Below are 57,671 nucleotides of genomic sequence, written 5' to 3' on the forward strand. Positions count from 1 at the left end.
CCTGATCATGCTCTTCTATGATAAATTCTGCTTTTTCTTCAACATCCTCTTCAATAGAGAATACTTCTCTCTTTGACACTGATTCTTCTTGAATAATTCCGCTAATTGCTAAATCAGCAACTAATTTTAAACACTTCACTTCCGGTAAATCATAATCAAACGATTCAATTGTAACAAAGACTTCATTCAAATTCCGGATTTTTTCTCTCGGAACTGTGATATCGACTGGAAAACGATGACTTAATAAACTTACTCCATCTTCTGTCGTTATAATTTCATTGACATAACGCATATTTCCATATTCAAAGAAATTAACTTCTTCTTCCGCTTGCTCATCTATTTTGTACTCACCCATGAGCAGTAATGCACCTCTTATTGAAACATATTGATCATGCTCATGAATGGAGATGTCAGGATCTAAGGAGATTGATAAAAGCTCAGACACTTCCTGTCCCTTTTGAAACCAAACTGATTCTTCAATTGAAAACCGTAATTGCTGCTCTTCCTGTGGCAAAATAATTCCTCCTTTCAAATCGCCTCAAAAATACGATGACAATACAGATTTATGTGAAAATGGAGGAATTATGATTATAATCTGTTCTTTATTTGTTATTGCTCTATATATTCACAACTTTGCCTTGCTTATTCTCAACTTTTCACCACATAAAAAGATTGCGACAAAATTCAACCATCTTACCAAACAAAAAAACGAGGCAAAATCGCCTCGTCTTATTTTAATCTCGAAAAAGCTTTTCTCGCTGCTTCGATCGTATATTCAATATCTTCATCTGTATGTGCTGTTGAAAGGAATAAACCTTCAAATTGTGATGGCGGTAAAAATACACCTTCATTCGCCATTTCACGGAAATATGCCGCAAAATAATCTAAGTTAGATTTTTTCGCTTTTTCATAGTTAATAACATCTTCATTTGTGAAGAAGAAACCGACCATTGAGCCTGCACGATTAAGTGTATGCGGAATATCGAATTCTTTCGCTGCTGCAGATAATCCTTCTTCTAAACGATCTGCTTTTCGATTAAATTCTTTATATGTTTCTGGTGTTAATAATTTTAATGTTTCTAATCCAGCTGTCATTGCAAGCGGGTTACCTGATAATGTACCTGCTTGATAAATTGGACCACTCGGAGCAATTTGCTGCATAATTTCTGCACGGCCGCCGTATGCACCGACTGGAAGTCCACCGCCGATTACTTTTCCTAGACAAGTAATATCAGGTGTAACACCGAAATATCCTTGTGCACAGTTGTAATCAACACGGAAGCCTGTCATTACTTCATCAAATATTAATAATGCACCGTACTCTTTTGTGATTTCTCTTAATCCTTCTAAAAATCCTGGCTGTGGTGGAACAACACCCATATTTCCAGCAACAGGCTCCACGATCAAGCCAGCGATATCTTCTCCGAATTGTTCGAAAGCATATTTTACACTTTCAAGATCATTATAAGGAATAGTGATCGTATTTTTTGCAATACCTTCCGGAACACCAGGACTGTCAGGCAAACCTAATGTTGCCACACCAGAGCCTGCTTTAATTAATAATGAATCGCCATGTCCATGATAACAGCCTTCAAATTTAATTATTTTATTGCGTCCAGTATAACCGCGCGCAAGACGCAACGCACTCATCGTTGCCTCTGTACCAGAGCTTACCATACGCACAACTTCAATCGAAGGAACACGCTCAATAACAAGGTTTGCGAGTTCATTTTCAATCAATGTTGGTGCACCAAAGCTCGTTCCGGATTCGACTACTTTCTTAATCGCTTCAACGACAGAGTCTTTTGAATGACCGTGAATAAGAGGTCCCCATGAAAGAACGTAGTCAATATATTGGTTGCCGTCAATATCATATATTTTTGATCCTTTGCCGCGTTCCATAAAAATTGGATTCATTCCAACCGATTTAAAAGCACGAACAGGACTGTTAACCCCACCTGGCATTAGTTTAATTGCTTCTTCAAATGCTGCTTTTGATTTTTCATAGCTTCTCATTTGCTTTTTTCCTCCCTTAATCTTCTTTCAGCCAGCGAGCGACATCTTTTGCATGATATGTAAGGATTAAATCAACACCCGCACGCTTCATTCCAATTAAAGTTTCCATGACAATCGCTTTTTCGTCAACCCATCCGTTCTGTGCAGCTGCCTTAATCATTGAATATTCCCCGCTCACATTATAAGCAACAATCGGTACATTGAAATTATTTTTCACATCACGAATAATATCTAAATAAGCGAGCGCCGGCTTTACAATTAAGAAGTCCGCACCTTCTTCTAAATCAGATTGTGCTTCCCTTAATGCTTCTTCACGGTTTGCAGGATCCATTTGATATGTTTTACGATCACCGAACTGCGGAGAGCTATGTGCTGCATCGCGGAAAGGACCATAATAAGCACTTGCATATTTAACAGCATAAGACATGATTGGTACATCGATAAATCCCGCTTCATCAAGCCCATGGCGAATAGCTGAAACAAACCCATCCATCATATTAGACGGTGCAATAATATCCGCCCCTGCCTTTGCCTGGCTTACAGCAGTACGTGCAAGAAGTTCAAGTGACTCATCATTTAATACTTGTCCATTCTCCACAACTCCGCAATGTCCATGATTTGTATATTGGCAAAGACATGTATCTGCGATAACGACTAATTCGGGAAAAGATTCTTTGATTTGTGAAATAGTACGCTGTGTAATACCTGTATCACAGTATGCTTGTGATCCTTTTTCATCTTTTTCGTTTGGCACACCAAAAACGATGACTGATTTAATTCCGAGTCTGACGACCTCTTCCATTTCCTTATGAACATTGTCTAAAGAAAGTTGATAAACTCCCGGCATAGAAGCAATTTCTTCTTTTTTATTTTCCCCTTCTACAACAAAAAAAGGATAGATTAAATCTTCTGCATGAAGATATGTTTCCCGGACTAATGCTCTCATACTTGCATTCGTACGCAATCTGCGATGACGATTAAAATAATTTCCCATTACATATTCCTCCCGTTATTACATATGCTTTCCATAAGCTCAACCATTTTATCAGTCGTATACTCTAAGGGCATGAAACCATTTAATCCATATTCTTTTAACGCATTATTCGTAATCGGTCCAATGCTTACAATTGTCAGCTTTTCAAGATACTCTTTATATTTCTCTTTATCAATTATTTTCATAAAGCTGTGAACAGTTGAGGGACTTGTAAATGTAATAAAATCCAGCTTATTTTCTTCTAATAACTTTTTCAATATCGTTTCTTCTTCATCATTATGAATTGTATTATAAACGACCAGATCTGTCACAGTAAATTCCTCAGCTTTTAAATGCTCAATTAATACTGGTCTTGCCAAATTTCCTCGGACAATGAGAATACTTGATTTTTTCTTCAGTTTATTAGCAATTTCATCCGCCAGTTCTTCAGCAATAAATTCAGTCGGCATAATCTGAACGGAAACGCCCAGACTTTCGATTTCTTTCCTTGTTTTAATACCCACTGCTGCAATAACGAATGAATTCAGTGAATGAAAGGGAATATTATGAAGATCTAAGTACTGCTTAAAAAAAATAACACCATTCACACTTGTAAATACAATGCTATCAAAAGTTTGAAGCTTTTTCATGACAGATTCATCATTATGATTAGCCTCAATTTTTAAAAGAGGGGTAATGACCGGCACTCCCCCATTTTCTTCTATTCTTCTTGCAAACTTTAAGCTTTGCTCTTTCGCTCTCGTAATAAGCACACGCTTGCCTAGCAATGGACGTTTTCCATCCATTATTTATCAAGCTCCTCTTTTACTCTGTCAATCAGCTCTTTTGCACCTTGACCTGTCAACACTTTAGCAGCTTCTTTACCGACAGTAATTGGATCTTTACCTGTCTGCATTTCCTTATAAATTTCATCTCCATCAGGAGAAGCGATAAGTGCTGTTAATGTTACCTCTTTATTATCATTCACAGTTGCAAAGCCCGCAATCGGCACTTGGCAGCCGCCTTCCATCTCATGTAAAAATGCACGTTCTGCTGTCACAGCTAAATGTGTTGCTTCATCAGTAAACTTTGCTAATAAATCAAGCACTTCTTTATCATCTTCCCGGCATTCAATACTAAGAGCACCTTGACCAACAGCCGGCAGACAAATATCAGGATCTAAAAACTCAGAGACAATTTCCTTATTCCAGCCAATTCTTGATAAACCTGCAGCAGCTAAAATAATGGCATCGTATTCTTCGTCTTGAAGTTTTTTAAGTCTTGTATCAATATTTCCACGTATCCACTTTATTTCAACATTTGGTCTTCTTCTTAATATTTGAGCACTTCTGCGGAGACTGCTCGTACCGATGATTGCTCCTTCTGGCAGTTCATCTAATGTTTTATTATCCTTTGAAATGAGCACATCACGATGATCCTCACGATGAGGGATACAACCGATTGTAAGACCCTCTGGCAAAACAGCCGGCATATCTTTCATACTGTGCACAGCCATGTCGATTTCACCATCAAGCATCGCCTGTTCAATCTCTTTTACGAATAAGCCTTTCCCACCAACTTTTGACAGAGTTACATCAATAATCTGGTCACCTTTCGTTACAATTTCCTTCACTTCAAATTCAAAAGGAAGACCGAATTCTTTCAATCTATCGATAACCCAATTTGTTTGTGTTAATGCAAGCTTGCTTCGTCTCGATCCAACTACTATTTTTCTCATAAAAAATCCTCCTACAGCGGCTTAATAGTTCCAATAATGAAAATTCGATAAACTTCCGAATAAGAAAAAGTTAATAAGTACGACTAAAAATGAAATTATATTCCAATAAGCTACTGCCTTTCCCTGCAGCTCCCTTACAAGGCGATTATATAAATAAAAGCTGTACGTGGAGAGCACAATGAAAGAACCAATCACTTTCGCATCATACCACCCAAAATTAGGAATTTTAATATAAGCCCAAATAATTCCTAAAATCAAACTTAATAATAACATTGGTACACCCATTACATTTAATACGTAAGACATATGTTCAAGCTTTGATAAATCCTCCAGCCGCCGCAATCTTTTCCCCCATTTTTTCTTTTTTAACAGATTATACTGCAGCATATATAAAAGAGAAAAAACGAACGATAAAGAGAATGCTCCATAAGATAAAATCGCCATCGTTATATGGATAAACAGCAATTCTGAAACGAGCTGGCCGGAAACAGCTACCGATTCATGCTGAGAAGGTGCAAATGTATGCAAAGCCATCATAATAAAACCAAGAACATTCGTAAAAAACATAATAAATTCAGCTTTAATAAATTTATTCAGGGCAAGTGATAATGTAACTAATACCCATGTATAGAAATAAAGCCCCTCAAACATATTCAAAACGGGAAATCTTTCTATTTCATACATTCGATTAAATAAAAAAAATGTTTGAAAAACCCAAACAATAGAAAGTAACCAGAAGGCAGCCTTGCTTACCTTCCGGTTATGAATTAAAAAATCTATAAAATATAAAAGGACACATAATGCATATATAATGATCGTTGCTTCATTTAACCTTGTCATATCGATCATAAGAAAGTCACTCACTTACGATTGAAGTGAAACTTGGTGTCTAATAACTTGCTCGTTGGTGTCTCTTTGTCCACCGATCGGTTCCTCAACAACCTCTTCAATATTAAATATTTTTTGGAATAGATCTAGCATCTGCTCAGCATTTGGTTCAGCAGCCAACTCTTTTACTTTCACAATCGGATCACGAAGCATTTGATTAATAATACTCTTCGTATGCTTATTCAACACTTTCTTTTCACGTTCTGTTAAATTCGGCATCTTTCTTTCAATACTTTGCATCGTTTCTGCCTGAATCGCTAATGCCTTTTCACGAAGGGCAGAGATAACTGGGACAACCCCTAATGTGTTAATCCATTGTTTAAACTCAACCATCTCGGCTTCAATTAAAAGATGAATCTGTTCTGCAGCAGCTTCTCTTTCTTTTAAATTCGCTTCCACGATTCCTTGAAGATCATCTATATCATATAAAAAGACATTATCAAGCTCTGCCAATTTAGGATCAAGATCACGAGGTACAGCAATATCAACCATAAATAATGGTCTTCCTTTTCTCATCTTCTCTACGTATGTCATTAATTCTTTCGTAATGACGAAACCGTTTGCACCAGTTGAGCTAATAACGATATCGGCCTCAAGAAGTGCGCATTGCAGCTCATTCATTCCTTTTGCCTGTCCATCAAAACGCTGTGCTAAAACCTCTGCTTTCTCAACTGTACGGTTGAGAACAGTTACTTTATCGACACCGCTTCCATGCAAGTTTTTTACTGCCAACTCGCCCATTTTCCCGGCACCTAAAATAAGTACATGCTTCGTCTTTAAATCACCGAAAATCTTCTTTCCTAACTCAACAGCTGCATAGCTTACAGAAACAGCATTTGCACCAATTTCTGTTTCCGCATGTGCTCTTTTTGCCAGCGTAATTGCTTGTTTAAAAAGTTGATTAAAAACTGTTCCGATCGTCTCTTCTTCCTGTGCTAGCAAAAAGCTTGTGCGTACTTGTCCGAGAATTTGCGTCTCACCTAAAATCATTGAATCCAGACCACAGGCAACTTTAAAAAGATGATCAATTGCGCCATCTGTCTCGTATATGTTTAAATATGGAGTAATATCATCTTTATCAAAACCGAACCAATTAGCTAAAAAAGCTTTTACATAGTAACGGCCAGTATGCAACTGATCAACAACAGCATAAATTTCAGTCCGGTTACAGGTTGAGACAATAATATTCTCTAAAACACTTTTCTGTTTTTTTAACTGTTTCATCGCTTGTCCTAATTCATTAGGTTGAAAAGTAAGCTTTTCACGAATTTCAACAGGGGCAGTCTTATAATTTAAACTGACTACAAGAATATGCATTTTCCTTTTACACTCCCAAATGAAAATTCTCTACTAATAAGTATACCATGTTCAAATTTTTTCTTTATTGTTAAATTTGAACAGTATATGAAAATCTATGGTATGATACAATCAAAATGGCTACATTTCGTCATATTTAGCTAAATTATACACACTCGTTCTTTATAAAGAAAATACATCCTATTTATTTTCTTTATAAAGTACACCTTTAATATGTTTTCTCTATTAAGTACAATAACAAAAAAAACTATATCAATCAAGTTACTAAGTTTATATGCATGGGGTGATATTATGAAGAAAATCGGTTTATTTCCTGCTGTTCTTTTATTAATGTTTGGAATTTATTTCTTATTCCAAAAAACAAATGCTCAAATTTTTGATGGGTTATTTAGTTGGCAAATGTCTCTTATTGTTATCGGATTATCCTTTCTCATTAGCGGGCATATGGAGAGGGATCATTCGACAATATTACCTGGAACTATTTTAATTGGTCTTGGTGTTCATTTGATTTATGCTCCAAAAGTCTCAACTTGGCCGAGCCATTCGACAATGTTCTTATGTATTATAGCAGTTGGTCTGTTACTTACATCTGTCAGCACTAAAACCGGATATATCCAAAGTGTCATTGTCTTTTTATTTGCTCTATTTATCCATTATTATGATGATCTTATGCAATCTTTAAACAGCAAACAGCAAATGGTGCAAATGATTAATACGGTGGAACCTTTAGTAGTACCCCTAGTGCAGCCGGCAATATTGATTTTAGCCAGCGGGGCTATCGTATTATATATGAAGAAAAATAAAAGTTCATAGCTTCCACTTTATACGATCAAAGCCCAGAATTTTATCTTTATTCTGGGCTTAAAATCTCTACTATTATCATTATGACATAAAATGTTGAATAATATTCCAAGCTTCTTCCTTACCTTGACCTGTTTCAGATGAAAAGAGAATAAGATGATCCTCTTTCTCCATATTTAACGTTTCTTTTACCACTTTCAAATGTTTCGGCCATTTCCCTTTCGGTATTTTATCGGCCTTTGTTGCAATAACAATTGTCGGAAGGTCATAATGCTTTAAAAAATCGTACATCGTGACATCATCTTTTGTAGGCGGATGACGGACATCTATTAACAGGATAACCGCTCTTAACTGCTCCCGGTTTTTTAAATATGTTTCAATCATTTTTCCCCATGCTTCACGCTCTGTTTTCGATACTTTCGCAAAGCCATAACCCGGGACATCAACAAAATGTAATATTTCATTAATAATATAAAAATTCAATGTTTGTGTTTTACCAGGCTTTGATGATGTTCTCGCTAAATTTTTACGATTTATCATTTTATTAATAAATGATGATTTACCGACATTTGACCGGCCTGCAAGAGCAATCTCCGGCAAATCCACATCAGGATATTGAGCTGGTCTAACCGCACTTATTACAATATCAGAACTAGTTACTTTCATTATTTCTCCTCTACTAACGCATGATTAAGTACTTCATCTAAATGAGAGACGAGCACGAAAGTAAGTTCATTGCGAACACTTTCCGGAATATCGTCTAAGTCTTTCTCATTTTCGATTGGGACAAGTACTTTCTTTAAGCCTGCTCGATGGGCACTGAGCGATTTCTCTTTTAAGCCACCAATTGGCAGCACTCTGCCTCTCAATGTAATTTCCCCTGTCATTCCTACTTCTTTGCGAACCGCACGCCCTGTTAAAGCGGAAATTAGCGCTGTTGCCATTGTTATTCCAGCAGAAGGTCCGTCTTTTGGCACTGCTCCCTCAGGAACATGGATATGGATATCATTTTTCTCGTAAAAGTCAGGATCAATTTGCAGTTGATCTGCTCTTGAACGAATATAGCTAAATGCTGCCTGTGCAGACTCTTTCATTACATCGCCCAGTTTACCAGTTAAAATAAGCTTTCCTTTTCCTGGTGTCACAGATACTTCAATCGATAATGTATCACCGCCGACTGTCGTATAAGCAAGACCTGTTGCCACACCGATTTGGTCTTCTAATTCTGCTTCTCCGTATCTGAACTGATGCTTTCCTAAAAAGTCAACGATATTTTTATTTGTAATCGTTACTTTTTTACGTTCTTGTTTCACTATTAATTTTGCCGATTTTCTGCAAAGTGTGGCAAGCTGTCTTTCTAAACTTCGGACACCAGCTTCACGAGTATAATAACGTATTAATGACTGAATTGCATCTTCCTTCACTAATAATTGGGATTTCTTTAAACCATGGTCATTCATTTGCTTTGGCAGCAGATGATCTTTTGCAATATGAATTTTTTCAAGCTCTGTATAACCAGAAATCGTAATAATTTCCATCCTGTCTCGCAGTGGTCCAGGAATAGATGCAAGATTATTAGCTGTTGCTATAAACATTACTTTTGATAAATCATACGTTTCTTCGATATAGTGATCACTGAAATTGTGATTTTGTTCCGGATCTAGTACTTCAAGCATTGCTGACGATGGATCCCCTCTGAAATCGCTGGACATTTTATCAATTTCATCTAATAAAAAGACCGGATTGATCGTTCCCGCTTTTTTCATCCCTTGGATAATTCTCCCTGGCATTGCTCCGATATATGTTCGGCGATGTCCGCGAATTTCTGATTCATCTCTCACACCACCGAGGGAAACACGGACAAAGTTTCGATTTAAAGACTTTGCAATAGAACGAGCTAATGACGTTTTTCCTACCCCCGGAGGACCTGCTAAGCAAAGAATAGGACCTTTTAATGAGTTAGTTAACTGCTGAACAGCCAAATATTCAAGCACACGCTCTTTTACTTTCTCAAGTCCATAATGTTCTTCATCTAAAACTTTCTCAGCAATATTAACATCTAAACGGTCTTCAGTAGCATTTGACCATGGGAGGGAAAGCAGCCATTCAATATAGTTGCGGATAACTCCACTCTCAGCAGAGCTTGAAGGTATCTTCTCATAACGATCTAGTTCTTTAAGAGCTGTTGTTTTTACGTGTTCCGGCATTCCTGCTTTTTCCACTTTTTCAGTAAGAGCGGCTACTTCACCAGTCTTTCCTTCTTTATCTCCGAGCTCCTTTTGGATCGCCTTCATTTGTTCACGCAAATAATATTCTTTTTGCGTTCTTTCCATAGAGCGTTTGACGTTCTGACTAATTTTCTTTTCTAGCTGCAGAACTTCCTTTTCATTATGAATAATGGATAAAATACGATTAATTCTTTCCTTTACATCAACTGTTTCTAATATCCCTTGCTTCTCTGGGAGCTTTAACGGCAAATGGGAAGCGATAATATCTGCCATTCTTCCTGGCTCTGTAATATCTGAAACTGTTGCATATGTTTCTCCAGATATTTTTTTTGATAGTTTTATGTATTGTTCAAAATAGTCTAACATCGTTCTCATTAGAGCTTCTTCTTCCGCTGTTTTCTCTAACGGCTCTTTAAAAGTAGTAATTTCAACAGCGTAATAATCTTCTTTCTCAACAAATGATTGAATTTCAGCACGTTCCAAACCTTCAACCAACACACGGATCGTTCCATTAGGCAATTTAAGCATTTGCTTAATTTTTGTTAATGTACCTATTGAATAAATATCTTCTATCGTAGGTTCATCTATGGATACTTCTTTTTGCGTCGTTAAAAAGATTGTATGATCATCCATCATTGCTTTTTCCAATGCCTGAATAGATTTGTCTCTGCCTACATCAAGATGCAGTACCATCGTTGGATAGACTAACAACCCTCGCAAAGGTAGGAGTGGGACGATAATTGTCTCTCCGTTCGCCATGCTAAAAACACCTCCGGACAGTAATATAAAGTATAACTTCTATAAATAGTTTTGTCTCATCTCTCACTTACAGTCAGTTCAACCAACGAACCCTTTACTCATCAGTAAATCTTACTGACTGTTAAGAAGCGGATAAAGTTCTTGTACAATTTTATCCTATTGTAATACAAGTGTCTATTTGGAACAACATGTATATCCATTCATTCCTTATGTAGTATACCCGTTCTTTAGATTCTTGACTAAAATTTTTACATTAAAAGAGTGAAATCTTTAGAAAAAGTGGTTTTCAAAAATGAATGAAATACAATAGATTTTCTCTCCTAGTATAATTGTCCATAAAAAAAGCCTGATACGTAAAACGAGATAAATAAAGCTCTCCCGCTCTTACGGTCAGACTATTTCGAATGAATTATACTGATTCCTGCTTTACTGTATGAGAAGTAGAAATAATAGAATTTACTTGTTCCCTTGGCGGATTAACTAATGCAATATCAAGTACTTCCTGAAGATGTTGTACCGGTATAATTTCGATACCTTCAATTTCATTTAAAATAGATTGCATATTTTCTTTTGGAACGATTACCCTTTTTACACCGGCATTTTTTGCAGCTTTAATTTTTGGGATGACCCCGCCAATTGGCTTAACGAAACCATGAATGCTGATTTCCCCTGTCATTGCAACTGTGTTATCAATAGGTATGCGGTGAATAGCAGAGAAAATACCAGTCGCCATTGCAATTCCTGCTGACGGTCCATCAATTGGAATACCTCCTGGGAAGTTAACATGGATATCATAATCAGCAGCTTGAATTCCCATTGATCTTAGTACTGTAATTACGTTTTCAATAGAGCCTTTTGCCATACTTTTGCGTCGGATAGATTTACCTCGATCACCGATACTTTCTTCTTCTACAATTCCAGTAATGTTAATGCTTCCTTTATCCTTTTCTGCACTAATAACCATTACTTCAATTTCTAATAATGATCCAGTGTTCGGACCATACACTGCTAATCCGTTAACTAATCCGACTTTCGCCTTTTTGTTAATTTTTTTATCATGTCTCGGTGTTAACTGACTGGAATGAATAACCCACTCAAGATCTTGAACAGTAATTGCATTTCGATCCTCTGAAATGGCCATACCAGCAGCAATTTGCATCATATTCACTACTTCTCTTCCGCTATGAGTATATGTAGTTAACGTATCAATCCCTTTTTCGCATACTTCCATATTCACTTTTTTAGCAGCACCCTTTGCCACGATGGCAAGTTCCTCACGTTCGAGATCACGAAAGAATACTTCTAAACATCGTGACCTTATTGCTGGCGGTATTTCGCTAGGCGTTCTTGTCGTCGCACCGATTAAACGAAAATCAGCTGGCAATCCTTTTTGGAAAATATCATGTATATGATTTGGAATTTGATTATTTTCTTCACTATAATAAGCACTTTCTAAAAATACTTTTCTATCTTCCAATACCTTTAATAACTTATTCATTTGAATTGGATGCAATTCACCAATTTCATCAATAAACAGTACTCCTCCATGAGCGTGGGAAACAGCTCCTTGTTTAGGCTGCGGTATTCCTGCCTGCCCCATTGCTCCTGCCCCTTGATAAATTGGATCATGGACAGAACCTATTAATGGGTCAGCAATCCCTCGTTCATCAAATCTTGCTGTCGTTGCATCTAATTCAACGAACACAGCATCTTCTTTAAACGGCGATTTTTCATTTTTTTTCGCTTCTTCTAATACGAGCCTTGCTGCAGCTGTTTTCCCAACACCCGGCGGACCATAAATAATAACATGCTGAGGATTCGGTCCACATAAAGCGGCTTTTAATGAGCGGATCCCATCCTGTTGTCCAACAATATCTTTGAAGCTTTTCGGACGAACTTTCTCCGCAAGAGGCTCTGTTAATTTAATAGCCCTCATTTTTCTAAGCTGTTCCATCTCTTTTTTTGATTCACGGTCAATCGATACTTTCTGTGTCCTCTGACCTTTTAATAAATTCAAAAAATACATTCCGATAATAATCCCGAAAAACAGTTGTATAAACAACGCAATACTCGTCCAACTCATTGAAAGTCCCTCCTGCAAAGAAGTCTAATTACCGCTACACTGTATGTATAATCTTATTCGAAACTTTCATCAATGAAGGGCCCATTTCTTCATTGATAACTAATTGAATCTAATAAATTTCTCATAAGCAAGCCTAATAATCTTCCTCTTATAGGCAATTTATAGCTATTATTTCCGAGCATGGAGAGGATTAAACGTTTTTGCAAGGTAAAAAATAAGAAAAATTTAACATAAAGAAGTATTACACTAAACCGGTTATTAAATATGTGCACAGCAAAAAACCTGTATGAAAAAATAAATCATACAGGTTCTTTCATTATGCAGATGTTTTTGTATCTTTTTCTACAACTGTGCCGTCTTTTAACACAAGTTTCGGCGGCGTTTTTTCTGTAACAGTTTCTGCCGTGATAATACATTTCGCTATATCTTCACGTGAAGGTAAGTCATACATCATCTCTAACATAATTCCTTCAATGATAGAACGTAAACCACGTGCTCCTGTTTTTCGTTCAATCGCTTTTTTAGCGATTTCCACTAGTGCATCATCTTCAAATTCAAGCTCAACACCGTCTAAGTCAAGCATCTTTTGATATTGTTTTACTAGCGCATTTTTCGGTTTCGTTAAAATCTCAACTAGAGCATCTTCATCTAAAGGCTCTAAGCTTGCAATAACAGGTAAACGTCCGATAAATTCAGGAATTAAACCAAATTTAAGTAAATCCTCTGGCAATACTCTTGCAAGAAGTGCTTTTTTATCTAAATCTTCCTTCTTATTATCTGAACCGAAACCAATTACTTTTTTACCTAAGCGGCGTTTAATAATTTGTTCGATGCCATCAAATGCACCACCACAGATAAATAAGATATTTGTTGTGTCAATTTGGATAAATTCTTGATGCGGGTGCTTACGTCCACCTTGTGGAGGAACGCTTGCAACAGTTCCTTCTAATATTTTAAGAAGTGCCTGCTGTACACCTTCACCAGATACATCACGAGTAATAGAAGGATTTTCAGATTTACGTGCTACTTTATCAATTTCATCAATATAAATAATTCCTTTTTCTGCTTTTTCCACATCATAATCAGCAGCTTGAATTAATTTTAAAAGAATGTTCTCCACATCTTCTCCAACATATCCAGCCTCTGTAAGTGATGTTGCATCAGCAATGGCAAATGGAACATTTAAAATACGTGCTAAAGTTTGTGCAAGTAATGTTTTTCCGCTTCCTGTTGGACCAATCATAGCAATATTACTTTTTGAAAGCTCCACATCATCAATTTTACTATTTGAATTAATACGTTTATAATGATTGTAAACAGCTACAGCTAATGATTTTTTTGCTTTTTCTTGACCAATGACATATTCATCAAGAATATCATCGATTTCCTTAGGCTTCGGTACATCTTTAAACTCTACTTCTTCCTCAGTACCTAATTCTTCTTCCACGATTTCAGTACATAATTCAATACATTCATCACATATATATACACCTGGACCCGCAACTAACTTGCGAACCTGATCTTGAGTTTTACCGCAAAATGAACATTTTAATTGTCCTTTTTCGTCGTTAAATTTAAACATTCTTTCACCCCTTATATCTTTATCTACAATCATAATAAACTTGACCGCTTCTTATGCATACATTAAAACAAGTAATAAAAGTATGTATTTTGCATTTTACCATAACTATGTTGGTAAGAGGTAATAAAACACTCTAGAAATAAAAAACTTTGTCTACTATAGTAAAAAATTGAATATATGTTGTAAAGTGTAGTAATACCGATGATATGTATGAATATTGAACTTGTCTTTATCTTACCCAAATGAACGTTAAAAATAGCATTTATTTAATGGAAAGATTCATAAATACAAGATGGGGAAGATATTTGCAACATAGTAAATGGATATTATTTTGTATAAAACAAGGCACGATCTAATCGCGCCTTGTTTCTTTATACTATATTATGCAACATCTTTGCTGTTCTCTACAAGAAATTCAATTGCTTTGCGAATTTTTATTTCTTCTTTAATATTATCAGCAGCTCCGCCAAGTGCTTGACGTACATTTTCTACTGGCATATTGTATGCTTCAGCAATTTTATTAATTTCCTCTTCTACTTCTTCATCAGAAGCATCGATGTTTTCAGCTTTAACAATCGCTTCAAGTACTAAGTTATATTTAACACGTACAGCAGCATCTTCTTTCATTTGGTCTCTTAATGCAGCTTCATCTTGACCAGTGAATTGTGCATATAATTCTACGCTCATTCCTTGTGCTGTAAGACGTTGTTCAAATTCTTGGTACATACGGTCAACTTCAGAGTCAACCATTGCTTGTGGAATATCAACTTCTACAGTTTCAGCAGCTTTTGCTACTAGCTCATCACGTCGTTTAATTCCTGCTTCTCTTGTCTTAGCTTCTTCTAAACGTGCTTTTGTTTTTGCTTTTAATTCATCAAGTGTTTCCACTGCTTCATCTACATCTTTTGCAAATTCATCATCTAAAGCAGGTAATTGTTTACCTTTGATTTCATGAACTTTTACTTTGAATACAGCTGGCTTACCTGCAAGGTTTTCAGCATGGTATTCTTCTGGGAATGTTACTTCTACATTCTTCTCAGCACCAGTTTCTACTCCTACTAACTGCTCTTCAAAACCAGGGATGAATGTTCCAGAACCGATTTCAATTGAGTAGTTCTCAGCTGTACCGCCTTCAAATACTTCACCGTCAACAGATCCTTCAAAGTCGATAACAACTGTGTCACCATTTTCGATTGCTCCGCTTTCTTTTACAACTAATTCAGCGTTGCGCTCTTGAAGTGTTTTTAATTCATTTTCAACATCTTCATCTGTAACAGTTGTATCCATTTTCTCAACTGCTAATCCTTTATATTCACCTAATTTGATTTCAGGTTTAACTGTTACTTTTGCTTTAAAAATAACACTTTTTCCTTTTTCGATTTGCTCTACATCGATTTCCGGACGATCAACTGGATCGATACCAGCTTCGTCAACTGCTTTTGGATATGCTGTTGGAAGAATAATATCTAAAGCATCTTCATAAAGAGCTTCTACTCCAAAACGTTGTTCAAACATACCGCGTGGAATTTTACCTTTACGGAAACCAGGAATTGATACTTGTTTTGAAACCTTTTTGAACGCTTCATCAAGCGCTGTATTAAAATCTTCTGCAGGAACTTCAATTGTTAAAACTCCTTCGTTCCCTTCAAGCTTTTCCCATTTTACTGACATATTTATTCCCTCCAAAAATCTATAAATATTGTGCGAATCAGTGATAGGTACAACGCGAGGATGTCTTGTCCCATTGTTAACAAGCAAAAGACGAGTTATACCTGTTTATGTAGGTTTCTATAAAAACCAACTGTTAACGATAGTAAAGAATTTGCATCATAGATAAAGGCCTTATTCCATATGTGAAAAGCGCCTTTTTAACATATGACAAAAGACACTTACACTACATATGTAATTTTACATTTTTTGAAATTTTTGACCTTATATACAATTAATCACGATTTTGCAACCATTATATTATAACATAGATAATGATGCTTTCAACATATAGCCTATATTTGCATATAAGAAATTTCTTCTAAATGATAAATGTTCACACATAAATGCTCTATTTGTTCTAAAGACACTCCGTACATTGCTTCCATCTCTTCTCTTTCTAATGTAATACCATGCATTTCATATCCTACTAAATGAAGAGCTGCAGCCCAAAGCTTTTCTTCAGCAGGCTCTGGTGTAAATGGAAAGAGTACATATAAATGACGAAGCCATAATTCTTTAACAGTTTCAAATAATACAGGATTTTCATTCCCTAATGTATCATCCAAAATATTAATCACTTTTTTTGTGAACGCGAGCTCATTCGGATCAAAGAGAGCACTCGGTTTAACGTCCAGCGTCTTTCCAAACTTATGAACAGTTACTTCCTTTTCAATCTCGCTGTCCATTAATAATTGCAAGGCAAGTGTTTTAATAACCGGATTCGTATTAGGATCTTCTAATATCATTTTTAATTGTTGGATATATTTTATAACATTTTGATTTTTTAATGATTGAATGAATAGCATTTGATCATGTTCACTTCCAAAATCAATATTGCTTTCCACCGTATCATCTAAATCTACTTCACCAGTTTCATTCATTTTGCGGCTGAATTCCAGTAGCTTATAAAATTGCTCGGCATTTTGTGCAGGCAATTGATTCTCTTCAAGAACAGCTTCAATTGTCTCTTGCACCTCTTTATATTGATGAAGCTGGATAAGAATCGTTAAATAGACTTGTAATACAGTAAAATAATCACCTGTATCTTCTAAGAGCATTTTTTTACAAGTTTTCTTCGCTTCTTCTAATTGTCCGAGCTCCATTAAACAAAGAGCAATTCCAAATTGAATTTCTGCTTCATTTTCTCTATCTATTTCCTGTGCCTCTATAAATAGTTCCAATGCTTCTTGAAAGTTTTTCTCTTTTAATGCTGCCATTCCTTTATCAATTAATCTTTTCTTTAAATTAGGAAAAGGAATAACTTTAGAGCTTTTTTTTTCTTTCATAATATTTAAACCAACTCCAGCATGCAGACATTTGGTTTTTAGTTTACCAAATTAAACAGTGAGAAAACAAGATCGATATTTTTAAAAAAAGAGCTACTTATAAAAACGTAGCTCTTCTGTTCACTTCAAAATCTTCAATTTTATCGGCATGTGCTAAAGTTAAATCAATTTCGTCTTTACCGTATAAAAGCATGTCTTTCCAATATGGATCAACATCAAAAGAAACGGCAAATCCTTCATTATCACGAAGCTTCTGTTCTGCAAGATCAACTGTTAATTTGTATCCATCAGTTTTTGTCTTCTCAATAATTGTATCTAAGATCGTGCTCTCTAATGAAATTGGTAAAAGACCATTTTTTAAACAGTTTTGATGGAAAATATCAGCATAAGATGGTGCTAAAATCACTTTAAAACCCATATCTGATAATGCCCATGGTGCATGTTCACGAGATGAACCACAACCAAAGTTTTCACCAGCAAGTAAAATTGTAGCTCCTTTAGCTTCTTCTTTATTTAATTCAAATTCCGGGTTTTCTGTCCCGTCATCAAAATATCTCCAGTCAAAAAATGCAAAGCGGCCGTAGCCTGTTTTTTCGATTCTTTTTAAGAACTGCTTTGGGATAATTTGGTCAGTATCAACGTCTTTACGATTTAATACTCCAACTGTCCCAGTAAGGGTAGTAAATGGTTCCATCGTGCAACCTCCTGCTTAAGAGTAGATTTCTTGTTTCTCAAGTTTTCTGACGTCTACAAATTTTCCATAAAGTGCAGCAGCAGCAGCCATTGGCGGACTAACTAAATGCGTTCTTGCACCTTTCCCTTGTCTTCCTTCGAAGTTACGGTTTGAAGTAGAAGCACAGCGCTCTCCTTCAGGAACATAGTCATCATTCATACTTAAACACATACTGCATCCAGATTCTCTCCACTCAAATCCAGCATCAAGGAAAATCTTATCTAAGCCTTCTTCTTCTGCTTTTCTTTTAATAGAATAAGAACCAGGAACGATAATCGCTCTAACATTTGGATCAACCTTATTTCCTTTTACGATTTCAGCAGCTTGGCGTAAGTCTGTTAATCTTGAATTTGTACATGAACCGATGAATACATGATCAATTTTAATATCTTTGATCGGAGTATTTTCTTCTAATCCCATGTAAGCATATGCACGTTTAATTTCATTCTTTTCTTCTTCAGTTTCATAGTTTTCTAGAGATGGAGTTTTATCATTAATTCCAACTGACATTCCAGGATGTGTACCCCATGTTACTGTTGGTTCAATGTCCTCTCCTACAAGCGTTAATACTTTGTCGTATTCACAGCCTTCATCAGATCTTAGTGATCTCCAGTATTCAACTGCTCTATCAAACTCTTCGCCTTCAGGTGCGAATTTACGGCCTTTAATATATTCAAAAGTTATTTCATCCGGTGCGATTAATCCAGCTCTTGCCCCAGCTTCAATTGACATATTACAAATTGTTAAACGCTCATCCATTGATAAACCTTGAATCGCTTCACCAGTAAATTCAATAATATGACCTGTACCGAAGCGAACTCCGTATTTACCGATGATTGCTAAAATAACATCTTTTGCTGCAACACCGTTTTGAAGCTTTCCACTTACATGCACATTTAATGTTTTAGGACGTGGGCGCCATAATGTTTGTGTAGCAAGAACATGTTCTACCTCACTTGTACCAATACCGAATGCAATTGCACCAAATGCACCATGTGTTGAAGTATGACTATCACCACATACGATCGTTTTACCAGGAAGTGTAAGACCTAATTCAGGACCAATTACGTGTACAATCCCTTGATCTTCACTCTCTAAATCTGCAAGCTCCACTCCGAAAGCTGCACAGTTTTTTGCTAGAGTACTAACTTGCTGTTTTGCGATTTCATCTCTAATAACAAAACGGTCCTTGCTTAGAGTCGGAACATTGTGGTCCATCGTTGCAAATGTTCTATCAGGTCTTTTTACTTTTCTGCCTTTTTCACGTAAGCCTTCAAAAGCCTGAGGTGATGTTACTTCATGAACTAAATGTAAATCGATATAAAGGAGATCCGGTTTTCCGTCTTCTTGGAGTACGACATGTTCATCCCATATTTTTTCAATTATTGTACGAGGCTTCATTGTTTGTTCTCCCTTCTCTAGATGGAAAACGAGCGCTCTTCGAATGTACTCAAAAAGCGCTGTATCCTTCTAGCTCTAATAAAAATTGATAGTAATCTTTAATTAAATGAATAACGAAATAAGTTCTTATTTAGAAACAGTTTGGCTTTTTGCGATGATTGCTTTAATTTCTTCAGCCAATTGTTCTGTTGAAATAGACGGGCCGCCTTTAGCTAAATCGGCAGTTCGTTTACCTGATTGTAACACTTGATTTACTGCATCTTCAAGTACTTTTGCCTCATTTTCTAAATCAAATGAATGGCGAAGCATCATAGCAGCTGATAAAATCATAGCTGTTGGATTAGCGATATTCTGTCCAGCAATATCAGGTGCTGAACCGTGTACTGGCTCATATAAATGAAGACCAGTTGATGAAAGACTAGCTGATGGAAGCATGCCTAATGACCCAGTAATCATAGAAGCTTCATCACTTAAAATATCACCGAACATATTTTCAGTAACGATTACATCGAAACGTTTCGGAGCATTGATTAATTGCATTGCAGCATTGTCAACAAGCATATGCTCTAAAGTAACATCAGGATAGTCTTTTGCTACTTCTTCAGCAATTTCTCTCCATAAGCGGCTTGTTTCTAGAACATTTGCCTTATCAACAGATGTAACATGCTTTCTGCGCTTTGAAGCCATTTCGAATGCTGATACGATAATTCTCTTTATTTCACTTCTTTTATAAATAAGAGTATCAACCGCACCTTCTTCACCGTCTTTTGTAATTCTTTCACTAGGCTCACCGAAGTAAAGCCCGCCAGTTAATTCACGTACGACGATGAAGTCGACTCCATCAATATATTCTCTTTTTAAAGCTGATTCATCTAATAAGCTTTGGAAAGTAATAATTGGACGTAAATTAGCATATAAATCTAATTGTTTACGTATTCCTAATAATCCTTTTTCCGGGCGAAGAGCTGGGGGATTACTATCCCATTTCGGTCCGCCAACTGCCCCTAATAGAACAGCATCTGCATTTTTACAAATTTCCACTGTTTCATCAGGCAGCGGTGTTCCCGTTTGATCGATTGCATCTCCACCGATAAGTCCATATTGAAATTGGAATTGATGGTGAAAATGCTCTTCGATTGCTTTTAAAACATCAACAGTTACTTTTAAAACTTCTTTTCCAATCCCGTCTCCCGGTAATAATGCAATCGTCTTTTCCATTTTTCTTCCCCCTACGATCTTCTAAAAACGTTATATTATATTGCTCCAAGTTTTTCAGGAACAATTGTGCAGCGGTTTACAGCATTGATATAAGCTTTAGCAGATGCTTCTAAAACATCTTGTGCTACACCTCTGCCGCTTGCTTCACCGTCACCAATTTTAACCTTCACATAAACTTGTGCAAGTGCATCGCGTCCACTAGTATTGGACTGAATACGATAGTCAGTTAGCTGAATAGTTGTGCCGATACAACGTTCTAGCGTATTATAAATAGCTTCTACGCTTCCAGCTCCTGTTGAAGCTTCTTGGATGATTTCTCCGTCTTTTGTTTTTAATGAAATTGTTGCTGTGGGAATTTGCGCTGTTCCAAATTGAACTTGTAATGATTCTAATTCATAGCCATTATCGTTCGTTGCAACTTTTTCCTCTAACATTAAAGCTTTAAGATCTTCATCCGTAATTTCTTTTTTCGTCTCAGTTAATTCTTTAAATGCTTTAAACATTTTATTTAGTTCTTCATCAGATAATGAATATCCAAGTTCAACTAATCTAGATTTAAATGCATGACGGCCTGAATGTTTTCCTAATACCATTGAATTCGTCGTAACACCGACTAATTCTGGAGAAATAATTTCGTATGTTGTTTTCTCTTTTAGTACTCCGTCCTGGTGAATGCCTGCCTCATGTGCAAAAGCATTTTTACCTACAACAGCTTTATTAGCTGGGACGATCATACCAGTTAAGTTACTTACAAGATCACTAGTACGCTTAATTTCATTTAGTACTAATCCAGTCGTAGCATTGTAATAATCATTTCGAATATGGAGTGCTACCGCAAGCTCTTCAAGTGCAGTATTTCCAGCTCTTTCACCAAGTCCATTGATCGTACCTTCGATTTGGTTTACTCCATTTTCAATTGCTGCTAAAGCGTTCGCAACAGCCATTCCGAGGTCATCATGACAGTGAGAAGATAAAGTAATATTTTCAATCCCTTTAACATTCTGTTGTAAGTACTTGAATATTTCACCGTATTCCTTCGGTGTAATATAACCAACTGTATCTGGGATATTAATTATTTTCGCACCTGCCGCAATAACTTCTTCAACGATCTTGGCTAAAAATGGCAGTTCTGAACGACAAGCATCCTCTGCTGACCATTGAATGACTGGGAAATATTTAGCAGCATATTTTACAGCATTAACAGCTGTTTCAATTACTTGATCAGGTGTTTTATTTAACTTATATTTCATGTGAATTGGTGAAGTTGCCAAAAATACGTGGATTCTTGGCTCTTCACTATATTTTAAAGCTTCCCATGCAGCATCGATATCGCCTTTTACAGATCTTGCAAGACCTGTAATTGAACTATTTTTAACTGTTTTAGCGATTTCTTGTACAGCTAGCAGATCACTATTTGAGGAAGCGGGAAAACCCGCTTCGATAACGTCCATACCTAGTCTTTCTAGTTGCCTTGCAATCTCAAGCTTTTCCTTAACATTTAAGTTAACACCTGGAGATTGCTCGCCATCACGGAGCGTTGTGTCAAATAGACTAATTCTTCGCACCAGCATTCACCGCTTCCTTCTCTTGACGTTTAACAAACGGCATCATAGCACGGAGTTTTTGACCAACTTCTTCAATTAAATGTGCATTTTCATTATTATTGATTGCATTGAATTGTGGACGGTTAGCTTGGTTTTCTAAGATCCAGTCATATGCAAATTTACCTGTTTGAATATCAGTTAATACTGCTTTCATTGATTCTTTAACTCTTGCATCAATTACGCGTGGACCTGAAACGAAGTCACCCCATTGTGCAGTGTCAGAAATTGAATATCTCATGTTAGCTAAACCGCCTTCGTACATTAAGTCGATGATTAATTTAGCTTCATGTAAACATTCGAAATAAGCGATTTCTGGTTGGTATCCAGCTTCAACTAATGTTTCGAAACCAGCTTTTACTAGAGAAGTGATTCCTCCACATAATACTGCTTGCTCACCGAATAAATCTGTTTCAGTTTCTTCTTTAAATGTTGTTTCTAATACACCGCCACGAGTTGAACCGATAGCTTTAGCATATGCTAAAGCTACGTCTTTAGCTGTACCAGTAACATCTTGATGGATAGCAAATAATCCTGGTACACCAGCTCCATCTTCATAAGTTCTTCTTACTAAATGTCCTGGACCTTTTGGTGCTACTAAGAATACATCTACATCAGCTGGAGGAACGATTTGGCTGAAATGTACGTTAAAACCGTGAGCAAATACTAATGCGTTACCAGCTTTTAAACCAGGTTTAATTTCTTCTTGGTAAACTTTTGCTTGCTGCTCGTCTGGAAGTAATACCATTACTAAGTCAGCTTGTTCTACTGCTTCAGCAACTGTGAATACTTGATGACCATCTGCTACAGCTTTATCGAAAGATCCGCCTTTACGAACACCAACGATTACGTCTACTCCGCTTTCTTTTGAGTTTAGAGCGTGAGCATGTCCTTGTGAACCATAACCAATAATTGCTACCTTTTTACCTTGTAATGCGCTTTCGTTTACATCTCCGTTATAATATACCTTTACCATGTATAATCTCTCCCTTTTATTATGAATAAGTATAATTTTATTATAAACCCGAAGCTTAAAGTTATTAAATTAAGCTTCGAGATTCTAATATTAAACTAATGAAACTTTTGCTTGGTTTTGTTGTTTTTGAGTACCTCTTGTAAAAGCGGTAGTCCCAGTTCTTGCGATTTCTTTAATACCATATGGTCTTAGTAAATCAGTTAAAGCTTCAATTTTATCGAACTCTCCAGTTACTTGAATAACTAGACTTTCTTTGCTTACATCAATGATAGAAGCTCTGAATGGCTCGATTAAGCTATATATTTCAAGACGGTTTGCTGGTGTAGCACCAACTTTAATTAGTGCCAGTTCACGGGCTACTATAGACTGATTAGTAATATCCGTCACCTTTAACACGTCAATTTGCTTATTTAACTGCTTCGTTATTTGCTCAACATCTTTTTCATCCTGAGCATTAACAACGAATGTCATTTTAGAAATACCTTCAATTTCAGAATGTCCAACTGTGATGCTTTCAATATTATAGTGGCGCTTCATGAATAAACCAGTAATACGATTCAAAACGCCAGTTTGGTTATTTACTGTTAACGTAATGATGCGTCTCATTTTTTCACACCTACCATCTCTTGCAAACCTTTTCCAGATGCAACCATCGGGAATACATTTTCATCTTGACAAACGACAACTTCAATTAAAGCAGGACCTTCAGCGGCTACAGCTTCTCTTAACTTATCTAAATCATTTTCACCTTCAATGCGAACAGCTTTAATGCCGTATGCTTCAGCTAATTTAATAAAATCAGGCTGTGAAGTGAATTTAGACTCCGAGTAGCGTTCTTCATAGAACATTTCCTGCCATTGTCTTACCATTCCAAGAGCTTTGTTATTTAAAATAACTGTCTTAACATTTAAGTTGTGTTCTTCAACAACTGAGAGCTCTTGTAAAGTCATTTGGAAACCGGCATCTCCTACAACCGACACAACGTTCGCTTTACGATCAGCGAATGCTGCACCAATAGCAGCTGGAAGTCCGAATCCCATCGTTCCAAGTCCACCTGATGTTACCCAGCGATTTGGTTTTTGGAAGTTGTAAAATTGTGCAGCCCACATTTGATGCTGACCAACGTCAGTCGTAACGATCGCATCACCATTTGTCGCCTCATGAATAATTTCCACAATGCGCTGTGGCTTTAATTGCTCTGAGTCATCATTTACATACCATAAAGGATACTCTTTCTTATTACTCTCAAGCTCTTTATGCCATTCAGCAAAATCACCTTTTTTACCGTCTTGCTCAATAAGCTGCTGTAATACTTTTTTAGCGTCCCCTACGATCGGAATTTGCGTAGGAATGTTTTTGCCAATTTCAGCCGGGTCGATGTCGATATGAGCAACGACAGCTTTTTTCGCAAAATGATTTAAATTACCTGTAACACGGTCATCAAATCTTGCACCGATACTGATTAACAGATCACAGTCATATAAAGCCATGTTTGCAGTGTACGTACCGTGCATTCCTGCCATACCTAAGAATAAAGGATGATCAGCAGGGAAATTTCCTAATCCAAGCAGTGTATTAACGATCGGAATCTGCTGTTGTTCTGCGTATTTTAAAAGCTCAGCTGTTGCATCTGAAAACAGGATTCCCGCACCTGCAAGAATAGCTGGTTTCTTCGCACTGCTAACAGCTTCAACAAGCTTTCTAACTTGTAAATAGTTAGGTTCCTGTGTCGGCTGATATCCTGGTAAATCGATATCAAAGTCATATTCAAAAACAGTCTCTGCAATTGATACATCCTTTGGAATATCAACTAATACCGGACCAGGACGACCAGTTGTTGCAATGTGAAAAGCTTCTTTAATAATACGAGTTAAATCTTTTACATCACGTACTTGAATATTATGTTTTGTAATCGGCATTGTAACACCAAGAATATCCGCTTCTTGGAATGCATCCGACCCAATAACCGTTGTAGCAACCTGACCTGTAAAGACGACTAAAGGAAGGGAATCAATCATCGCATCTGCTAATCCAGTAATAATATTTGTTGCCCCTGGACCTGAAGTTGCGATAACAACACCTGGTTTACCTGAAATTCTCGCATAACCTTCTGCAGCATGGATACCGCCTTGTTCATGACGATTTAAAATGTGGAACATTCCAGAATTATAAAGCTTATCATAAATAGGAAGTACTGCTCCACCAGGATAACCGAAGATCGCTTCAACATTTTCGCGTCTTAGTGCTTCAATTAAAATCTCTGCACCTGTCATTGTTCCTGTACATTTGGCTGTTGAGTCATCCAACTGTACTTTTGTACTCATATTGTGCTTCCTCCTTTAATGTAGGTCACTCTAGACCAGTCAGTTCAATTTTAAAATTTATTGCATATAAAAAACCTTCCCACCCCTTACAAGACCCTCTTTCGATAGGTCAAAGGGGCAAAAAGGTTAAAAATCTCTTTTCACGGTACCACCCTTCTTCGTGATCAATTTGACCACCTCACGAACAGACCACTCTGTTCACTTTAATAACGAGTACCGAAGAATGGGACCCGATTAACCTTACTATTAATTCAGGTTAATACTCAGAGGGGAGTTCATATATGGGAGCAACATCGGTTTCCAGCGTACACCGACTCTCTGCAGATGCCTATCCAAACATTACTTGTCCTCTTCAACGTTTTTTAGCTTATTAACATTTTTTAACTTATTTTAAAGTCTGTAGACTATATCGCTTAAACTACTAAAAATTCACTTTATTGTGTAAAACAAAGTATTTAATAACTTCTGATTTATGAAGTTGTTTTTACTGAACAACTGTTGTTCAGGTTATCTTTGTTTGAGCTTATATTACGCCTCTTTACTACCTTATGTCAACAGTATTTTTATGAATTATTAGATAATTTAAACAATGAATTATCATGTATCCGCTTACATTATTGGTACGATTGGAAAATAGGAAATAATATTTTTTTGAAATATTATTAAATAAAAAACTGGAATTATAAAAAATGTTTAATTTTACTAAAAAATCTAATGAGAAATATAAGGAAAAATCAGTTTTAACTGCTTTAAAGCAGTAAATTATATTTAACGCTTATTATTATAAACTAACTCTTTTTATTTGATACAAAGTTTCTGTGGAATAATTTAAATGACAAGTAATGAAGAAAAAATAAGAAGCAAAAGATATTCATATATGATGCTTTTAATTTTATATCCTTGCTGTAAAGTCAGCCCAGCTAATTAATACTTTATTATACATTGGCAAATCTTTAAAGTTTACTATTAAAGCAGACTGGGTTTAAAAACTTCCTGTTACAAATACTTAGCTCAAATACCTTTAATCTATCCTGCAGCTTATCAATTAATCAAAATCACCTATCTCTGCTTCATTTTACCTATCCAGCCAATTAGTGCAATATGTATCTAAAACATAATACACGCTCTCCCTTTCTGCATGACATATCCCAAATATGAAATATGGCATTTAATACTTTTCCTCCTTTACTTTTCTATAAATACAGTCTAAAATACCTATTAACTATCTAATTTTTAACATAATTGGTTATTAAAGAACTATATTCTTAAAGTATTGGAGATTCTATGGAGAAACTGGACATGTTAAGAGAATCACTCTCAGAACAAGATTGGCATGAATTAGTTTGGATTACTTTAAGTACTGGGATGACATTAGAAGAAATAAATGAATTCTTCGCCAAACCATTTGGGACCTAGCAGGTCTTTTTTTATTATAGAGGAAACAGTTCTCTATTTTTAATCAATGGTATAATAAAAAAAAACATTCATCAAATTGATGAATGTTTTTTATTAGCGTCCCAGGAGAGATTCGAACTCCCGACCGTACGCTTAGAAGGCGTATGCTCTATCCGGCTGAGCTACTGGGACAAACAGTTAATTTAATTATAATCACTTAAGTATCAGCGACAATTATTATTATATTCAGTTGAAGTTTAAATGTCAATAAAGTTTTTAATTTTTTTTCAAAAGATGGAGAGGAGTATCCTCCTCATCCATCTTTTAATATAAATTCAGCCGTTAGTCCTTTTATTATATCTCCATTCACTTCATAAAAATGAACAGTTGCCGTTGAATTTTCTAATTCGAGTATAACATATGTTTTCTCTTTTCGCATTCTAGGCATACGGATACTGCCGGGATTAATAAATAAAATATCATTAGCCATCTCCGCACCTGCGATATGGGAATGCCCGAAACAAACAATATCACAATTACATTCTAGCGCTCTGTACGTTACATTCATTAATGTACTTTTCACATTGTGTAAATGTCCATGTGTTATGTAGAAACGGCAGCCATCGATTTCTTTTATTACTTCATTTGGCAATTCTTCATCATCATCGCAATTTCCTTTAACAACATCCATACCGGACAGGATTTGATCTGCTGCCTTTAATTCAGAATCACCGCAATGGATCATATAATCAACTTCTTGTTGATGACGTAGTTTAATTTCTTCTACCTCGTCTATTAATCCGTGGCTGTCACTCATTATTAATATTTTCATCAAATACCACGCCCTATGAATTCAAAATGCTTTCTAATTTTTTCGTTGCGTTGGCACGGTGGCTAATTTTATTTTTTTGTTCTGGTGACAGCTGTGCCATTGTCACATCTAAATCTTTTACGACAAAAATCGGATCGTACCCGAAGCCGCTAGTTCCTATCATCTCATCGGCAATATAGCCTTCACATGTACCTTCCACCGTAATTGTTTCTCTTGCCGGTCCTGCAATAGCTAATGCACATATGAATCTTGCCGCCCGTTCGTCTTTTGGTACATTTGCTAATTCATTAAGAACTTTATTTATATTTGCAAGATCATTTTTTTCCAGTCCCGCATAACGTGCCGAAAAAATGCCTGGAGCACCATTTAAATAGTCGATCACTAAGCCTGAATCATCTGCAATTGTTAATTTTCCATATTGCTTAGCAATTGCCTCTGCTTTTAAAATAGCATTCTCTATAAAAGTTTGACCTGTTTCTTCTACATCTTCTCCATCTGAAAAATCCAATAAACAATGAACATTATATCCAAGCGGCTTTAATATATGCTGGAATTCCTTAGCCTTCCCACTGTTTTTTGTTGCAATAATAATGTCTGTCATTTCGAATCTTCCTGCTTATTTATATTCTCTAATACATGAACAGCTAAATCTCCAAGTACTTCTTTTTGATGCCCGATTAGTGAAGAAATACCTTTTTCCGCTAAATCTAACATTTGATTAAGCTCAGCACGTGAAAAAGTTGCTTCTTCTCCCGTTCCTTGTACTTCTACTAATTTTCCAGTCGATGTCATAATAACATTCATGTCTACTTGTGCACTTGAATCTTCTATGTAATTTAAATCGAGAATTTCGCCAAGCTCTGCATCAATTCCAACAGATGTAGCTGCTAGGAAATCTGTTATCGGAAGTTCTTTTATTTTTCCTTTTTCAACAAGCTTTCCAACAGCAATTACCATTGCAACGAACGCACCAGTAATGGAAGCTGTCCGTGTACCTCCATCAGCTTGGATAACATCACAATCGATCCAAATCGTTCTCTCACCTAATTTTTGCAGATCGACTACAGCCCGGAGTGCACGACCAATAAGTCTTTGAATCTCCATTGTTCTTCCAGTTATTTTCCCTTTAGCCGATTCACGAATTGTTCTTTGCTCTGTAGCTCTTGGAAGCATAGAATATTCTGCCGTAATCCAGCCGCGTCCTTCTCCTCTCATAAATGGAGGAACTCTCTCTTCTATACTCGCATTACAAATAACTTTTGTATTCCCTACAGTTATTAATACAGAACCTTCTGGATGGATTGTAAAATCTGTTACAATGTCAACATTACGCAATTGATCCAATTTACGGCCGTCATTTCTCATCTATTCCACTCCTATTTCGTCTTCTAAACATAAAGAAGAGGTGTCATTTAGAACACCTCTTTTCTTCTCCTATATATTATATCAAATAGTCATAATTAAAAACTACCTGTGTTCACATTCTGTGGTCTTGTTACTGGTTTATCAAGTTTTTTACCGTCTTCCTTCACAAGATCAGCCTTACCATTCACCGTAATATTAACACTCTCAACCCCTTCTTGCTCCGTTAAAGTAAGAACGATCGATTTTAATACATTGGACGAAATCATTTTCTTCTCCTCGTCATGGCTGCCATAAATTGATTCATTAAAATCAAGTGTTACTTTACCGTCTTCATACTTAGGTGCTCCTAAAAGCTTTACTCCATTTTGAAAGTCACTTAATAATCCTGTTGATTCAGGACCTTTTATCAATTCATCAACAGCAGCGACAATCGGATCATTTTGCTCATTGCTTATTCTCTTTGTTACCGGTACATGATAAGCCTTCCCACCAGTTTCAGCTAAATAATAAACTGTTAAAGGCTGTGTATTTGTAATATCCACTACATCTGACGTGTCATAATTAATTCCGTCCATTCGGCTTATTCCATCCTGAATAGGAGTTCCATCTACAGGCATTTCTTTTTGTTCATGCCCATTCACCCATATTTTGACCTTTTTCACGGAATCAAACTGAGTTAATGTCCATGTAATAGATTGCAGTATTCTTTCTTCGTCCTCTTTTTTATAATCTTTAAATTCAGGTGAAAAGTCAGCAATTGCAGTACCGTCATCTTTAATATTTACTCCTAAAACTTGTGTATCTGCAGGTAAAACCGCCCTAAAGCCATTTGGTAGTATATTCGTTACCGGACCGCCAACTACTAAATATTCAAGTGATTCTTTTGCAATACTTTCTGTTTTTGGCAAATCAACCGCATACGGAACAACGAGACCATTCTCATCAATTAAATAAAGCTCGCTTTTAACCGTCTCTACCGCTTTCTCATCATTCACTTTTTTATCACTTACTTCTTTCACTTCACCCTCTGCTAATTTATCGATATTTTCATCGGTATATGTGACATTTTGTGGTGGATCAATTTCCTTTGTCGCTTCCTCTCCTCCAAATAAACCACAACCTGAAAGCAACATCGCTGAGGCGATTACAGTAACTGCAACCATTTTTGTATGTTTTCTAAACATTCATAATCCCTCCAAAGGCAGTTTGTACTAGTATGTATACGGGCTGTTTTTAAAATTTATACCGATAATTTTCGGACAATATATTGACAGCAAAATAAAAAAGACTGTCTATTTTGCAGACAGTCCTAATCGCTTATATATTTTTATTACCATTAACTAATTCATTTAACGTAATCTTTCTTACACTTTCAATCGGCTTTTCAAACCATTTTGATGCTATTTCTTGGAAAAGCTCTTTAGAACCAGTTGTTAAAAATAAATGCTGTTTCTTTTCATCGGAAAGATTTAATCCATTCTTATATGATAAGATCGTACTTACTTCACGAGCTGTTTCATCACCGGAACTAATAATTTTAACAGACTGACCAAGAACTGACTCAATCGTATTTTTTAACATAGGGTAATGTGTACAACCTAAAATTAAAGTGTCCATTTTACTTTTTCTAAAAGGATTCAAAGATTCTTCCACAATTTTCTCTGCTTCTATTTCCTCGTATTCTCCACTTTCAACGAGAGGCACAAATTTGGGGCATGCTAAGCTTTCCACCGTTAATCGGTCATTAAGCAGTTTTAAAGCCTCTTCATATGCACGGCTTTCAATCGTATTCTCTGTTCCAATTACACCAACATGCTCATTTTTTGTAATCTTAATAGCCGTTCTGGCACCTGGAACGATAACACCGACAACTGGAATATCAATCGCTTCCTGAATCTCCTGCAAAGCAATTGCTGTCGCTGTGTTACATGCAATTACGAGCATTTTTATATGATGATTCTTAAGCAAATAATCCGTAAGCTCCCATGTGAACTTACGTACTTCTTCTATCGGTCTCGGTCCATACGGACATCTAGCTGTATCACCTAAATAAATAATTTCCTCTTTTGGTAACTGTCTTATAATTTCTTTTGCAACGGTTAAACCGCCGACACCAGAATCAATAACACCAATAGGTCTCTTATTCAAAAAATCGCCTCATTCATCACAATACATAGTAACATTCTTTATCCCAGACTTAACGAGCAATAAGACTCTCACTTCTATTTTCTAAGAATTCGAGGAAAATAAGTGGAAAATCAACTGCCCGTAAAGGTCCGGACAAGGGAACACATACTAAATTCGCCTCGTCACGTGAGCAACGTATGTGTGACCCGCATCCTGCTGGCCTCAACTCATCATCAGTGGAAGATGAAAAAAATCTCCCCCTCACTGATGAAAGTTTCACTTTATAGATTTCTTTTCATATTCTCTATCTTTTTAATAAAAAATGCAAGCTTCATATTCATATAGTTTAGGTCAAGAAAAACTCTGAATAAAGAAAACCCAGAGCTTCCCTCTTTCCATTATTTATTTTTCTCCATTGCTCCTTGCCAACGATTATTAATTACTTCAACGAGCTCATCAATGGGACAATCAAGATTTTTAACCGCTATGTTTACCTGAGTATTTAAAAGACCTTTATTCATTCTATTAAAAATCCTTTTCATTCCGCTCATACGATTAATAATAAGATCATGGTCATAAGTAGCAATTCCAAGAAATAATTGCCCTGACATTTCAAAAAAATCAATATTTTCGATTTCGTTCCACTTTACTAAGCCTGCACCAATATAACTGGAATTATCAGTAATACCTTCATTGGAAATAACTAAAGCAGGCTCTTTTGCAACAAGAACTTTGACATAATATATAAGGCAAAAGCCAAATATAAGTACAATCAGTATACCTAAAACCTGTGGAAAAATCATATTTTCTCCCCAAGTAAGTATGATAAGCAGCAAGCCAAGCAATAGAAACATAATGGATAAGAAACTAAGCATAATGATCTTTCTAGTTTTTAACATGATAACAAAATCATTCATAGAAAAGCTTCCTCCGATATTTTTTCAACATCATCTTATCATACTTCCATACTTTAACAAGGGCAGAAAGTCCTTCCTATTCTCCACTATCTTTAGCTCTATAAAGAGGACTCCATATGTATGAGCACAAATATAACTGGCCATCTTTAAAAAGATAGCCAGTATCTATTAGAGCTCAAGTTCGCCCATCCGAAGGAGCTCAACAACCGCTTGTGACCGCCCCTTAACACCAAGCTTTTGCATTGCATTCGAAATATGGTTTCGAACTGTCTTCTCGCTAATAAATAACTCACCAGCGATTTCCTTCGTTGTTTTATCTTGGACCAATAATTCAAATACTTCTCTCTCTCTTTTCGTGAGTAATGGTTTGGATTGAAATTCTTTATCCTTCAACTATTGAAACCCTCCTTGCTAAGGTGAGAGCTGTACTAACGGTTGGGTATATATTTAGTCAACATATTGTATGTATGCAGAGGTCTCACTGTGACAGCGTTTCAGGAAGAAATGAGCATTTAACTAATAACTTTTTTAAAAATCTAGCGGAAAATGTATTCGAACTTATAAATTATTAAATTGTGTGATTTAGAAATGAGTGGACAGAAATTTAATATGATTCTGTTTAAAACGAAAATGAAGGCTGCCAAACAGAATATTGAAACTATTAATGAAAAAACTGCCCAAACAGAGTCTGGACAGTTTTGTATTATGCTTTATCGCTGCCGAAGAAATTCCTAAATGCCTGAACGGTTGTATCACGGTTAAGCGCTGCTATGGAAGTAGTGAGCGGGATACCTTTAGGACATGATTGCACACAGTTTTGTGAGTTGCCGCAGTTTGCAAGTCCCCCTTCTCCCATAATTGCTTCTAGTCGTTCTGATTTATTCATTTCTCCTGTTGGATGCGCGTTAAACAGCCTTACTTGTGATAATGGAGCAGGTCCAATGAAATTAGATTTACTGTTTACATTTGGACAAGCTTCAAGACACACTCCACATGTCATACATTTTGATAATTCATATGCCCATTGACGCTTTCTTTCCGGCATACGCGGTCCCGGTCCAAGATCATATGTCCCATCTATTGGAATCCATGCTTTTACTTTTTTCAATGAATCAAACATACGACTTCTATCGACTTGTAAATCACGGACGACAGGGAATGTTCTCATTGGCTGCAATCTAATCGGTTGTGTTAATTTATCGACAAGTGCTGTACATGATTGCCTTGGCTGACCGTTAATGATCATGGAACATGCGCCACAAACTTCTTCCAAGCAGTTCATATCCCAGTTAACTGGTGTTGTTTCTTTTCCTTGTACATTAACTGGATTTCTTCGAATTTCCATAAGGGCAGAAATGACATTCATATTCGGGCGATATGGAATTTCAAATTTTTCTTCATAAGGGGCTGTATTAGGTGAGTCTTGACGCGTAATAATAAACGTAACTGTTTTATTGTCGCTCATTTCTTATCCCCCTCTTTTGATTTTGAATAGTCACGTTTTCTCGGCTTAATAAGCGAGACATCGACATCTTCATAATGAAATTCAGGTTTTACTTTATGTCCAGTAAATTTAGCCATCGTTGTCTTTAAAAATTGTTCATCATTACGATCAGGGAAATCCGGCTTATAATGTGCCCCGCGGCTCTCATTACGATTATAAGCTCCAATTGTAACAACCCTTGATAATTCAAGCATATTTTTTAATTGGCGTGTAAATGCTGCGGCCTGGTTACTCCATTTCGCTGTATCATTTATATTAATTTTATCGTATCTTTCCATCAGTTCCTGGATTTTTTCATCTGTTTGCAGCAGCTTGTCATTATAACGGACGACCGTCACATTATCTGTCATCCATTCACCTAGCTCTTTATGGATAACGTATGCATTTTCATTCCCGTCAAGCTTCATAATATCAGACCATTTTTCTTCTTCTTGTTTTACATAGCTATCAAATAAAGTAGAAGGTAGATCTTCAGCAGATTTTTCAAGTCCATTAATATACTTTACAGCATTTGGACCTGCAACCATACCGCCAAATATTGCCGAAAGTAAGGAGTTTGCCCCTAATCGGTTAGCGCCGTGCATAGAATAATCACATTCACCAGCTGCAAATAAGCCAGGAATGTTTGTCATTTGATCATAATCCACCCACAATCCGCCCATCGAATAATGGACAGCAGGGAAGATTTTCATCGGTACTTTACGCGGGTCATCCCCCATAAACTTCTCATAAATTTCAATAATTCCACCAAGCTTAACATCAAGCTCTTTCGGATCCTTATGTGAAAGATCAAGATAAACCATGTTTTCCCCGTTAATACCTAGTTTCAAATCAACACAGACATGGAAAATTTCACGTGTAGCAATATCCCTCGGTACGAGATTTCCGTATGCAGGATATTTCTCCTCTAAGAAGTACCATGGCTTTCCATCTTTATATGTCCATACACGTCCGCCTTCACCGCGGGCTGATTCACTCATTAAACGAAGCTTATCATCACCTGGAATTGCCGTCGGATGTATTTGAATAAATTCTCCGTTTGAATAATACACACCTTGCTGGTAAACAATAGATGCTGCAGACCCTGTATTAATAACGGAGTTTGTCGATTTACCAAAAATAATACCTGGACCGCCTGTTGCCATTATAACAGCGTCTGAAGGAAATGCTTTTATTTCCATTGATAATAAATTTTGTCCGGTAATGCCTCTGCATACCCCATTATCATCAATAATCGCACCTAGGAATTCCCATCCTTCATATTTTGTTACTAAACCGGCTACTTCATAACGACGTACCTGTTCATCTAGAGCATATAATAATTGCTGGCCTGTTGTTGCACCTGCGAAAGCCGTACGATGATGCTGTGTTCCTCCAAAACGGCGGAAATCAAGCAACCCTTCTGGAGTACGGTTAAACATAACTCCCATCCGATCTAATAAATGAATAATTGCTGGTGCTGCATCACACATTGCTTTAACAGGCGGCTGATTCGCTAAAAAATCACCGCCATAAACTGTATCATCAAAATGCTCCCAAGGAGAATCTCCTTCCCCCTTCGTATTAACAGCACCGTTAATTCCTCCCTGTGCACATACAGAGTGGGAACGTTTTACAGGGACTAGTGAAAATAAATCTACTTGAACTCCCGCTTCAGCAGCTTTAATTGTAGCCATTAAACCAGCTAATCCGCCACCGACTACAGTGATTTTATTTCTACTCATATTTCCAACTCCCTTTAAGTAAGTAGCGTTACATCGATTAAACGAATGCGAAAATGGCACGAATTCCTACAACGGAAAGAGCAATGAATATACCGATCGTTACATATGTAGAAATTAGTTGTGAACGAGGAGTGATCGTAATTCCCCAGCTGACTGCAAACGACCATAGACCATTTGCAAAGTGAAAAATAGTTGAAATGACACCGACAACATAAAAAATGAGCATGAATGGACTGCTTAAAATAGATGCCATCATATCAAAATTGACCTCTGCACCAAAAGCTGCTGCAATTCTTGTTTCCCATACATGCCATGAAATAAATATTAACGTAATGATTCCACTGATACGTTGGAGTAAAAACATCCAATTTCTAAAAAAGCTGTAATTGCTGACATTGTTCCTTGCAGTAAATGCAATGTAAATTCCGTAAATTGCATGGTATAAAAGTGGTAAAAAGATGATAACTGTTTCAAGCACAAACCTGAAAGGAAGATTTTCCATAAACTTTGCAGCCGCATTAAATGCATCAGGACCGCTAGTGGCAAAATGGTTAACAACTAGATGCTGAATCAAAAAGACTCCAACTGGAATAACTCCTAGCAATGAGTGCAGTCTGCGATTCGTAAACTCTTTGTTTCCAGTCATACAGTACATTACCTCCTAATCTAAAATGTGCTTCCACTCAAAACTTCCATTTTTAACATTTTCTCATAAAATTATTCACATCTTCATTTTACTCCCAACGGTCAGGAGCGTCAAGAAAACGCCTTCATTCTCAACTTTCCTGCGTTTTCACCTCATTCCTTTCCATTTTAGAATAAAGTTAATATTACATGTTTTTCTTCACTAAACTTGTTATATAATATTTTAGAGAAAGAGGGGAGAAAATGTGAAAAAAAATAGTTATTTTGTAGATTATGAGCAATTAAAAGATATAAATATATGTGCATTTGGATTTGAATTATTACGTGAGGCGTTATTGCCCGACCTTCTTGGGCAGGATCATACGGAGATGCTTTACTGGGCTGGGAAAAGACTTGCACGTAAATATCCTGTCGAAACAGTTGATGAACTTACTTCATTTTTTTCAGCCGCGGGATGGGGTACACTCACTCTCATACATAATAAAAAAGATGAAATGGTGTTTGAATTAAGCAGCGAACTTATTTCAAATCGATTGAAAGCATCATCTACTGATTTCTCCTTTCAATTAGAGGCCGGTTTTATTGCAGAACAGATACAGCAAATAAATAAGCAGATTACCGAATCATTTGAACAAGTGAAAAAACGGGCGAAAAAGGTTATTTTCACTGTTAAATCGGACAGTAAGGATAAAATTTAATTTAAATGGCTAACATCCATTATTATATTAAGAATATTTTTTGACATATCTACCTTATTTTCATTTTTTATTTAAATGTAAACGATAGTTTTTAAGTACCTTCCAGCAAAAGCTGAAAGGCATTTGCAAATGAACAGGAAAAATGATTAAACCACCAAAATGAAGAAATGTCGAATGTTTTTTTAAAATTATATAATGGGTTAGCCTTCCCTTTATTTTTTAGCTGAGATCCCTTTCTTGTTCTCTCAATTTCTCTAAAATTAGTTGGGCTGTATTTTTTGGTACGCCCGCTTCTTTCAACTCTTCAATACTCGCTTCCTTTATCTTTTTCACAGATCCGAAATGTTTAAGCAATAATTTTTTCCGCTTTTCACCAATACCCGGAATATCATCAAGAACGGATTGAAAAGCATTTTTCCCACGCAGTTGTCTGTGAAATGTAATCGCAAAGCGATGCACTTCATCTTGAATTCTTTGTAATAAATAAAATTCCTGACTATTTCTTTCAAGCTGCACTACTTCTGCCGCTTCTCCAAGAATAAGCTCTGATGTCCGGTGCTTCTCATTTTTCACTAAACCAGCAACCGGGATGTCTAATCCTAATTCATTTTCCAATACATCTTGGGCAGCTGAAAGATGGCCTTTACCGCCATCAATAATAATTAAGTCAGGCAGCGGCAATTGGTCTTTTAATGCTCTTGAATATCTTCTTCTAACGACCTCACGCATAGATTCATAATCATCAGGACCTTGAACTGTTTTTATTTTATATTTCCTATAATCCTTTTTCGAAGGTTTTCCATCAATAAACACAACCATCGCCGATACTGGATCAGTCCCTTGAATATTTGAGTTATCAAATGCTTCAATTCGGACTGGTGTATAAATACCAAGTTTTTCTCCAAGATTCTCCACTGCTTTTATCGTTCTTTCCTCATCTCTTTCAATGAGAGCAAACTTTTCCCTTAAAGCAATTTTTGCATTTTTATGAGCAAGAAGGACAAGATCTTTCTTCTTTCCCCTTTTTGGCTGCAATGCATGCACGTTTAAAAACTGCTCAATTATTTCATGATCGACACTATCTGGAATTAGAATTTCTTTCGGAAGAAAATGATTGTTTTTTTCATAAAACTGTCCTAAATAAGTGAGAAATTCCTCTTCTGGTGTATCATAAACCGGAAACATAGATACATCCCTTTCAATGAGTTTCCCTTGGCGTATAAAAAATACTTGGACACACATCCATCCTTTATCAAATGCATAGCCAAATACATCTCTGTCGACAGAATCATTCATCGTCATTTTCTGTTTTTCCATCGTTGCTTCAATATGGTGAATTTGGTCACGAAGCTCTTTTGCTCTTTCAAAATCTAATTGTTCAGATGCCTTAAGCATTTTTTCTACTAATTCATCTTTAATTTTTTTATAGCCGCCGTTTAGAAATTTTGCAATTTCCTCAACCATTTCCTTATTTTTTTCTTCGGTCACGTCATACACACATGGGGCCAGGCATTGTCCCATATGATAGTAAAGACAAACTCTGTCTGGTATTGTCGTACATTTGCGAAGCGGATACAGACGTTCTAATAATTTAATCGTCTCCCTCGCAGCTTGTACATTTGGATATGGTCCAAAATATTTTGCCTTATCCTTTTTTACTTGTCTCGTTGTGAGTAAACGCGGATGCCTTTCCGCCGTTATTTTTATAAAAGGATATGTTTTATCGTCCTTTAACATCACATTATATTTTGGGTCATATTTCTTTATTAAATTTAACTCTAAAATAAGTGCCTCAAGATTAGAAGATGTTACGATATATTCAAAATCTTCAATTTCATTTACTAAACGCAATGTTTTTCCATCATGTGAGCCGGTAAAATAAGAACGTACTCGATTTTTCAGTATTTTTGCCTTCCCCACATAAATAACCGTACCTTGCCGATCCTTCATTAAATAACAGCCTGACTGATCTGGAAGAAGTGCAAGCTTTTCTTTTAATTTATTATTCATCGCGAACACTCCTTTTTACCTCTTATCCTACCATTTTAACAGTGTATTTCCTAGGCAATAACTACTGGAAAAATAGAAAAGGGCTGACTTGACGTCACCCCTTCTTCATTAGATATGTTTGTTTACTACTTCTGCAAGTGCTTCTTTCGGTTGGAAACCAACTGCTTTATCAACAACTTCTCCGTCTTTTAAAACAAGAAGTGTCGGGATACTCATAACACCGTATTTTCCTGCAGTTTCTTGGTTTTCATCCACATCTACTTTCACAATTTTCGCTTTTCCAGCTAATTCTTGATCAAGCTCTTCTAAAACAGGCGCAATCATTTTACAAGGTCCGCACCAAGGTGCCCAGAAATCAACTAGGACTACTCCTTCGTTTGTTTCTGTAGAAAAGTTTTGATCTGTTGCGTTTACAATTGCCATTATTATTCCTCCTTTAATTAGTTAAAAAATATGTTTAAAGTATAGCACCTGGTTTAAAAAGTAGCTAATAAAATGCATTGTTTCCTTTTTATTTTCCCCTTATTTTTAAATGAAAAACATTATTTTTTCTGAATAATCTCTCTGAGTTCCTTCGTAAGTATTGGAACGACTTCGAATAAATCACCAACAATTCCATAGTCAGCGATTTTAAAAATATTAGCATCAGGATCCTTATTAATTGCGATAATTACTTTTGAGTTCGACATCCCTGCTACATGCTGAATTGCTCCTGATATGCCGCAAGCAATGTATAAATCCGGTGTCACCACTTTCCCAGTTTGACCAATTTGCAAGGAATAGTCACAATAATCAGCATCACAGGCGCCACGTGAAGCACCGACTGCTCCACCCAGTACATCAGCAAGCTCCTGCAGCGGTTTGAAGCCTTGTTCACTTTTTACACCGCGTCCACCCGCTACAACAACTTTTGCTTCTGAAAGATCGACTCCTTTTGAAGCTTTTTGGAGTACCTCTTTTACAATTGTCCTTATATCTTTTATGTCCACTTGCAAGGCAGATACTTCCCCTTTTCTTGATTCATCCATTTCAAGCGGAGCAATATTATTCGGCCGTACAGTAACAAATATGGGACCATCGGTTACTATTTTTTTCTCAAATGCTTTTCCAGAGTAAATTGGCCGTGTAAAAATGACATTATCATCAGCTGTTTCAAGCGCAGTTATATCTGAAATTAAACCTGATTGAATACGGGCAGCAATTTTCGGTGCTAAATCTTTCCCTAAAGCGGTATGGCCAAATACGACTCCTTCTGGATCTTCTTTTTCAATTACCGCGAGCAAGGCTTGTGAATAACCGTCTGATGTATAATTTTTCAAATGTATATGTTCAACTTTAATAATACGGTCTGCCCCGTACTGGACTAATTTATCTATATAGGAAGAAACGTCCTCTCCTATTAAAACCGCGATTACTTCACCTCCTGCAGCAATCGTTTTTCCAGCTGCAAGTGCTTCGAATGATACATTTCGTAAAGAGCCGTCACGCACTTCTCCTAAAACAATTACTTTTCTCATTATTGTATCCTCCCTCTCCTTTTGTATTTAGGCTTCAAATAATCTTTGCTTCATTACGCAAAAGTGAGACAAGTTCTGCTACCTGGTCTTTGAGCTCTCCTTGCAAAACCTTGCCAGCTTCCTTTTTCGGAGGTAAAAAAATTTCAATTGTTTTTGTTTTCGGAGCGACTTCTTCTTCTTCAAGTTCTAAGTCATCAAGCTCTAATTGTTCAAGCGGTTTTTTCTTTGCTTTCATAATACCTGGGAGTGATGGATAACGGGGCTCATTCAATCCTTGCTGTGCAGTTACAAGAAGAGGTAATGTCGTTTCAATTATTTCTGAATCACCTTCCACGTCACGGGTAACTAATGCTTTCCCTTCTTTTATTTGAAACTCTGTAATCGTCGTTACATATGGAATATTTAATAGCTCAGCGAGTCTCGGACCGACTTGGCCTGAACCACCGTCAATCGCCATATTACCCCCAATAATTAAATCGATCTCTTTCTCTTTTAAATATTGGGCTAAAATATGTGAAATTGTAAATTCGTCACCATCTTCTACGTCATCCTCTATATCAATAAGAACTGCTTTATCGCATCCCATCGCCAATGCCGTACGAAGCTCTTTCACCGCTTCCTGCGAGCCTGCTGTTATAACTGTTACTTCTCCATTATTTTGATCCTTCAGCTGAATTGCTTCTTCAATGGCATATTCATCATATGGATTAATAATAAATTCAGCGTCGTCTTCACTTATTTTTCCGTTCTCAATAATAATTTTTTCTTCTGTATGAAACGTTCTTTTCAATATGACATAAATATTCATATCCATTCCCCCAATATTTAATTATGGTGAATATTTATTTTCCTTTAAAAACCGGTGTTCTTTTTTCTAGAAAAGCGCTAATTCCTTCCTTTGCATCAGCACTTTCAAATACTTCACCAAATAATATTGCTTCTCTTTCCATACGCTCATAATAATTCAGCACTTTATATCCATTTAATAGAGAAATAACGGCTTTAACAGAAATCGGACTCTTTTCTGCACATTTTCTTGCTATTATTAACACTTCTTCAAACATTGTTTCATCTGGAAAAGCATGGTTGGCAAGTCCTAATTGAACTGCATCTGTTCCTCTTATCGTCGCACTTGTAAGCAATAGTTCAAGTGCCTGAGACTTGCCAATATAAAGAGGCAGTCTCTCTGTTCCAAAAAAACCTGGAATAAGACCTAATTGTAATTCCGGGAGACCAAGCTTTGCATCTTCCGTCACAATTCTCATATGGCAGGCTAGTGCTAATTCCAACCCGCCGCCTAAAGCCGCCCCGTGAATTGCCGCTATAACTGGTTTAGGAAATAATTCAATCCTCTCAAAAAGCTGTTGGCCATCTTTTGATAAACTTGAAAATTCCGTTCCATTTTGAACATGGACAAATTCTTTTATATCAGCACCTGCTGAGAAAAATCTCCCTTCTCCATGTAAAACAATAACTCTTACATGATCATCTGTTTCAAATTGGTCAAACAAGATGGATAATTCTTTCAAGACGACGGATGATAGAGCATTAGCCGGCGGATGTTTTATTGTTACAATTGCAATAAAATTTTCCTTTCGCAAATTAAAATATTTCATTTTCTCCCTCCCCTATGTTTCAAATAATCTTTTCCTAAATCCCCAAATAAGCAGTTCATGAACTTCCTTCGCCAGCTCGATTAAATTGTATTTCTGTTCATTCATCACCCATGTTGTGACTGTTTCATCAATTGTTCCGAAAATCATTTGCCTTGCCAGCCTCGAATTAAGTTTTCTATCAAATTCGCCAGCCTGCTTGCCAAAGCTAATAATATCGTCAACAATATCTAAATAACGTTTCAGTATTTCATTAATTCGATATCTTAATTGTTTACTGGACTGTCTTAATTCAAGCTGTGTAACGATAGCAAGCTTATTATTAGCTGCCAGCAGTGTAAAATGTTTTTCAATCAACATGAGTAACTTCTCACTTGCTGTCTGCTTACTCGGAATTTCTTTTTCCATCTCCCTAATGAAAGAACCCATTTTTTCCCGGAATAATGAGACAAGGATATCTTCTTTATTTTTAAAATATAAGTAAATGGTTCCATCCGCGACACGGGCCTGCTTCGCTATTTTCGATACTTGTGCTTGATGATATCCATTTTCTGCAATGACGATTATTGCTGCATCAATTATTTGCTTGTATTTAGGCCTATTATTCTGCTTCACTATTTCCTACTTCCTTTCAAATAATGAATGAACATTCATTCATTATGAAATGATGAAGAAAGGGGACAGTTCATTATATGAACGTCCCCGCTTTTAAACAACTTCATTTTTTATTTTTCAACTTCTCTTTCTCTTCTTCAATTAAAGCCCTTCTTAAAACCTTCCCAATAGCCGTCTTCGGGAGTTCCTTTCTAAACTCATATACTTTCGGCACTTTAAATGCTGCTAAATGTTTACGGGCAAATGTATCTAATTCTTCTATTGTCGCTTCCTCTCCATCTTTTAAAACAATATATACCTTCACTGTCTCTCCTCTGTATTGATCAGGAATACCTGCAGCGACGACTTCCTTTACTTTTTCATGCTCATAAAAAACTTCTTCAATTTCTCTTGGATAAATATTGTATCCTCCTGCTAAAATCATATCTTTTTTACGGTCAATAATATAAAAATAACCTTCTTCGTCCATATAACCGATATCCCCTGTATATAACCAATTGTCTTTTAGCACATTACTCGTTTCTTCTTGCTTATTCCAATAGCCCTTCATTATTTGCGGACCTTTCACAATTATTTCTCCTATCTCATTCGGTTTAGCAAGTTCATTTGTCTCTATTGAAAGAATCGCAGCATCTGTATTCGGCCATGGAACTCCAATACTTCCTTTTTTGCGTTTACCCCAAAGGAAATTTGCATGGGTAACTGGGGAAGCTTCGGACAAACCATATCCTTCTACAACTTTTCCACCTGTTGCCTCTTCAAATTTCTCCTGCACTTCCACTGGTAAAGATGCAGATCCGCTAATACAGCATTTAATAGAGGAAAGATCATATGATTTCAAATCCGGATGATTTAAAAGTGCAATATAAATAGTTGGAGCACCGGGAAAAATCGTCGGTTTCTGCTTATGAATCGTTTTAAGTGTCTCTGCTGCATCAAACTTCGGTAAAAGAATCATTTTAAATCCCTGTATAACAGCAAGATTCATAACAGTCGTCATTCCGTATACATGAAAAAAAGGTAAAATACCGAGAATTGCTTCTGTTCCCCTCTGACATTTATACATCCATTTTGAACACATGACCGTATTTGCAACGAGATTATAATGGGTTAGCATGACTCCTTTTGGAAATCCAGTCGTTCCGCCGGTATATTGGAGAATAGCTATATCTTCTTTAGAATCAATATCTATTTCTACTATCTCGGCCTTCGATCTTTTTAAAACTTCATTAAAGAGATGTGTCCCATCTTTATGCTCCACTTTAACAACAACCTGTTTTTGCTTTTTTTGTACGAACGGATAGAGAAGATTTTTAGGAAACGGTAAAAAGTCCTTTATACCTGTTACAATAATATGCTTTAAATTTGTTAACGTTTTCATTTTAGAAACCCGAGGGTATAACAGGTCGAGTGTAATAATATAAGTAGACCTGCTGTCTTTGAGCTGATACTCTAATTCTCTTTCCATATACAAAGGATTTGTCTGGACTACAATGCCGCCTGCGAATAAGACACCGAAATAAGCAATCACTGCCTGAGGACAATTGGGAAGCATAATAGCAACACGTTCCCCTTTTTTCAGTCCTAAACTTTGCAAATAATTCGCGACTTTTAAAGAATATTCATGCAGCTTCGAATATGTCAGTTCCTTGCCTAGAAAATGAATAGCGGTATGGGATGAAAATTGTGAGGCAGCAGCTGCTAAATAGGAGTGGAGTGGTTTATCATCAAAATTGAGCTGCGGGTTGATTTCTTCCGGATAATGATGTAACCAAGGCTTTTCAATCTCCATCTATTCTCCCCCTTACTACAAAAATCCAATTTATTATAAAAAGGCCTGATATTTATATTAGCAATAGAAATTTCTTCTATATACTAATATGAACATCAAGCCTTTATCATGCTTTGTTTACGAAATGAGTAACCGCCTTGAAGGATTATTTATCCTTCAGCTAATCATGTTTATTTAAAAAAACATTAAATAAACAATTCCTATTACAATGAACAGACCACAAAAGCCAAATAATACTTTAGCTAAAGTTTCCACCTGATTCTCCCCTTATATCCCTGCTCCTATTACATATGACAAACCTATTGAAATAACCATTGAAATAAAACCGACAGCACGATTATCCTGTTCAATTTCTACATCTATTTTAAATTTCGGTGTCATAAATTCAAAAATAAAATAACCTAATAATAATAGAATGAAACCAAATAATCCCCAGCCGATCATTTGCAGCAAGCTGTCATGCTGACTAATAGAAAACCTGAAAATATTTGCGATTCCGAAAATTTTGCCGCCCGTTGCCATCGCAACAGCCATGTTCCCCTTTTTAATTTCTTCCCAATTTTTATATTTTGTTACGAGTTCGAAAATAGCTAAAAAAACGATAATACAGAGGACGACAACACTATAATATGCAGCTGTTTCAATCAGTTCATTTTCCCAGAAATGATCCATACTTAAGCTCCCCATTTTACTTTAATTCCACTACTGTTACACCTGAACCGCCTTCTGATGCCTCACCAAACCTTGTATTTTTTACACTGCGATGATTTTTTAACAGCTCTGTTACACCTTGTCTTAATGCACCTGTCCCTTTTCCATGGATAATAGAAACTCTAGGGTAACCAGCTAAAACAGCATCATCTAAATATTTCTCTACTCGAAGAAGAGCATTTTCATAACGTTCACCGCGAAGATCCAGTTCTAATGAAACATGATAGTCTCTCCCTTTAACAGCCGTAAGGGCCTTCTTTTGTTCCACTTGTTTCGGTCTGCTTACATATTCTAAATCTTTCTCTTTTACTTTCATTTTCATAATTCCGATTTGAACTTGCCATTCTTTATCACTCGTTTTTTCGATTAAATGGCCTTTCTGATCGAATGTTAATACTTTTACTTCATCACCTGGTAAGAATTCTTGTTTCTTCTGTTCCTTTTTCACCGCTTTTTTGCTTTTTTCAAAAGCCGGAACAGCACCCTCTAATTTTTTTCTTGCTTCAATTAATTCATGCTCTTTAATATTTGCACGCTGTTCGATCCGCATCTTTCTTAAATCGCGAATAATCTCTTCTGCTTCTTTTTTAGCCTCTTCCACTTTGTCAGCAGCTGTCTTTTCAGCATCTTCATACATTTTATCACGCATGCTGTTAAATTCGATAATCTGATTTTGCAATTCATGGTGCAATGATTCTGCTTCCTTACGAATACTCTCTGCTTCTTCCCTTTCACGCTCTGCGCGCTTCTGGCTTTGTTCAAGTGAAGCAATCATCGAATCAACTTCATTACTGTCAGCACTCATAAGTGATCTTGCATTGTTAATTACTCTTTCATTAAGCCCTAAACGCTTGGAAATTTCAAATGCATTACTTCTCCCAGGAACACCAATTAATAATTTATACGTCGGACTTAATGTTTTAATATCAAATTCAACGCTCGCATTTATAACACCTTCACGATTATAACCATATGCTTTTAATTCCGGATAATGTGTCGTCGCAACAACCCTTGCTCCCCGATTATATACTTCATCAAGAATCGATATCGCAAGTGCCGCTCCTTCCTGCGGGTCTGTACCGGCACCTAATTCATCAAAAAGAACAAGACTGTTAGCATCAATCCGATTCAAAATATCAACGATGTTTACCATATGAGATGAGAACGTACTTAAACTTTGCTCAATTGATTGCTCATCACCAATATCAGCATGAACTGCTGTAAACACTGCCATTTCTGAACCTTCTAGAGCAGGAATTTGCAGTCCTGATTGTGCCATTAACGTAAAAAGACCAAGCGTTTTTAACGCAACTGTCTTTCCTCCTGTATTCGGACCTGTAATAAGAATCGTTGTAAAATCAATGCCAAGCTCAATATCATTTGCAACGACTTTATCCACAGGTAATAAAGGATGTCTTCCTTTAAAAATCCGAATAACTCTTTCATTATTTATAAGAGGTTTTGTCCCATTAATTTCTTTTGCATATCTTGCTTTTGCAAACATAAAATCCATCTCTGCTAATATTGAAAGATTCGCCAGCACTTCTTCACTGTAAATGGCAACTTCCTCTGAGAGCATTTTTAAGATTCGCTCAATTTCTGCTTTTTCTTTCGCTCTTACTTGCTGCAGCGTATTATTTAAATCAACGATTACTTGCGGTTCAATGAAAAGGGTAGCACCCGAACTTGATTGATCATGTACAATTCCGCCATAAGCACTTCTGTATTCCTGCTTAACCGGCAGAACGAAACGATCATTTCGAATCGTAATAATTGCATCTGAAAGCATCTTTGTCGCAGATGAAGAACGGATCATCGACTCTAACTTTTCTCGGACTCTTGATTCAGTCGTTCTTAACTGCTGTCTGATCGTACGAAGTGCATCACTTGCATGATCTAATACTCGTCCATTATCATCAATACACTGTGTAATTTTTTTCTCTAAATCATGTAAAATAATAATTTCTTCCGCTAATAAAGGGAAATGTGTCAGTTCAATGTCGCCTTCAACCATATCTTCAATGAACCGTTTCATATTCCGGCTTGCATATAATGTTCCAGCTATTTCAACTAATTCATTGCTTCCTAACATACCGCCGATTTTTGAACGTTTCACACTCTCTTTTACATCAACTAATCCTCCGAGCGGGGCATTTCCTCTTAAACGTAATATCTTTAAAGCTTCATCTGTTTGCTCTTGAAGAACTTGAACTGTTTCAAATTCTACCGCTGGAATTAATGTTCTTACTTTTTCCTTTCCGAGCGATGATGACGCATGTTTAATTAATTGTTCCTTCACTTTTTCAAATTCTAATACTTTTAATACTCTTCCTTGCAATATATTAAACCTCCCAGTTATAACGTCAGATCAGCCGGAATTACTGATGACGCTTTAAAAATGCTTGCAGCTGATCAAGACTCCAAGTGTTAATTACATTATCCGCTTCGATCCATCCTTTTTTTGCAGCTGAAACACCAATTTCCATATCATGTAACATTTCAATATTATGAGCATCTGTATTAATGACTAATTTTACACCTGCCGCTTGGGCCTTTTTCAAATGTTCTGCACATAAATCAAGACGCTGTGGATTTGCATTAAGTTCAAGTGCTGTATCTGTTTCTTTCGCAAGGTCAATTAATAAATCAATATCCACGTCGTATCCTGGACGTTTACCAATAATTCTTCCAGTAGGATGTGCAATAATATCAACATGCTTACTTTCTAATGCTGTTTTCAATCTTTCCATAATTGTTTCACGGGGCTGTGAAAAACTTGAATGGATAGATGCAATGACAAGATCCATTTCTCCTAATAGCTCATCATCGTAATCAAGTGTTCCATCAGGTAAAATATCCATCTCCACACCGCATAAAATAGTAATATCACTATACTCTTCATTCAGAGCATTAATTTCCTCCCGCTGCGCTCTTAACCGCTCAGGCGTCAAACCATTTGCAACTTTCAAATATTGCGAATGATCTGTAATAGCAATATAACGGTATCCTTTTTCTCTGCATGCTTCCACCATTTCCCGAATAGAAAAAGCACCATCGCTCCATGTCGAGTGCATATGAAGATCGCCTTTTATATCATCTAAACGAACGAGCTTCCTGCTTCCATCAAATTGATCAACCTCTGTTCCATCTTCCCGAACTTCCGGCGGGAAATGCGGTAAATCAAAATAGCTGTAGAACTCTTCTTCACTGGCAAATGTTTTTACTAGGCCTGTCTCAATATTTTCCACACCGTACTCACTTATTTTTTCTCCACGCTCTTTTGCAAGCTGGCGCATTCTTACATTATGATCTTTAGAACCAGTGAAATGATGAAGAGTCGTTGCAAATTCACTCTCTTTTACTAAGCGAAAATCAACACCTACTTCATACTCATAAGTGAGCTGGACAGAAACTTTCGTATCACCGTTTGCGATAATATCAGAAATATGCGGAAGCTTAATTAATTGCTCACGTACAGTATCCGGATCATCTGTTGCAATAATAAAATCAATATCTTTCATAGTTTCCTTCATTCGGCGCAAACTTCCGGCTCTTGAAAAAGATATTATGCCCTCACATTTGCTTAAATAAGATTCAATTTCATCTGCGATTGGCAGCATAAAAGCAATTGGTAAGCGTTCCGGACGGCTTCCCATTTCTTTTACCGCTGCTAAAATTTTCTCTTCTGTCTTTTTTCCAAATCCGGCAAGCTCCTGCACCTTATTTTCCATACATGCCGCCTCAAGTGCTTCTACACTGTCAACATTTAATTCTTTATACAGTTTTGCAATTTTCTTACCGCCTAAGCCAGGCAATTTTAATAACGGGAGTAAACCGCTGGGCACTTCATCTTGAAGTTCCTTTAATACTTCTGATTCACCAGTCTCAATATATTCTTTAATAACTGCGGCTGTCCCTTTACCAATACCAGCTATTTTCGTAAAATCATCTATTTCCGCTAAACTGCGATCATCAATTTCTAATGCATTCGCCGCTTTTCTAAATGCTGATATTTTAAAAGGATTATCTCCTTTAAGTTCCATATAGATAGCAATTGTTTCAAGCAGCTTAATAATATCTTTTTTATGTAATTCCACTTTTTTCACCCCTGTTTTAAGTACTTGCTAATTTTACCGCATATATAAGCACAACTTAAAATTCTAACATATCCTTTATAAAAACCTAGTGCAATGCTCGATTTTTGGCTCGTCTCGCTCCAATTTATAAACAGAACTTGCAAATGGACGAGCCAAAATCAACTTAGTTTTACTAAAAAACATATTGAAGCTATTCATTCAATTTTATATATTAGATTGAAAAATGATTGGATATTTATATAGTAAAAGGTCTTAACTTTTCAATCAAATGAGATAGATACTGCTATATTTCTCATCAGTTAAAAAAGCCAGACCCTTCTATATCTATCTTGTAAATTGCAGCCATATTTCGTTCACTGCCTGTGATAAATATGGCGTATGGTTGACAATTAAATTTGCCAATATTGACTGGTCCAATGTTTGCTGAAGCTGGTCAATTGGAATTAATGCCGCTATAAAAAGCATAATAAACATAATTAAATAATTTTCTAAAAAGCCTAAAACGGAACCAGCCCATTTATTAAGCTGTTTAAGAACTGGTAATAATGCAACGAAATCGAGCATGGAGCCGATAATATGCATGACGATTTTCGTACCAATAAATAATATAACGAAAGAAATAGCCCGATAAAAGGCATCTTCCAAAGAGTCTCCCGTTAATAATGAAAGCATAATAGGCCCTTCTCCTGTCATTGGATAAGGAATCCATAGTTTCATATGTGGTGCTAAATCATCAAAAAATTGATATGCTACAATAAAGGCAATGATAAATCCCGTTAAATGGATTAATTGGAGAATGAAACCCCGCTTTAATCCAGTAAACAGGCCAATTGCTAAAATAATAATAAGTATAAAATCTAACATCTTAAAAGTGTCAATCCTTTTCGCTAATCTGTTTCTCTAGTTTCTCATAGTCTTCTTTTAATTTTATATATTCATGAACGATATTTACAGCTGTTAAAACAGCTAGTTTATTAATATCGAGACTTGGGTTTTTACTACTTATTTCACGCATTTTTTCATCAACAATTGAGGCAACGACCCGCACATGGCTTGTGCTTTCCGTCCCAATAATTGAATATTGTTGTCCATATATATCTACATTCGTTTTCGTCTTTGGGCGATTTAACAATGATAAGCCTCCATTTCGCTCGAGAATCCTAATGTATATCATACCATGAAGTTTTACGTTATGAAAAGAAGATGCAAGCTAACTTATTTGACACTAAAATGATTCATTTTGAAAGGAATATAATATATGGCAAACTCTGTTATAAAAGTTGATCAATCGCTAATGTCTGAAATGAATAAATATTACTTAAAGCAAACTGCAGATAAAACACCGCCAGGAGCAGTTTTCAGTGCAAAAACAGCAAACTGTACAATTACTGCCTATAAATCCGGAAAAGTCCTATTTCAAGGAAGCGGTGCGGAACAGGAAGCAGCCAAATGGGGGAAAGAAGAAAAAAAAGATGTAAAAGCAAAAAAACCCGTCAATTCAATATATGCTCCCCCTCCTAATATTTCCTCCCTCTCTGTTATCGGTTCAGACGAGGTAGGTACAGGCGACTTCTTCGGTCCAATGACAGTCGTGTCAGCTTATGTAAAAAAAGAGCAGATTCCATTATTACAGGAATTAGGAGTAAAAGATTCAAAAAATTTAACCGATCCGCAAATTGTAAGAATTGCTAAAGATATTATTAAGATTATCCCTTACAGCTTATTAATTTTACATAATGAAAAATATAATGAACTGCAGGCTAAAGGAATGTCACAAGGAAAGATGAAGGGACTTCTTCATAATCAGGCGATACAGCTTCTTTCCAAAAAAATTGCACCTGAAAAACCTGATGCAATTCTGATTGATCAATTCGCTGAACCGGGAGTTTATTTCAACTATTTAAAAGGGGAAAAATTCACAACTGAAAATACATACTTCTCAACGAAAGCAGAAAGTGTTCATATAGCTGTTGCGGCAGCTTCTATTATCGCTCGCTATTCATTTGTAAAAGAATTTGAGAAACTGTCCCTAAGCGCTGGTACAACTCTTCCTAAAGGGGCTGGAGCTAAAGTTGACCAAGCAGCCGCAGAAATTATTAATAAAAAGGGAATCAGTTATTTACATACGATTACTAAAAAGCATTTTGCAAATACGGAAAAAGCAATGCGGCTTGCCGGGAAGTAATGCTTATATGAATTATTCGATCACACACCTCATGAATTTTTCGAACATATTAACTCGAAATGGCGTCTATACAAATAGAAAAAAGACTGATTCCAAGGGAAATCAGTCTTTTTTATTATATTAGCTTCTTAAAGTCGCACCGAATTTCTCTGAAACTTGCTGTAATACTTTCTCATGTGCTTTCGTTACGTCTTCATCTGTAAGCGTACGTTCCGGGTCAAAATAGCGGAGAGAGAATGCAACAGACTTCTTGTCTCCTTCTAAGCGATCCCCTTCATAAACATCAAATACAGACACTTCTTTTAACAGCTTTCCGCCGGCATTTACAATTTCGGCTTGAATATCGCCAGTAACAACATCTTTATTAACAACTAAAGCTATATCACGTGTAATAGAAGGATACTTTGGAATAACTTCAAAGCGCACTTCTTCTATATGATGTGTTAACAGATCTGCTAAAGCAAGTTCAAACACATATGTTTCTGTTAAATCTAATTCTTTTTGGACTGTTGGATGGATTTGACCGACAAATCCGACTAAAACATCTTCCATATATAATTCAGCTGTTCTTCCCGGATGCATTCCGTCACGTTTTGCTTGTTTATACGTTATTTTATCCGTTAATCCTAATACATCGAATAAACCATCAAGTATTCCTTTTACAACATAGAAATCCATCGGTTTCTTCTCGCCTTGCCATTGATGTGAATGCCAAAGACCTGTTAACGCACCAGCTAATCTTTCTTTTTCAATCGGCTGTTTATTCTCACCGTTTGCAAGGTAAACAGAAGCAATCTCATAAAATGCGATTTGATCATTTTGACGAGCAAGATTATACGTTAATGTATCTAATAAATGCGGAATAATACTTAATCGCAGCACACTTCTCTCTTCACTCATTGGTAGTGCTAATTTAGTAAAATCTGATTGTTCAAGTGCATATTTAGGAGCTTTTTCTGCACTCGTAAGTGAATAAGTAATTGCTTGATAAAGACCTGCACCTTCAAGGTAACGGCGGACTTTACGGCGTTTTTCCTGATAGTCTGTTAATCTTCCCGGAATTGCTGCACCTACTGGCAGTGTCGTTGGAATATTATCATAACCGTATAGTCTTGCTACTTCTTCGACTAAATCTTCTTCAATTGTAATATCACCGCGACGGGTTGGAACAGTAACAGTAATTGTATTATTGTCTAAAACAGTCTCAAACTGTAATCTGTCGAAAATATCCTTTATTTCTTCAGTCGAAATATTCATGCCTAATACACGATTAATTTTCTCAACAGTTGTCGTTACTACTGCCGGCTCAATGTTTAGTGTGTTTGCTTCAACAGAACCCTCTAACACCTCTCCGCCTGCATATAAAGAAATTAACTGCGCGGCACGCTCACATGCTGCATAAACACGGTTTGGATCAACACCTTTTTCAAAACGCGCACTCGCTTCACTTCTTAAACCGTGATCTTTTGAAGCTGTACGAATTCTTTGTCCTTCAAAAAGGGCTGATTCAAGTAAAACAGTCGTCGTATCAGCTTGAACTTCTGAGTTTACACCACCCATGACACCAGCTAATGCGACAGGTTCTTTTCCATTTGTAATAACTAAATGATTTTCAGTTAATGTTCTTTCTTTATCATCAAGAGTCGTAATTTTTTCCCCGTTTGCTGCACGGCGGACTAAAATTTCTTTTGATCCTAAACGATCATAATCAAAAGCATGTAATGGCTGGCCATATTCAATTAATACATAGTTCGTAATATCGACAACATTATTATGAGGTCTAATACCCGCTGCCATTAATCTTGCCTGCATCCATAATGGTGATGGCTCGATTTTTACATTTTTGATCACTTTTGCTACATATAAAGGATTATCTTCTTTTGCTTCTACATTTACTTGAATATAGTCAGAAGCTTTCTCTGATGCTGTCTCATAAGAAATTTCAGGATAAATAACATCTCTTCCCAAGATCGCTGCCACTTCATATGCAACACCAAGCATACTTAAACAGTCGGAACGGTTCGGTGTTAGTCCTAATTCAAGAACATGGTCATCCAGACCTAATTGTTCTAATGCATCTGTACCGACTTCCGTATCACTTGGAAAAACAAATATACCTTCTGAATATTCTTTTGCAACTAATTTTGATTCCACACCAAGCTCTGTAAGAGAACAGATCATTCCATTTGATTCTTCCCCGCGAAGCTTTGCCTTTTTAATTTTAAAATTACCTGGTAAAACAGCGCCAACTGTTGCTACAGCTACTTTTTGACCTTTATCTACATTCGCTGCACCGCAAATAATTTGAACAACATTTCCTTCACCTAGATCAACTTGGCATTTATTCAGTTTATCTGCATTCGGGTGTTGTTCACGCTCTACGACATGACCGATGACAACACCTTTCATACCATCATTTAAAATTTCTACTCCTTCTACTTCAATCCCGCTGCGAGTAATTTTCTCAGCAAGCTCTTCTGAAGTAATCCCGGATAAATCAACATATTCTTCTAACCATTTATATGAAACAAACATGTTAGCACCCTCCTTTTTAAGCTCGTTTAAATTGTTTTAAGAAACGAATATCATCTGTATAGAAATGACGAATATCATCAATTCCGTATTTTAACATCGCAATTCGCTCAGGACCCATACCGAACGCGAAACCGCTGTATTTTTTCGAATCAAAGCCGGCCATTTCAAGTACATTCGGGTGAACCATCCCAGCACCTAAAATTTCAATCCAGCCAGTTTTCTTACAAACGTTACATCCTTTGCCTCCGCATTTAAAACAGGAAACATCGACTTCAACAGATGGCTCTGTAAATGGGAAGAAGCTAGGACGAAGACGAATTTCACGTTCTTCACCGAACATTTTCTTCGCAAATACTTCAAGCGTTCCTTTTAAATCGCTCATGTGAACATTTTCATCAACGACAAGTCCCTCGATTTGTGTAAATTGATGTGAATGTGTCGCATCATCATCATCACGGCGATACACTTTACCAGGACAAATAATTTTAACTGGGCCTTGCCCTTTTAATTTTTCTAAAGTTCTCGGTTGTACAGTAGATGTTTGTGTACGAAGCAAAATCTCATCCGTAATATAGAAGGAATCTTGCATATCACGAGCCGGATGTCCTTTCGGTAAGTTTAATGCTTCAAAATTATAATAATCTGTTTCTACTTCAGGACCTTCTGCAATTTGATAGCCCATTCCTAAAAATAAATCTTCAATTTCCTCTACAACTGCTGTTAAAGGATGATGATTACCGATTTTTACTGGTCTTCCTGGCAATGTGACGTCAATTGTTTCTGAAGCAAGCTTTTTTTCAATTACTTCTTTTTCAAAATTCTCCTGTTTTTCTGTGATGGCTGTTGCAATTGCTTCACGCACTTCATTTGCAAGTGCTCCCATTACCGGGCGCTCTTCAGCAGAAAGCTTCCCCATTCCACGTAAAACTTCTGTAATTGGTCCTTTTTTACCTAAATAGGCGACACGAATGTCATTAAGTCCTTTTAAATCTTCGGCTTGATTCACTTTTTCAAGTGCTTCAGCCTGAAGTGTTTTTAATTGCTCCTGCATTTCTAATCCTCCTTTTAATTTAAAAGCACAAGTGCCTTGAACAGCCCCGACAAGCTCGAGGGGCTAGGCACTGGAGCTGGATATCATACAAATTACGATATTCCCTTCAATGTGTATACTGTATTTATAACAAAATAAAAAACCCGCCCCAAAAAAGGGACGAGTTGTTATCGCGTTACCACCCTTGTTAACAGCCGGCTAATATTTACTGCGACTGCTCACTTCATTTTTATAACGGTAAAAACCGGAACACCTTTACGCTTAAAATATTAAACGGTCCAAGTGTCAACTCGAGAGATGAATTCATTTACTGATTACGATAAAATGCTTTCAGTCTAAGGCATTTCTCCCTGTTAACGCATCTTCGTAAATTACTATGCTCTGTCATCGTTTTCTTCATTATGTAATTTCTATTTTATTATAATGAAAAGCTTTTGTTCCTGCAACATCATCCGCGTAAATGATAAAGAAGAATCCCAGCTGCAATTCCGACATTTAATGACTCGGCACTTCCATAGATCGGAATATATAAGTTTTTATCGGTTTTTTCTAACAAATCTTTATCAACACCGCTTCCTTCATTACCAATTATTAAAACGAAGGAATCAGCGGGTTCAATTTCTTTATGCGGCTGACCATTTTGTAAAGATGTTCCGTAAACCGGTATATTTCTCTCTTTATATACATTTAATAATTCTAATAAATTTCCTTTGCTTATCGGTAAATGAAAAATAGATCCTTGGCTTGAACGGATAACCTTTGAATTATATAAATCAACTGTTCCCTCACCGAGAACAATACCATCCATTCCAGCCGCGTCAGCTGTTCGAATGATCGTTCCTAAATTTCCTGGATCTTGGATCGCATCAATGAACAGAACTTTTTTCCATGATTCATCAAACGAATAGTCCTGCTCCCTACAAAGAGCAATAACTCCCTGTGGTGCTTCCGTCTCACTAATTGCTTTCATCACATCTTTTGTTACGAGCGTAAGAGGTATATTATCAACATTTAAACTTGCCGGTATGGAAACTTCCTCTGAAACAATTAGCTCTTTAATAACCTCTTCTTTTTTTAATGCTTCTTCTACAAGATGAAATCCTTCAATTAAAAATGTTTTTGTTGCTTCACGTTCTTTTTTTGTATGCAGTTTCTTCCACTGCTTTACTTTTGGGTTTTTTACTGATTCAATTCGATTCACTTCTATACTCCCTTTAACACATTCCAATTTTCTTTCATCATACATAATAATTTATAAATTAACAAATTCTATTAATGGAAAAATTCTTCTCATTTTAAAAGGAGTGTGCAGGATGAATTTAAATTTAAGACATGCAATTAGAGAAAATGTTTCAGGAAACAACCAGGCACAATTACAAGAGACTATCGTTGATGCGATTCAAAGTGGCGAAGAAAAAATGCTTCCGGGCTTAGGTGTTCTTTTTGAAGTAATTTGGCAAAATGCAAATGAGCAAGACAAACAGGAAATGCTGCAAACGTTGGAACAAGGTCTAAAACAGCATTAAGAAAGAGGCTGGCGCTCGGTCAGCCTCTTTCCAATTAATTAAACGTAATTTCTTTTACTTTTTCCGTATCTAAACGTTTCACTAATTCTGTAATCAGCTTCACTGTGTTTTCATAATCATCGCGGTGAAGCATGGACGAATGGGAGTGAATATAGCGTGTTGCAATCGTAATAGATAGCGTCGGAACCCCATTTGTTGATAAGTGAATTGCACCGGAATCTGTTCCTCCGCCAGGCATTGATTCAAATTGATAAGGAATTTCAAGCTCATCAGCAGTATTTGTAACAAAATCACGCAATCCTTTATGGGACACCATAGAAGCATCATATAAAACAATTTGCGGACCTTTTCCCATTTTGCCCATCGCTTCTTTTTCCGTTACTCCAGGAGTATCACCAGCAATTCCGACATCCACACCAAATGCAATATCAGGCTTAATTAAGTTTGCAGATGTTCTTGCTCCCCTTAATCCAACCTCTTCCTGAACTGTACCGACACCGTAAACGACATTCGGATGATCTGTTCCTTTTAAATTTTTTAATACATCAATAGCAATAGCACAGCCAATCCGATTATCCCACGCTTTTGCTAAAAGCATCTTCTCATTTTTCATTACAGTAAATTCGAAATAAGGGACGATTTGATCACCTGGTGTTACACCAAATTCAAGTGCTTCCTCTTTGCTTGATGCACCAATATCAATAAACATATCTTTAATTTCTACCGGCTTCTTTCTCGCTTCAGGCGGTAAAATATGTGGGGGTTTCGAGCCGATTACACCTGTTACATCCCCTTTATTCGTTACAATCGTTACACGTTGGGCAAGCATTACTTGTGACCACCAGCCGCCAACTGTTTGAAAACGAATAAATCCTTTATCATCAATCTGTGTTACCATAAATCCTACTTCGTCCAAGTGGCCCGCAATCATAATTTTTGGACCATCTTCCTTACCAGTCTTTTTAGCAATTAAGCTTCCTAAACCATCACTGAAAATTTCATCGGAATAATCCTTTATGTATCTCGTCATTACTTCTCTTACTTCACGTTCATTACCCGCTATCCCTTTAGCATCTGTTAAATCCTTTAACATTGTTAATGTTTCGTCTAATTTAGTCATTTTATTGCTCCCTTCTTAGCTTCGTCTACTCTATTATATTAAACAAGTTAAGCAATTA

At 36.5% G+C, this 57,671-nt stretch carries 51 protein-coding genes, 1 tRNA gene and 2 other annotated features (1 of these 54 running past the window's edge); of the genes, 4 read left to right on the top strand and 48 right to left on the bottom strand.

Features of this window, described 5'->3' with window-relative positions; genetic code table 11:
* The 7 genes from spoVID to hemA all read right to left on the bottom strand — a co-directional run.
* Nucleotides 1-514 (bottom strand): stage VI sporulation protein D (gene spoVID, locus BFA01S_RS04835; RefSeq protein ID WP_082799857.1); only part of this gene is annotated, 514 nt, incomplete at its 3' end.
* Nucleotides 515-729: 215 nt separating this feature from the next.
* Nucleotides 730-2,016, bottom strand: a complete 1,287-nt coding sequence (gene hemL / locus BFA01S_RS04840) for a glutamate-1-semialdehyde 2,1-aminomutase (RefSeq protein WP_066226454.1) — start codon at nucleotides 2,014-2,016, stop codon at nucleotides 730-732.
* Between the two features lie 16 nt (nucleotides 2,017-2,032).
* Nucleotides 2,033-3,010 carry a porphobilinogen synthase gene (gene hemB / locus BFA01S_RS04845; protein WP_066226456.1) on the bottom strand — a complete coding sequence of 326 codons (978 nt, stop codon included), beginning with the start codon at nucleotides 3,008-3,010 and terminating at the stop codon, nucleotides 2,033-2,035.
* Nucleotides 3,010-3,795: a uroporphyrinogen-III synthase gene (locus BFA01S_RS04850; protein WP_066226458.1), complete on the bottom strand. Its 786-nt coding sequence runs from the start codon at nucleotides 3,793-3,795 to the stop codon at nucleotides 3,010-3,012. Before BFA01S_RS04850 ends, hemB begins: the two co-directional genes overlap by 1 nt.
* Nucleotides 3,795-4,727, bottom strand: a complete 933-nt coding sequence (gene hemC, locus BFA01S_RS04855) for a hydroxymethylbilane synthase (RefSeq protein ID WP_066226460.1) — start codon at nucleotides 4,725-4,727, stop codon at nucleotides 3,795-3,797. The genes BFA01S_RS04850 and hemC overlap by 1 nt, the downstream gene beginning before the upstream one ends.
* 21 nt (nucleotides 4,728-4,748) lie before the next feature.
* Nucleotides 4,749-5,576, bottom strand: a complete 828-nt coding sequence (locus BFA01S_RS04860) for a cytochrome C assembly family protein (RefSeq protein WP_066226462.1) — start codon at nucleotides 5,574-5,576, stop codon at nucleotides 4,749-4,751.
* A gap of 15 nt (nucleotides 5,577-5,591) precedes the next feature.
* Nucleotides 5,592-6,932 carry a glutamyl-tRNA reductase gene (hemA, locus tag BFA01S_RS04865; protein WP_066226464.1) on the bottom strand — a complete coding sequence of 447 codons (1,341 nt, stop codon included), beginning with the start codon at nucleotides 6,930-6,932 and terminating at the stop codon, nucleotides 5,592-5,594.
* A gap of 291 nt (nucleotides 6,933-7,223) precedes the next feature.
* Between hemA and BFA01S_RS04870 the strand changes: the two genes are divergently transcribed.
* Nucleotides 7,224-7,745 (top strand): LiaI-LiaF-like domain-containing protein, encoded by a 522-nt coding sequence (locus BFA01S_RS04870; RefSeq protein WP_066226465.1) that lies wholly within the window; start codon nucleotides 7,224-7,226, stop codon nucleotides 7,743-7,745.
* Between the two features lie 69 nt (nucleotides 7,746-7,814).
* On the opposite strand, the gene yihA is transcribed toward BFA01S_RS04870, so the two are convergent.
* The 24 genes from yihA to BFA01S_RS04990 form a co-directional block, all read right to left on the bottom strand.
* A complete protein-coding gene (gene yihA / locus BFA01S_RS04875) occupies nucleotides 7,815-8,399 on the bottom strand; it encodes a ribosome biogenesis GTP-binding protein YihA/YsxC (protein ID WP_066226467.1) in 585 nt (194 codons plus the stop codon).
* The gene (gene lon / locus BFA01S_RS04880) at nucleotides 8,399-10,720 is read right to left on the bottom strand and encodes an endopeptidase La (RefSeq protein ID WP_066226468.1); all 2,322 of its coding nucleotides are present in this window, start codon (nucleotides 10,718-10,720) and stop codon (nucleotides 8,399-8,401) included. Before lon ends, yihA begins: the two co-directional genes overlap by 1 nt.
* 409 nt (nucleotides 10,721-11,129) lie before the next feature.
* Nucleotides 11,130-12,803 (bottom strand): ATP-dependent protease LonB, encoded by a 1,674-nt coding sequence (gene lonB, locus BFA01S_RS04885; RefSeq protein ID WP_066226469.1) that lies wholly within the window; start codon nucleotides 12,801-12,803, stop codon nucleotides 11,130-11,132.
* Between the two features lie 316 nt (nucleotides 12,804-13,119).
* The gene (gene clpX, locus BFA01S_RS04890) at nucleotides 13,120-14,385 is read right to left on the bottom strand and encodes an ATP-dependent protease ATP-binding subunit ClpX (protein ID WP_066226471.1); all 1,266 of its coding nucleotides are present in this window, start codon (nucleotides 14,383-14,385) and stop codon (nucleotides 13,120-13,122) included.
* Between the two features lie 381 nt (nucleotides 14,386-14,766).
* Nucleotides 14,767-16,056 carry a trigger factor gene (tig, locus tag BFA01S_RS04895; RefSeq protein ID WP_066226473.1) on the bottom strand — a complete coding sequence of 430 codons (1,290 nt, stop codon included), beginning with the start codon at nucleotides 16,054-16,056 and terminating at the stop codon, nucleotides 14,767-14,769.
* Nucleotides 16,057-16,388: 332 nt separating this feature from the next.
* On the bottom strand, nucleotides 16,389-17,384 hold the full coding sequence (locus tag BFA01S_RS04900; RefSeq protein WP_156483538.1) for a tetratricopeptide repeat protein: 996 nt from the start codon (nucleotides 17,382-17,384) through the stop codon (nucleotides 16,389-16,391).
* 94 nt (nucleotides 17,385-17,478) lie between these two features.
* The gene (gene leuD / locus BFA01S_RS04905; RefSeq protein WP_066226478.1) at nucleotides 17,479-18,075 is read right to left on the bottom strand and encodes a 3-isopropylmalate dehydratase small subunit; all 597 of its coding nucleotides are present in this window, start codon (nucleotides 18,073-18,075) and stop codon (nucleotides 17,479-17,481) included.
* 15 nt (nucleotides 18,076-18,090) lie between these two features.
* On the bottom strand, nucleotides 18,091-19,515 hold the full coding sequence (gene leuC / locus BFA01S_RS04910; RefSeq protein ID WP_066226479.1) for a 3-isopropylmalate dehydratase large subunit: 1,425 nt from the start codon (nucleotides 19,513-19,515) through the stop codon (nucleotides 18,091-18,093).
* A gap of 126 nt (nucleotides 19,516-19,641) precedes the next feature.
* Nucleotides 19,642-20,733 carry a 3-isopropylmalate dehydrogenase gene (gene leuB / locus BFA01S_RS04915; RefSeq protein WP_066226480.1) on the bottom strand — a complete coding sequence of 364 codons (1,092 nt, stop codon included), beginning with the start codon at nucleotides 20,731-20,733 and terminating at the stop codon, nucleotides 19,642-19,644.
* 35 nt (nucleotides 20,734-20,768) lie between these two features.
* Nucleotides 20,769-22,298 (bottom strand): 2-isopropylmalate synthase, encoded by a 1,530-nt coding sequence (locus BFA01S_RS04920; protein WP_066226575.1) that lies wholly within the window; start codon nucleotides 22,296-22,298, stop codon nucleotides 20,769-20,771.
* Entirely contained in the window at nucleotides 22,285-23,310 is a 1,026-nt protein-coding gene (gene ilvC / locus BFA01S_RS04925; RefSeq protein ID WP_066226481.1) for a ketol-acid reductoisomerase, read from the bottom strand. The genes BFA01S_RS04920 and ilvC overlap by 14 nt, the downstream gene beginning before the upstream one ends.
* A gap of 90 nt (nucleotides 23,311-23,400) precedes the next feature.
* Nucleotides 23,401-23,916: an acetolactate synthase small subunit gene (ilvN, locus tag BFA01S_RS04930; protein WP_066226486.1), complete on the bottom strand. Its 516-nt coding sequence runs from the start codon at nucleotides 23,914-23,916 to the stop codon at nucleotides 23,401-23,403.
* Nucleotides 23,913-25,634, bottom strand: a complete 1,722-nt coding sequence (ilvB, locus tag BFA01S_RS04935; RefSeq protein WP_066226488.1) for an acetolactate synthase large subunit — start codon at nucleotides 25,632-25,634, stop codon at nucleotides 23,913-23,915. Before ilvB ends, ilvN begins: the two co-directional genes overlap by 4 nt.
* A gap of 110 nt (nucleotides 25,635-25,744) precedes the next feature.
* Nucleotides 25,745-25,999, bottom strand: a binding site (T-box leader).
* A gap of 1,148 nt (nucleotides 26,000-27,147) precedes the next feature.
* Nucleotides 27,148-27,221 (bottom strand) — tRNA-Arg (locus BFA01S_RS04940).
* A 121-nt stretch (nucleotides 27,222-27,342) separates the two neighbouring features.
* Nucleotides 27,343-27,861, bottom strand: a complete 519-nt coding sequence (locus BFA01S_RS04945) for a metallophosphoesterase family protein (RefSeq protein WP_066226491.1) — start codon at nucleotides 27,859-27,861, stop codon at nucleotides 27,343-27,345.
* Between the two features lie 13 nt (nucleotides 27,862-27,874).
* Nucleotides 27,875-28,462, bottom strand: a complete 588-nt coding sequence (locus tag BFA01S_RS04950; protein ID WP_066226494.1) for an XTP/dITP diphosphatase — start codon at nucleotides 28,460-28,462, stop codon at nucleotides 27,875-27,877.
* Complete coding sequence (gene rph / locus BFA01S_RS04955) at nucleotides 28,459-29,226, bottom strand: ribonuclease PH (protein WP_066226496.1); 768 nt, start codon at nucleotides 29,224-29,226, stop codon at nucleotides 28,459-28,461. The genes BFA01S_RS04950 and rph overlap by 4 nt, the downstream gene beginning before the upstream one ends.
* Nucleotides 29,227-29,321: 95 nt before the next feature.
* A complete protein-coding gene (locus BFA01S_RS04960; protein ID WP_066226498.1) occupies nucleotides 29,322-30,410 on the bottom strand; it encodes a GerMN domain-containing protein in 1,089 nt (362 codons plus the stop codon).
* 133 nt (nucleotides 30,411-30,543) lie between these two features.
* Entirely contained in the window at nucleotides 30,544-31,374 is an 831-nt protein-coding gene (racE, locus tag BFA01S_RS04965) for a glutamate racemase (protein ID WP_066226500.1), read from the bottom strand.
* Between the two features lie 377 nt (nucleotides 31,375-31,751).
* A complete protein-coding gene (locus BFA01S_RS04970) occupies nucleotides 31,752-32,270 on the bottom strand; it encodes an STM3941 family protein (protein ID WP_066226502.1) in 519 nt (172 codons plus the stop codon).
* 168 nt (nucleotides 32,271-32,438) lie between these two features.
* Nucleotides 32,439-32,663: a spore germination transcription factor GerE gene (gerE, locus tag BFA01S_RS04975; RefSeq protein ID WP_066226504.1), complete on the bottom strand. Its 225-nt coding sequence runs from the start codon at nucleotides 32,661-32,663 to the stop codon at nucleotides 32,439-32,441.
* Nucleotides 32,664-32,973: 310 nt separating this feature from the next.
* On the bottom strand, nucleotides 32,974-33,735 hold the full coding sequence (sdhB, locus tag BFA01S_RS04980; RefSeq protein WP_066226508.1) for a succinate dehydrogenase iron-sulfur subunit: 762 nt from the start codon (nucleotides 33,733-33,735) through the stop codon (nucleotides 32,974-32,976).
* Nucleotides 33,732-35,498: a succinate dehydrogenase flavoprotein subunit gene (sdhA, locus tag BFA01S_RS04985; RefSeq protein ID WP_066226509.1), complete on the bottom strand. Its 1,767-nt coding sequence runs from the start codon at nucleotides 35,496-35,498 to the stop codon at nucleotides 33,732-33,734. Before sdhA ends, sdhB begins: the two co-directional genes overlap by 4 nt.
* Before the next feature lie 37 nt (nucleotides 35,499-35,535).
* Complete coding sequence (locus BFA01S_RS04990) at nucleotides 35,536-36,144, bottom strand: succinate dehydrogenase cytochrome b558 subunit (RefSeq protein WP_066226511.1); 609 nt, start codon at nucleotides 36,142-36,144, stop codon at nucleotides 35,536-35,538.
* A 244-nt stretch (nucleotides 36,145-36,388) separates the two neighbouring features.
* Here BFA01S_RS04990 and BFA01S_RS04995 point away from each other — a divergent pair, with 244 nt between their 5' ends.
* Nucleotides 36,389-36,841, top strand: coding sequence for a YslB family protein (locus BFA01S_RS04995; protein ID WP_066226513.1), 453 nt, complete (start codon nucleotides 36,389-36,391; stop codon nucleotides 36,839-36,841).
* 219 nt (nucleotides 36,842-37,060) lie between these two features.
* Here BFA01S_RS04995 and uvrC read toward each other — a convergent pair whose 3' ends face one another.
* The 12 genes from uvrC to zapA all read right to left on the bottom strand — a co-directional run bounded on the left by uvrC (nucleotide 37,061) and on the right by zapA (nucleotide 50,370).
* A complete protein-coding gene (gene uvrC, locus BFA01S_RS05000) occupies nucleotides 37,061-38,851 on the bottom strand; it encodes an excinuclease ABC subunit UvrC (RefSeq protein WP_066226515.1) in 1,791 nt (596 codons plus the stop codon).
* Between the two features lie 108 nt (nucleotides 38,852-38,959).
* Nucleotides 38,960-39,274 carry a thioredoxin gene (gene trxA, locus BFA01S_RS05005; RefSeq protein WP_066226520.1) on the bottom strand — a complete coding sequence of 105 codons (315 nt, stop codon included), beginning with the start codon at nucleotides 39,272-39,274 and terminating at the stop codon, nucleotides 38,960-38,962.
* Between the two features lie 119 nt (nucleotides 39,275-39,393).
* Nucleotides 39,394-40,371 (bottom strand): electron transfer flavoprotein subunit alpha/FixB family protein, encoded by a 978-nt coding sequence (locus BFA01S_RS05010; protein WP_066226522.1) that lies wholly within the window; start codon nucleotides 40,369-40,371, stop codon nucleotides 39,394-39,396.
* A gap of 31 nt (nucleotides 40,372-40,402) precedes the next feature.
* Nucleotides 40,403-41,176 carry an electron transfer flavoprotein subunit beta/FixA family protein gene (locus tag BFA01S_RS05015; protein WP_066226524.1) on the bottom strand — a complete coding sequence of 258 codons (774 nt, stop codon included), beginning with the start codon at nucleotides 41,174-41,176 and terminating at the stop codon, nucleotides 40,403-40,405.
* A 34-nt stretch (nucleotides 41,177-41,210) separates the two neighbouring features.
* Nucleotides 41,211-41,984, bottom strand: a complete 774-nt coding sequence (locus BFA01S_RS05020) for an enoyl-CoA hydratase (RefSeq protein ID WP_066226526.1) — start codon at nucleotides 41,982-41,984, stop codon at nucleotides 41,211-41,213.
* Between the two features lie 12 nt (nucleotides 41,985-41,996).
* Nucleotides 41,997-42,596: a fatty acid metabolism transcriptional regulator FadR gene (gene fadR / locus BFA01S_RS05025; RefSeq protein WP_066226528.1), complete on the bottom strand. Its 600-nt coding sequence runs from the start codon at nucleotides 42,594-42,596 to the stop codon at nucleotides 41,997-41,999.
* A 103-nt stretch (nucleotides 42,597-42,699) separates the two neighbouring features.
* Nucleotides 42,700-44,388, bottom strand: coding sequence for an AMP-binding protein (locus tag BFA01S_RS05030; protein ID WP_066226530.1), 1,689 nt, complete (start codon nucleotides 44,386-44,388; stop codon nucleotides 42,700-42,702).
* Nucleotides 44,389-44,655: 267 nt separating this feature from the next.
* Nucleotides 44,656-45,060 carry a DUF350 domain-containing protein gene (locus tag BFA01S_RS05035; RefSeq protein WP_066226532.1) on the bottom strand — a complete coding sequence of 135 codons (405 nt, stop codon included), beginning with the start codon at nucleotides 45,058-45,060 and terminating at the stop codon, nucleotides 44,656-44,658.
* Between the two features lie 16 nt (nucleotides 45,061-45,076).
* Complete coding sequence (locus tag BFA01S_RS05040; RefSeq protein ID WP_066226534.1) at nucleotides 45,077-47,437, bottom strand: endonuclease MutS2; 2,361 nt, start codon at nucleotides 47,435-47,437, stop codon at nucleotides 45,077-45,079.
* A 40-nt stretch (nucleotides 47,438-47,477) separates the two neighbouring features.
* On the bottom strand, nucleotides 47,478-49,196 hold the full coding sequence (gene polX, locus BFA01S_RS05045; RefSeq protein ID WP_082799858.1) for a DNA polymerase/3'-5' exonuclease PolX: 1,719 nt from the start codon (nucleotides 49,194-49,196) through the stop codon (nucleotides 47,478-47,480).
* Nucleotides 49,197-49,520: 324 nt separating this feature from the next.
* On the bottom strand, nucleotides 49,521-50,060 hold the full coding sequence (locus tag BFA01S_RS05050; protein ID WP_066226537.1) for a CvpA family protein: 540 nt from the start codon (nucleotides 50,058-50,060) through the stop codon (nucleotides 49,521-49,523).
* 10 nt (nucleotides 50,061-50,070) lie between these two features.
* A complete protein-coding gene (zapA, locus tag BFA01S_RS05055) occupies nucleotides 50,071-50,370 on the bottom strand; it encodes a cell division protein ZapA (RefSeq protein ID WP_066226539.1) in 300 nt (99 codons plus the stop codon).
* An 84-nt stretch (nucleotides 50,371-50,454) separates the two neighbouring features.
* Here zapA and rnhC point away from each other — a divergent pair, with 84 nt between their 5' ends.
* Complete coding sequence (gene rnhC / locus BFA01S_RS05060; RefSeq protein WP_066226541.1) at nucleotides 50,455-51,381, top strand: ribonuclease HIII; 927 nt, start codon at nucleotides 50,455-50,457, stop codon at nucleotides 51,379-51,381.
* A 120-nt stretch (nucleotides 51,382-51,501) separates the two neighbouring features.
* On the opposite strand, the gene pheT is transcribed toward rnhC, so the two are convergent.
* The 3 genes from pheT to BFA01S_RS05075 form a co-directional block, all read right to left on the bottom strand.
* On the bottom strand, nucleotides 51,502-53,916 hold the full coding sequence (pheT, locus tag BFA01S_RS05065; RefSeq protein ID WP_066226543.1) for a phenylalanine--tRNA ligase subunit beta: 2,415 nt from the start codon (nucleotides 53,914-53,916) through the stop codon (nucleotides 51,502-51,504).
* A 16-nt stretch (nucleotides 53,917-53,932) separates the two neighbouring features.
* Nucleotides 53,933-54,967, bottom strand: coding sequence for a phenylalanine--tRNA ligase subunit alpha (gene pheS, locus BFA01S_RS05070; RefSeq protein ID WP_066226544.1), 1,035 nt, complete (start codon nucleotides 54,965-54,967; stop codon nucleotides 53,933-53,935).
* 152 nt (nucleotides 54,968-55,119) lie between these two features.
* Nucleotides 55,120-55,364 (bottom strand) — a binding site (T-box leader).
* 51 nt (nucleotides 55,365-55,415) lie between these two features.
* Nucleotides 55,416-56,168: a TrmH family RNA methyltransferase gene (locus BFA01S_RS05075; RefSeq protein WP_066226546.1), complete on the bottom strand. Its 753-nt coding sequence runs from the start codon at nucleotides 56,166-56,168 to the stop codon at nucleotides 55,416-55,418.
* Between the two features lie 112 nt (nucleotides 56,169-56,280).
* Here BFA01S_RS05075 and sspI point away from each other — a divergent pair, with 112 nt between their 5' ends.
* Nucleotides 56,281-56,493 (top strand): small acid-soluble spore protein SspI, encoded by a 213-nt coding sequence (sspI, locus tag BFA01S_RS05080; protein WP_066226548.1) that lies wholly within the window; start codon nucleotides 56,281-56,283, stop codon nucleotides 56,491-56,493.
* A 34-nt stretch (nucleotides 56,494-56,527) separates the two neighbouring features.
* On the opposite strand, the gene BFA01S_RS05085 is transcribed toward sspI, so the two are convergent.
* Complete coding sequence (locus BFA01S_RS05085) at nucleotides 56,528-57,613, bottom strand: M42 family metallopeptidase (RefSeq protein ID WP_066226550.1); 1,086 nt, start codon at nucleotides 57,611-57,613, stop codon at nucleotides 56,528-56,530.
* A gap of 55 nt (nucleotides 57,614-57,668) precedes the next feature.
* On the bottom strand, nucleotides 57,669-57,671 hold the 3' end of the coding sequence (locus BFA01S_RS05090) for a dUTP diphosphatase (RefSeq protein ID WP_066226552.1). 486 nt of this gene lie beyond the right edge of the window; only the last 3 of its 489 coding nucleotides appear in the window; its start codon lies off the right edge, out of view — the gene reads right to left on this strand; its stop codon occupies nucleotides 57,669-57,671.

Source organism: Metabacillus fastidiosus NBRC 101226, from assembly GCF_001591625.1.
GTDB classification, from domain to species: Bacteria; Bacillota; Bacilli; order Bacillales; family Bacillaceae; genus Metabacillus; species Metabacillus fastidiosus.

Coding starts and splice junctions, on each gene's coding strand:
- BFA01S_RS04970 (WP_066226502.1), bottom strand. CDS start 32,270: ATGAATGATTTTGTTATCATGTTAAAAACTAGAAAGATCATTATGCTT.
- leuC (WP_066226479.1), bottom strand. CDS start 19,515: ATGAAGCCTCGTACAATAATTGAAAAAATATGGGATGAACATGTCGTA.
- hemB (WP_066226456.1), bottom strand. CDS start 3,010: ATGGGAAATTATTTTAATCGTCATCGCAGATTGCGTACGAATGCAAGT.
- ilvC (WP_066226481.1), bottom strand. CDS start 23,310: ATGGTAAAGGTATATTATAACGGAGATGTAAACGAAAGCGCATTACAA.
- BFA01S_RS04870 (WP_066226465.1), top strand. CDS start 7,224: ATGAAGAAAATCGGTTTATTTCCTGCTGTTCTTTTATTAATGTTTGGA.
- hemC (WP_066226460.1), bottom strand. CDS start 4,727: ATGAGAAAAATAGTAGTTGGATCGAGACGAAGCAAGCTTGCATTAACA.
- zapA (WP_066226539.1), bottom strand. CDS start 50,370: ATGATATACATTAGGATTCTCGAGCGAAATGGAGGCTTATCATTGTTA.
- BFA01S_RS05030 (WP_066226530.1), bottom strand. CDS start 44,388: ATGGAGATTGAAAAGCCTTGGTTACATCATTATCCGGAAGAAATCAAC.
- BFA01S_RS04860 (WP_066226462.1), bottom strand. CDS start 5,576: ATGATCGATATGACAAGGTTAAATGAAGCAACGATCATTATATATGCA.
- BFA01S_RS04960 (WP_066226498.1), bottom strand. CDS start 30,410: ATGTTTAGAAAACATACAAAAATGGTTGCAGTTACTGTAATCGCCTCA.
- hemL (WP_066226454.1), bottom strand. CDS start 2,016: ATGAGAAGCTATGAAAAATCAAAAGCAGCATTTGAAGAAGCAATTAAA.
- sdhB (WP_066226508.1), bottom strand. CDS start 33,735: ATGAGCGACAATAAAACAGTTACGTTTATTATTACGCGTCAAGACTCA.
- rph (WP_066226496.1), bottom strand. CDS start 29,226: ATGAGAAATGACGGCCGTAAATTGGATCAATTGCGTAATGTTGACATT.
- clpX (WP_066226471.1), bottom strand. CDS start 14,385: ATGTTTAAATTTAACGACGAAAAAGGACAATTAAAATGTTCATTTTGC.
- leuB (WP_066226480.1), bottom strand. CDS start 20,733: ATGGAAAAGACGATTGCATTATTACCGGGAGACGGGATTGGAAAAGAA.
- pheT (WP_066226543.1), bottom strand. CDS start 53,916: ATGTTTGTTTCATATAAATGGTTAGAAGAATATGTTGATTTATCCGGG.
- pheS (WP_066226544.1), bottom strand. CDS start 54,967: ATGCAGGAGCAATTAAAAACACTTCAGGCTGAAGCACTTGAAAAAGTG.
- uvrC (WP_066226515.1), bottom strand. CDS start 38,851: ATGAATAATAAATTAAAAGAAAAGCTTGCACTTCTTCCAGATCAGTCA.
- ilvN (WP_066226486.1), bottom strand. CDS start 23,916: ATGAGACGCATCATTACGTTAACAGTAAATAACCAAACTGGCGTTTTG.
- lon (WP_066226468.1), bottom strand. CDS start 10,720: ATGGCGAACGGAGAGACAATTATCGTCCCACTCCTACCTTTGCGAGGG.
- rnhC (WP_066226541.1), top strand. CDS start 50,455: ATGGCAAACTCTGTTATAAAAGTTGATCAATCGCTAATGTCTGAAATG.
- hemA (WP_066226464.1), bottom strand. CDS start 6,932: ATGCATATTCTTGTAGTCAGTTTAAATTATAAGACTGCCCCTGTTGAA.
- sdhA (WP_066226509.1), bottom strand. CDS start 35,498: ATGAGTAGAAATAAAATCACTGTAGTCGGTGGCGGATTAGCTGGTTTA.
- trxA (WP_066226520.1), bottom strand. CDS start 39,274: ATGGCAATTGTAAACGCAACAGATCAAAACTTTTCTACAGAAACAAAC.
- tig (WP_066226473.1), bottom strand. CDS start 16,056: ATGTCAGTAAAATGGGAAAAGCTTGAAGGGAACGAAGGAGTTTTAACA.
- BFA01S_RS05015 (WP_066226524.1), bottom strand. CDS start 41,176: ATGAATATTTATGTCATATTGAAAAGAACGTTTCATACAGAAGAAAAA.
- leuD (WP_066226478.1), bottom strand. CDS start 18,075: ATGGAACCATTTACTACCCTTACTGGGACAGTTGGAGTATTAAATCGT.
- lonB (WP_066226469.1), bottom strand. CDS start 12,803: ATGAGTTGGACGAGTATTGCGTTGTTTATACAACTGTTTTTCGGGATT.
- BFA01S_RS04850 (WP_066226458.1), bottom strand. CDS start 3,795: ATGGATGGAAAACGTCCATTGCTAGGCAAGCGTGTGCTTATTACGAGA.
- ilvB (WP_066226488.1), bottom strand. CDS start 25,634: ATGAGTACAAAAGTACAGTTGGATGACTCAACAGCCAAATGTACAGGA.
- yihA (WP_066226467.1), bottom strand. CDS start 8,399: ATGAAAGTAACTAGTTCTGATATTGTAATAAGTGCGGTTAGACCAGCT.
- BFA01S_RS05020 (WP_066226526.1), bottom strand. CDS start 41,984: ATGAAATATTTTAATTTGCGAAAGGAAAATTTTATTGCAATTGTAACA.
- BFA01S_RS04950 (WP_066226494.1), bottom strand. CDS start 28,462: ATGACAGACATTATTATTGCAACAAAAAACAGTGGGAAGGCTAAGGAA.
- sspI (WP_066226548.1), top strand. CDS start 56,281: ATGAATTTAAATTTAAGACATGCAATTAGAGAAAATGTTTCAGGAAAC.
- BFA01S_RS05035 (WP_066226532.1), bottom strand. CDS start 45,060: ATGGATCATTTCTGGGAAAATGAACTGATTGAAACAGCTGCATATTAT.
- BFA01S_RS05050 (WP_066226537.1), bottom strand. CDS start 50,060: ATGTTAGATTTTATACTTATTATTATTTTAGCAATTGGCCTGTTTACT.
- BFA01S_RS04945 (WP_066226491.1), bottom strand. CDS start 27,861: ATGAAAATATTAATAATGAGTGACAGCCACGGATTAATAGACGAGGTA.
- BFA01S_RS05085 (WP_066226550.1), bottom strand. CDS start 57,613: ATGACTAAATTAGACGAAACATTAACAATGTTAAAGGATTTAACAGAT.
- BFA01S_RS04990 (WP_066226511.1), bottom strand. CDS start 36,144: ATGACTGGAAACAAAGAGTTTACGAATCGCAGACTGCACTCATTGCTA.